The following is a 56085-nucleotide window of genomic DNA, read 5'->3' as shown; positions in this document are numbered from 1 at the left end:
GGGCAGGCGCTCGATCACTTCCAGCGCATCGCCCATGTGGAGGCGGACGTTGGTCAGCTCGCCGTCGCGGATGTGTGCCAGCGCGCCGACGACGCCGTTGAGAAAGGGCTCGCAGCCGATGAAGCCGACGTCCGGGTTCATCGCGGCCTGTCCTGCCAGGTGCTCGCCTGCGCCGAAGCCGATCTCGACGTGCAGCGGGCGATTGTCGCCGAACAGCGTCATCGCATCGATCGGCCCTTCCTCGGGTACCGACAGGTCGGCGAGCGTTTCCTCGACGAGCGCGGCTTGGCCGAGACGCAGCTTGTGGCCCTGGCGACGGCCATAGAGGCGGCGGATAACAGAAGGATCGTTCATCGCGCGTGCCCTAGCGGGCGATTGCCTCGGAGCAAAGCATGACGCGAACCGTTACACGCTCGTAATGGTCGATGATGCATCCAAACCGCCCGGCGAAGACGTCGAGGACCTCAAGGCCGCCGATGCGCAGGACCTGCACAAGGCCGTGCGCGAGGCGGGCGAGGAAGAGCTGGACCGCCCGGTGTCGTCGCTGTTCTTCTCGGGGCTTGCCGCCGGCATGGCGATATCGAGTTCGCTGATTACCGAAGGCGCGCTGCACCAGGCGCTGCCCGACACGCCATGGCGGACGATCGTCGTGTCGCTCGGCTATCCGATCGGTTTTCTGGTCGTCATCCTCGGGCGGATGCAGCTGTTCACCGAGAGCACGATCAGCGCGATGCTGCCGCTGGTGACGAAGCCGTCGAGCTGGGCGCTGAAGCGGACGCTGCGACTGTGGGGCGTCGTGCTTGCGGCAAATCTGATCGGGACGGCGATTACCGGCGGCGCGATCGCGGCAGGGGTGCTCGGCAGCAGCGAGTTGCGCGGCGCGATGATCGAGGTGTCGATGCGGATCACCGAGCTGTCGGCCTGGGCGACGTTCGTCAACGCGATCCCCGCCGGGTTCATGATCGCGATCCTCGCCTGGTCGCTGCCCAACGCGCGGCAACAGGCGTTCCTGGTGATCTTCGCGATCACCTATGTCGTCGCACTCGGCGGGTTCAGCCATTCGATCGTCGGCTCGGACGAGGCGTTCCTGCTGCTGTTCTCCGGCCATGTCGGCGTCTGGCAGACGTTGGTCGAATTGATACTGCCCGCGGTGCTCGGCAACTTGCTGGGCGGTGCGGGGTTGTTCGCCATGCTCGCGCATGCACAGGTGCGCGGCGAGATGGACGGGCAGGGCGAGACGTGATGGGCAAGACCAAGGACGCCGCAAAGGCCGTCGAGAAGGTGGACCGCGAGGCGACGTACAAGGCCGCCGAGCACCGCGACAAACCGCTGGTCAAGGCGACCGGGTTCCTCGCCGAGATCGGCGACCAGCCACAACTCGTGGCGACGTCGATCGGCACCGTCGTGATCGGCCTGATCGCACGCAGGCCGGAGGTGGTCCGCGGTGGCGTGCGCATGCTGGCGGCACACGCGGCGGCAACCTTCGTCAAGTCGGCGATCAAGGCGTCGATCGATCGTACGCGTCCCGAAAAGGCGATCGAGGACGGCAAGGCGCGGTTCGAACCGGGCAACAGCGAGGATCACGAACAGACGTCGTTCCCCTCGGGCCACACCGCGGGCGCGGTTGCGGTCGCGCGTGCCGCATCGCGCGACATCACCGGTGCGGGTGGTCCGGCGGCATTGATTTCCGGCGCAGTCGCGGCGGCGCAACCGGTGAACGGGAAGCATTATCTGTCCGATCTGGTCGTCGGTGCGGCAGTCGGCTGGATCGCCGAAGCGCTTGTCAGCGCGGTGTTCGACCGGGTCGCGCCCGTGGGCGAGACGGCGGTGGCGAACAAGGCACCGTTGCTGATCGAGCACGCCAAAGCCTGAACGCCGATGGAGCGGCACGGTGTTACCCGACGAACACACTCGCCGGCGAAATCGAAGATTTGTGAAGCTACGGAAAGAGATAGCGGAACCGTTACGCCCGCGTGACGGTTGCCACCGCATCGTAACCAGAACGGACTATCCCCATGAAGAAGCTTTCCATCGCCGTCACGCTCGCCGCCATGGCCGTCTCGCTCGCAGCATGCGGCGGCAAGGGCGATGACAAGCTCGGCAGCCAGGTCGAGAAGGCCGCCGACAACCGCGCCGACGCGCTCGAAGCGACTGCCGACAATCTCGAGGACCAGGCCGAGGCCGTCCGTGACAATGCCGAGCACCAGTCGGATGCGATCGACGATGCCGACGTGAACGCGCAGGCGATGCCGCAGGCGCAGAAGGATGCACTGATCAACGGCAGCGAGAAGCTGCGCTGATCTTCTAGGCGCTCCACCAGCGCCGGCGTCTTGACCGCCTTCCGGTACGCACCGGGGGGCGGTTTTGACGTTCTGAAACGAACCGGCTCTGCCGGCCAGTACGACGACACCAAGACGACGACATCAATACGACGATAGGGGACTCGGCAATGATCGACAGGCGTCGACTGGAAACGGGGGGCTTCATAACCTTCCTGGTGGCGATCACGATCGCGTTGTGCGTGGTCGTGTCGCCGTTCGCGGCGGCGTTGCTGTGGAGTGCGCTGGCGGCGATCCTGTTCCAGTCGCTCTATCAGTGGTTGCTCAAGCGCTGGCCCGACCGCCGCAATCTGGCGGCCGCGCTGACGTTGCTGATCATCTTCGTCGCGGTGATCGTGCCGACCTTGTTCATCGGCAGCCTGATGATCGACCAGTCCGCCTCGGTCTACGCCAAGCTGCAGAGCGGCCAGATCAACTTTGGCGCGTATTTCCAGCAGATCCACGACGCGCTGCCGAACCGCATTCAGGGTGCGCTCGACAAGGCCGGGCTCAACAGCTTCGAACAGGCGCAGTCGCGCGTGTCGACGATCCTCGGCAACAGCGTCCGATCGATCGCAGGGCAGGCGCTGTCGATCGGCCGTAACGCAGCCGCGTTCCTGCTGTCGTTCGGCGTCGGACTGTACGTGACGTTCTTCCTGCTCCGCGACGGCGACAAGGTGGGACCTGCGATCCGTCGTGCACTGCCGTTCGAGCATTCGGTGGCGGCGAAGCTGGTCGACAAGTTCGTCGCGGTGGTGCGCGCAACGATCAAGGGATCGGTGATCGTTGGGCTCGTCCAGGGTGCGCTGGGCGGCCTGACCTTCTGGATCGTCGGCGTGCCGGCGGCCTTGCTCTGGGGTTTGCTGATGGCACTCACGTCGCTGCTGCCGGCGTTGGGCCCCGCGCTCGTCTGGGTGCCGGTTGCGGTATACCTGCTGGCGACGGGCGCGATCTGGCAGGGTGTGGTCGTGATCGTCTCGGGCGTTGTGGTGATCGGCCTGGCCGACAACATCCTGCGGCCGATCCTGGTCGGGCGCGATACCGGGATTCCGGATTACATCGTGCTGGTGACGACATTGGGTGGGATCGAAATCGTCGGGCTCAGCGGTATCGTCGTCGGGCCGCTGGTGGCTGCGCTGTTCCTGACGGCGTGGCAGATTCTGACCGAGCAGCGGCATGCGCAAGTGGGTGAGCACGCACCCAATCCTTCGCGCCCCGTTCGTCCGGAGTAGCCGCTGAGCGTATCGAAGCGGCGTACCGAAGGATCGGCGTTCGTGACCCGTGCGTTGATACGAGTCGCCCTATACCCCCTCTCCCCTCGGGGAGAGGGAGGGGCCCGCACGGCGAAGCCGGGTGGGAGGGTGAGGGGGAGTGAGGCTCGGACCCTCTCCCCAACGCCCCTCACCCTTCCGTCGGCAAGCGGCTCCTCCCTCCCTCTCCCCAGTGGGGAGAGGGACTCGAAACTCCAAAATACAAAAAAGCCTCCCGCGGACTGGTCTGCGGGAGGCTTTTTAACATCACCAAAGGCGTCGCTATCAGGCGACGGCAGCCTTCAGAGCATCGACCAGATCGGTCTTTTCCCAAGTGAACGTGTCACCCTCGGGCTCGCGACCGAAGTGACCATAGGCCGCCGTCTTCTTGTAGATCGGCGCGTTGAGCTTGAGGTGCTCGCGGATACCCTTCGGCGTCAGGCGAACCAGCTTCGGCAGGACCGCCTCGAGCTTGGCTTCGTCAACGGTGCCGGTGCCATGCGTGTCGACATACACCGACAGCGGCTCGGCGATGCCGATCGCGTAGCTCAGCTGGATCGTGCAACGACGAGCGAGGCCGGCCGCAACGACGTTCTTCGCCAGATACCGCGCGACATAGGCTGCCGAACGATCGACCTTCGTCGGATCCTTGCCCGAGAACGCGCCGCCGCCATGCGGGGCCGCGCCGCCGTAGGTGTCGACGATGATCTTGCGACCCGTCACGCCAGCGTCGCCGTCGGGGCCGCCGATTTCGAACTGGCCGGTCGGGTTGATGTAGATCGCGGTCTCGTCGGTGATGAAGCCGTCGGGTAGCACGTCCTGGAACACGCCCATGACATAGTCGCGCAGCACCGCGTACTTGGCGGCATCGGCGTTGTCGCCCTTTTCGCAATAGCCCGGTGCGTGCTGCGTCGAGACCACCAGTGCGGTCGCGCCGACTGGCACTTCGTTCTCATACGACAGCGTGACCTGGCTCTTCGCGTCGGGCTCGAGGAACGGCGCGGCGCCCGAGTGACGATCTTCGGCCATCTTGGCGAGGATCTTGTGGCTGTAATACAGCGTCGCGGGCATCAGGCCGGGGGTCTCGTCGGTCGCATAGCCGAACATGATGCCCTGGTCGCCGGCGCCCTCGTCCTTGTTGCCGCTCTCGTCGACGCCCATCGCGATGTGCGCGGACTGACCGTGGAGGTTGTTCTCGAAACGGAACGTCTCCCAGTGGAAGCCCGACTGCTCATAGCCGATTTCCTTGACGGTGTTGCGGACAGCCGCCTCGATCTCGTCGAGTACGCCATCGGCCCACTGGTCGTTCTCGTAGATGCCCTTGCCGCGGATCTCACCGGCGAGGACGACGAGCTGCGTGGTCGTCAGCGTCTCGCAGGCGATGCGCGCCTGCGGGTCCTTGGCGAGGAACAGGTCGACGATCGTGTCGCTGATCTGGTCGGCGACCTTGTCGGGATGGCCTTCGGAGACCGATTCGGAGGTGAACAGGAAAGACTTGCGCATGAGGGCCTCTTCGTCATGCCCGCCGGCGAAACTGCCGATAGAGCGTCATATAAGGAAAGCTTTATATGACCTTCTAACGCTGGCGACGGCGCAGGGCAACCGCGCTTGCAAGCATCAATCCGGCGACGATCGCCGCCATCGCGTTGCCGACGCGCGAGAACAGCGTGGGGGGCAGCGCGGACGGCATCGGCTGCTCGATCGCCCCGGCCGTCTCGTGCGGCACGGTGGCCAGGAGGCGGCCATCGGCGGCGATGATCGCGGAGATGCCCGTGGGGGTCGCGCGGACGATCGGCAGCCCTTCCTCGATCGCACGCATCCGGGCCTGGGCGAGATGTTGCGGCGGACCCCATTTGCCGAACCACGCATCGCTCGACGGGTTGAAGATCAGGCGCGGGCGGTGGGTCGGATCGACGGTGTGACCGGAGAAGATGATCTCGTAGCAGATCTGCATGCCGATGGAACCGAAGCCGGGGAAGGTCAGGTTGGCCGGCCCCTTGCCCGAGGTGAAGTCGATGTCGCCGGGCACCAGACGCGCGAGGCCGAGCGGTTTGAGCAGCCACGGGAGCGGCAGATATTCACCGAACGGTACCAGATGCGCCTTGTCGTAACGGCCGCGCAACCGGGCCTGCGAATCCAGCGCGAACACCGAATTGGCGGCGCCCGATATGCGGTCCTGGCCATCGAACTCGAGCGCGGTGCCGCCCGTAAGGAGAATGTCCTCGGGGCCCAGCAGGCGTGCGATACGGCGGCGAAGATAGAGCGGGCTCGACCAGCCATAGGCGTAGAACGGATAGCCATCCTCGAGATAGTCGCGAACGACGCCCTCGGGCCAGACCACGAGGCGCGGTGTGGCGCCGCCATGGCCGGAGAGCTTTTCGAGCGCGGAGAGCACGCGTTCGCCGTCGGATTCGTTACGGTCTTCCTGGCCGATATCGGGCTGGACCACGCGGACCAGAGGCGTGCCGGGTGCGGGGGGCGGCGCGTTGGTCCAGAGTGCGGAGAGGGCGGCCAGCGCAAGCGCGGGGATCGCGATTGCGGGCAGGGTCCAGCGGCGCACGGCGAGCATCAGCAGCGCCCCAGCGGCGAGGATCGTCACGCCGGACAGCGCGTAGGTGCCGATCCAGGCGGACAGTCGTGCGATGCCGATCGCGGGGAGCCAGACGACGCTCAGCGGATCCCAGGCATAGCCGGTGAACAGCGTCGCGCGGAGCCATTCGGTCGCGATCCAGGCCGCGGCGAAGACGAGCATGAACGTCGCGTCGGGCGTGCCGGGGCGACGTACCGTCCGCCAGGCCAATCCTGCGGCGAGCATCGGAAACAGCGCGAGATACAGCGCCAGGCCGACCGCGGCGAAATAGCCGAGCACCGGCGGCATCGCATCCTGGAAGTCGAACGCGTGCTTGAACCAGTTGTTATTGACGGTGAAATGCCCGACCCCGAACACCCACCCGCGCCAGAGTGCACCGCGCTGGGTCGGCGCATCGTGGACGAGCTTCATCCACAGCGCGAAGGCGACGAGAGTCAGCGGCCAGAGGTCGAGCGGGGCGAACCCGGTGGCGGCGATCGCACCGAGGACGAGGCAGGCGAGGGCAGGGTAACGGTTCACGCTCGCGCTATGGCGTGGCGGAGGGAGCCGGGCAATCTCTTAGCCTCGGTTGGTTACTGCACCGCCGCCCCGCTCTCCACCACCCCGGCGTAGGCCGGGGCCCAATTGGAAAGGTGGGAGTAACGACGCGCTGCCTTTCATTAGCAACGTTCCCCAATTGGGCCCCGGCCTACGCCGGAGTGGTGCAGTGTGAGGGGTAGGGCGCCCGCATCAAAGTTTGTTCTCCCGCGAAGGCGGGAGCCCAGACTGGGCTCCCGCCTTCGCGGGAGAACAAGAACGCGCTCCGCCATGTACCACAGGCAAAGCACATAAACCCAAGGGTGACGAACCTACCTTCCCGACCTATCTTCCCCCAATGACCCTACGCCCCTTCCACCTAGCCTTCCCGGTCCACGACCTCGCCGCCGCCCGCACCTTCTACGGCGCCACCCTCGGTTGCCGCGAAGGGCGTTCCAGCGACCAGTGGATCGACTTCGACCTGTTCGGTCACCAGATCGTCGCGCACCTCGACCCCGCCGCCAAACCCATCGCGGTCGAGAACGCGGTCGATGGCCATGCCGTCCCGGTCCCGCATTTCGGCGTCGTGCTGACGATGGACGACTGGACCGCGCTGTCGGAACGCGTCACCGCCGCCGGCGTCCAGTTCGGGATCGCGCCGTACATCCGCTTCAAGGGCGAGCCCGGCGAACAGGCGACGATGTTCTTTCTCGATCCAAGCGGCAACGCACTCGAGTTCAAGGCGTTCGCCAACGACGACATGATTTTCGCCACTTAAGGCCATTCTCGATTCAAGGAACGCACATGGGCACTCCCATCACCGTCGACGTACCCCATCAGCTCGGCAAGGCGGCGGTTCGCGCGCGGCTCGACGGCAGCATCGACAAGATCGGCGCGAACATTCCCGGCGGCTCGGTGACCGATCACCGCTGGGACGGCGACACGCTGCACTTCACCGTCAAGGCGATGGGGCAGACGATCGCCAGCGCGGTCACGGTGTTCGAGACCAACGTCCACGCGGTCGTCGACCTGCCCGGCATTCTCGGCCTGTTCGCGAGCAAGGTGCAGGACATGATCCGCAAGGAAGCGCCGAAACTCCTGCGCTGAGATCAGGGAGATCAGGCCGGCGCGCGCCGATACAGGTCGAACGCAGCCTTGGCGCCGACGATGGCCTCCTCGACCCAGGCTTCGTCGGCGGTCTCCCCATCGATCGCGGTCAGCAATGCGCGCCACTCGCCCGACAAATGCTTCGCGCCGAGATAGGCCGAGGGCATCCCGTCGGGCACCGACCGCGACAACATGATACCGCCGAGCCGCGACCCCTCGACGACATACATCGCGCCCCACCCGGCGGCAGCGCTCGCCGGGACGTCGAACGTCATCGGCGCGGGCATTTCCTCACCTAGCGCGGCAAGATCCTCGGCCAGCGCCGCCCCCCGCGACCGAACCGTCGCCAGCCCCGGAATCGCGGCCAGCCAGGCCTCGACCGCCGGCAAAGCCTTGGCGTGTGCGATCAGGAACGCGCGGTAATCCTCCGCATCGGTCAGGTCGTAGCGCCCAAACCCGGCATCGACCGCGTCGTGATCGCTCGCCGTCGCTGCCCGGAGGCGGGCGACGGTGGAAACCACATCGGTCAACAGCAGCGTCCCCCGCCCTTGCTGCCGTATCGCGCCTCCTGCCGATCGCGGAAGAACGTGCGCTCGTCCATCGGCGCGTGGTCGGGATGCCGCTCGGCCATGTGCTGACAATACGCAGCATAGGACGGCACGCCGACCATCAGCAGCGCGGTCTCGCGTGCCTTTGCGTAGAGCGCGCGGATCATTCTGCGGCCACCAGTTGCGATGGGACTTCGGTAACGGTCGGTCGGTCGATCTTCAGCGCGGTGAGGCAGGTGCGGATGCCGAAGAAGACGATCGACAGCACCACCGCAAGGAACAGCGCGCAAAGCCCCGCGTCGATCCGGTCGTTGAGCACGATCCGCTGCATCTCCGCCATCGTCTTGGCCGGCGCGAGCAGTTCCCCCCGCGCCGCCGCGTCCGCGAACTTCGACGCATGCGCGAGGAAGCCGACCTTCGGGTCGCTCGCGAACAGCTTCATCAACCCGGCGGTGATCGTGCAGAGGCACAGCCACGCGGCGGGCAGGATCGTCACCCACGCGTAACGCTGGCGCTTCATCCGGAACAGCACGACCGTCGCCAGCACGAGCGCGACCGCCGCGAGCATCTGGTTCGAGATGCCGAACAACGGCCACAAGGTGTTCACGCCGCCGAGCGGATCGGTGACGCCCTGGTACAGGAAGAAGCCCCAGGCGATCACGCAGAGCGCGGTCGCGATCAGCCCGGGCACGATCGCCGAGGCATTGCGGAACGACGGCACCGCGAGCCCGATCAGATCCTGCAGCATGAACCGCCCGGCGCGCGTCCCCGCATCGACCGCGGTGAGGATGAACAGCGCCTCGAACAAAATCGCGAAATGATACCAGAACGCCTTCATCGCCTGCCCGCCGACGAGGTGGCTGAAGATCTCCGACATCGCCACCGCCAGCGTCGGCGCGCCGCCGGTCCGCGAGACGATCGTGGTTTCGCCGACGTCCTTTGCTGTCTGTGCGAGCAGTTCGGGGGTGATCGGGAAGCCCATCGCGGTGACCGCGGTAGCCGCGGAGGCGAAGTCGGTGCCGACCACCGCGGCCGGGCTGTTCATCGCGAAATACACGCCGGGATCTAGGATCGACGCGCCGACCAGCGCCATGATCGCGACGAAACTTTCCATCAGCATCGCGCCATAGCCGATGAACTGCGCGTCGCCCTCGCTGGCGATCAGCTTCGGCGTGGTGCCGCTCGCGATCAGCGCGTGGAAACCCGACACCGCGCCGCACGCGATCGTGATGAACAGGAACGGGAAGAGCCCGCCCGACCAGACCGGACCGCTGCCGTCGATGAACGGGGTGAGCGCCGGCATCCGCAGCGGCGGCGCGACCACCGCGATGCCGATCGCCAGTGCGACGATCGCGCCGATCTTGAGGAACGTCGAGAGGTAATCGCGGGGGGCCAGCAGCAACCACACCGGCAGGACGGAGGCGACCGCGCCGTAGCCTACCATCAGCACGCAGAGCTGGACCGGGGTCAGCGTGAACAGCGGCGCGAGCGTCGGCGAGGCAGCGACGGTGCCGCCATAGACGATCGCGGCGAGCAGCCCGATGACGCCGAGAACGGAGACTTCGCCGACCTTTCCGGGTCGGATCCAGCGCGTGTAGATACCCATCAGGAACGCCAGAGGGATCGTCGCGGCGACGGTGAACAGCCCCCACGGACTCCCGGCAAGCGCGCGCACCACGATCAGCGCGAGCACGGCGAGGATGATGACCATGATCGCGAACGCGCCGATCAGCGCGATCACGCCGGGGATCGCGCCCATCTCCATGCGGATCAGTTCGCCGAGCGAACGCCCGTCACGCCGCATCGAGATGAATAGGATCATGAAGTCCTGCACCGCGCCCGCCAGCACGACGCCGGCAAGGATCCAGAGCGTGCCGGGGAGGTAGCCCATCTGCGCGGCGAGCACCGGGCCGACGAGCGGGCCGGCACCGGCGATGGCGGCGAAATGGTGGCCGAACAGGACGTTGCGGTCGGTCGCGACGTAATCGAGCCCGTCGGCGCGGCGCAGCGCCGGGGTTTGCCGCGACGGGTCGAGCTGCATCACATGCCGCGCAATATACCGAGCGTAGAACCGGTAGGCGATCAGCTGGACCGACACGGCTGCGGTGACGATCCACAGCGCGTTGACATGCTCGCCGCGCTCGAACGCGACGACGGCAAGCGCGCAGGCTGCGAGGAGCGCAAGGGCGCCCCAACCGATCTTCTCGCGTAATGTCATTGCGTTCGCCCTCCCGTGCGGTCCGTTACGCGCGGCATCGCGTATTCAGGCGCGGAGCGCTAGCCTAGATTAGCTCGTACACCCGCCCCACAGCTCCACCCCGGCGAAGGCCGGGGCCCAATTGGAAAGGTCGTCGTAACGCAGTGAGAGCTTCACCGTTACCGTTCCCCAATTGGGCCCCGGCCTTCGCCGGGGTGGTGGCTTGGTTGGATAAAGGTGGCGCTCCCCGGTCAACGGGGCTCGATCTGAGCAGGCGGCATGCAAAACGCAGTTCAACTCCATCCCGTCACCCCGGCGGAGGCCGGGGCCCACCGGCCCGCATACTCCAAAGGCTGCGAGTATGCGGAACGGCGGATGCCGGAACGAGCCCGGCATGACGGGGAAGGGGGCTGGTTGCTGTTCCGGTTTGCGCGGGGCATTCTCGCGGCCGTAGCGCGCATTCCAACGAGGCCGTTCCCCCGCGGACGCGGGGGAACAGTTGAATACCGTGGCGCTTGGTATCCTGGCCCCCCGCCTTCGCGGGGGAACAGCTTGGGTGGGCTCTCCCCAGCCTTGAGGGCAGACGTAGTGCGCGGCAGCGACGAGCAAGCGCCCTTCGCCAGCTCCCCCCCCAAAAAATCAAACCTGCGAATGATGCCCCTTCAGCTCATCGCCGACGATCCGCACCACGTGCAACACGTTGGTCGACCCAGGCGTCCGGAACGGCACGCCCGCGAGCACGATCACTCGGTCGCCGGCCTTCGCCATCCCATGCCGCAACGCCATCCGCTTCGACTTGGCCACCATGTCCTCGAACGACTCGACGTCGCGCGTATGCACGGCATGCGTCCCCCACAGCAGCCCCAGGCGACGTGCGGTCTCATCGCTCGGCGTCAGCACCAGCAGCGGCACCGACGGCCGCTCGCGCGCGATCCGGCGGGCGGTCGAGCCCGAGGTGGTGAAGCAGATGATCGCCACCGCGGACACCGTCGCGGCGATGTTCTTCGCCGCCTCGGCCAGCGCATCCGCGGTCGTCGGGTCGGGCTTCATCACGGTGAAGTGCATACGGTCGCCATGCTCGGGATCGGCCTCGACCGACACACCGATCGCGTCCATCATCGCGACGGACTCGACCGGCCATGCGCCCGCCGCGCTCTCCGCCGACAGCATGATCGCATCGGCGCCGTCATACACCGCGGTCGCGACGTCCGACACTTCCGCCCGCGTAGGGGAGGGCGACGTGATCATCGATTCGAGCATCTGCGTCGCGACCACCACCGGGCGGCCCATCCGGCGCGAGACCTCGACGATGCGCTTCTGCAACGGCGGCACCTGCTGCGGCGGCAGTTCGACGCCGAGATCGCCGCGCGCGACCATCACGCCGTCGCACGCCTCGACGATCTCCTCGAGCCGTTCGATCGCGGCCGGCTTCTCGATCTTCGCCATCAGCGCCGCCTTGCCGCCGATCAGTTTCCGCGCTTCCCACAGATCTTCCGGGCGCTGGACGAACGACAGCGCGATCCAGTCGACGCCCTGGTCGACCGCGAAGTCGAGATCGCTGCGATCCTTCTCGGTCAGCGCGGCCATCGGCAGCACGACGTCGGGGACGTTCAGCCCCTTGCTGTTCGACAGTGCGCCGCCAACCTCGACCCGCGTCGTGATCTCGCGCGGGCTATGCGACACGACCCGGAGGACGAGCTTGCCGTCGTCGAGCAGCAGGCGCGCGCCCGGCTCGATCGCCGCGAAGATCTCGTCGTGTGGCAGTTCCACCCGCGTTGCGTCGCCCGGCGTCGGGTCGCGGTCGAGCACAAAGGTCGAGCCGGTTTCGAGCACCGTGCGGCCGCCATCGAACTTGCCAACGCGCAGCTTCGGCCCCTGCAGATCGGCGAGGATCGTCGACGGCCGGCCGAATTCCTTCTCCAGCGCGCGAATCGCCTGGATCACGGCGATCTTCGACTGCTGGTCGCCGTGGCTCATGTTGATCCGGAACGCGTCTGCGCCCGTGCGGAAGAGCGTCGCGATCATCTCGGGGGTGCTGCTGGCAGGGCCGAGCGTCGCGAGGATGCGGACTTTCCGCGAACGGGGGGCGATGGCCATTGTCATGCGTGCGTTTCCTGGGGGAGGTCTTTGCCGCGACGGGCCTTAAACCCTATCTCCGCGGGATCAACCACGGAGCATACGAATGAATCCCGAAAGCGACTCGCTTGCCACACTCGATGATGCCGTAGCGGCGCAGGCCTTTCGTCGCCTGATCCGCCACCTCCGCCACCGCGAGGACGCGCAGAACGTCGACCTGATGGGCCTGGCCGGTTTCTGCCGCAACTGCCTGTCGGACTGGGTCGAAGAGGCCGGCGGCATGTCGAAGGATGCGGCGCGGGAAACGGTGTACGGGATGCCGTACGCGGAGTGGAAGGCGCACCACCAAGGCGACGCGAGCCCCGAGCAACTCGCGCGAATGAAGGAAAGCGTCGCGAAGAACGCGCCCAAAAACGGGGCCGTCTGATTCAGGCGATTGAGCCTAACACGGTAAACGCCTAGACGCAGGCCCGCACCCAATTCGGCATGATTCAGGACGTCTCCGGACGGCGATCACCGGTGCGGGCTTGTATCTTGATTGGCTTTTGACCGGCGCGTGGGCGCTGGCGAGTGGGGAATTTTCGATGTCTGACGAACGGCAACACGGCATGGGCGGCGGCGCGGTCGCAGCGGACGAACTGCGCCTGCTGATCGAGCGCGCCGAGCGTCTCGAAGAAGAGAAGAAGGGTATCTCGGACGACATCAAGGACGTGATGGCCGAAGCCAAGGGGCGCGGGTACGACCCCAAAGCGATTCGGAAAATCCTGTCGATCCGGAAGAAGAAGAAGGAAGAATATCAGGAGGAGGAAGCGATCCTCGAAGTGTATCTCCAGGCGCTGGGGATGATCTGAGGATTTCTGATTGAACGTCATCCCAGCGAAAGCTGGGATATTCCGCGGCGAGGAGCGCTTCCAAGCTACGCAGCGCTGGTTGTATGTCAGGCCGCGTTCCTCCTCGCCGCAGGAGATCCCAGCTTTCGCTCGGGTGACGGTTTATGGGTTGGGTGACCGCTTCAATGAAGCTGGTCGTAAAGGTCCGCCCACTCAGGATTGATCGTCGCGATCAATTCGTCCTTCCACGACCGTTTCCAAGCCTTCAGCATCTTCTCCCGAGCGATCGCGTCCTGAATAGTCTCGTGCTGCTCGGCGAACACGAGCATCTTCAAACCGTAGCGTCTGCAATACGCCGAGCCGGTATCAATCCGATGCTGATGCACGCGTGAAGCCAGGTACGCAGTCACGCCGATGTACAACATGCCAAACGGCTTGTTCGCCATCATGTAGACCCAACCGCCATGCGCCATATCGAGCCTCCCAACCGTCAATTAGACCCGCCCGTCATCCCAGCGAAAGCTGGGATCTCCTGCGGCGAGGAGGAGCATGCCCGCCTAACGGCCCGTATTGAGTAGGACGGGCGCGCTCCTCGCCGCAGAATATCCCAGCTTTCGCTGGAACGACGGGGGAGTCAATCTAATGACGCGCCAGCGAGACCTTATGCCGCTTCCGCCGGTAGCGTCGTCCAGCCCAGCCCGGGGATCGTGATCGAGCGCTTGCCGGCGAGATCGGTGCGGCACACGATCAGTTCGCGGCTTTCGATGTAGCCGATCAGGCGCTTAACCCGGCCGATCGAACTCGTGCCGTACGTGGCCGCGATGCGCGCGTCGGACGGGCAGGGCTCGCCTTCACGTGCCGCGCGGGCCACCAAAAGGAACGCACCGAGCATGTCGTCGGGGAGCCCGCTCGCAACGTCGAGGGCGGCCGTCCAGGCTTCGTCGGTCATGTCGAAGATGCCGGCGCGGGCGCAGCTCAGGCGCCGCACGAAGCCGGGGAGATCGAGCGGCGGCTTGGCGAGACCGCCCATCCGGCAGCGTACCTGAAAATCCTGGAACAGCACCGACGGAGGCCGCAGCGTCGACTCTGGATCCTCGACGATCGCACGGAAGACGTCGGCGTAGACCGCCTCGACCTCGTCGTCGGTCTTCTCGGGCGGCGGCGGCGCCGCGGTGCGTGGCTCGGGCGGGCGGGCGATGCCGTCGAGCAGTTCCTCCGCCGGCACGCGACGTGGGCGCGAATCGAACATCAGGCCGAGTTCGGGCGCGTCGACCACCGGCTCGGACAGCAGGTCCTGAAGGTCCATCGGCGCGGCGCTGGGGAGGGGGGTGAGCTTGGGGCTGCCACTGCGTGCGGAGGTCGCGACATCACCGATCTTCACGGTGATCGGCCGACGCGACACTGCCGGCCCGAGCGCCATGAACGTGCCGCGCTGGAGATCGCGAATCGCTTCGGCCTGGCGTCGCTCCATCCCGAGCAGATCTGCCGCGCGCGCCATGTCGATGTCGAGAAAGGTTCGGCCCATGAGGAAGTTCGACGCTTCCGCCGCGACGTTCTTCGCCAGCTTCGCCAGACGCTGCGTCGCGATCACCCCGGCGAGCCCGCGCTTACGGCCACGGCACATCAGGTTGGTCATCGCCGCCAGCGACGCGCGACGGACCTCTTCCGAGACTTCGCCGCCCGTCACCGGCGCGAACATCTGCGCTTCGTCGACCACCACGAGCACCGGGTACCAATGCTCGCGTGGTGCATCGAACAGCGCGGAGAGGAACGACGCGGCGCACCGCATCTGGCCCTCGACCTCAAGCCCCTCAAGGCTCAGCACCGCAGACGTCCGATGTTCGCGCAACCGCGTCGCGATGCGTGCGATCTCGCGTTCGCTATAGTCGCCGGCTTCGATCACGACATGACCGTGCGGCCCCGCGAGCGTTACGAAATCGCCCTCCGGATCGATCACGATCTGCTGGACGTGCCCCGCCGATCGCTCGAGCAGTCGGCGCAGCAGATGCGATTTTCCCGAGCCCGAATTGCCCTGCACCAACAGGCGGGTGGCGAGTAGTTCCTCCAGGTCGACGCCGACGGCAGTACCATTGCCGTCGGTGCCCATATTCACGCTAACCGTCATGCCGCGCGTTTGGCAGGTGCGGGCGTGTGGGAGCAAGGAGTCTTTGTCGCTTCCGTCGCAAGTGGGGGCTTTGCGCACTGGCATAATCCGCATTCCGGGCTAGGGCGCAAAACATGGCTACGAAACAATCCCTGCTCGCCGATCTCTCGCAGCGACTGCTGGGCAAGGCGCCGGGCGACCTCGACGACGAGGAACGCCGCGTCCTCGCCGGAATCGAATCGGGTACCACCGTCAGCCGCGACGCCGCCGACGTGTCGGACGAGCGATCGACGTTCGGCGAACGCCTGTCGGACCGGGTCGCGGCGATCGGTGGATCATGGGCGTTCATCATCGCCTTTACGGTCGTGCTGCTCGGCTGGATGCTGCTGAACTCGGATATCCTGACGCATTTCGGCGCGGCGTTCGATCCGTATCCCTACATCTTCCTCAACCTGATGCTGTCGACGGTCGCCGCGATCCAGGCGCCGGTGATCATGATGAGCCAGAACCGGCAATCGGCGAAGGATCGCTTGGCGGCGAGCCTCGACTACGAGACCAACCTGCGCGCCGAACTCGACATTTTGCGCGTCCACCACAAGATCGATCATCTGGTGCTGGCGCGGCTCGACGCGATCGAGCAGAAGATCGACGCTCTGGCGAAAACGGCCTCACCGTCCTAAAGCCACCGCATCAGGCTATTAGAGGCACCGATGGCAGGCCATTCCAAATACAAGAATATCATGTACCGCAAGGGCGCGCAGGACAAGAAGCGCTCGTCGGCGTTCAGCAAGCTCAGCCGGGAAATCACGGTCGCGGCCAAGATGGGCCTGCCCGACGTCGACATGAACCCGCGCCTGCGTGCGGCGGTGAACGCGGCCAAGGCGGCGTCGCTGCCCAAGGAGAACATCCAGCGCTCGATCGACAAGGCGAGCCGCGGTGATGCCGAGAATTACGAAGAGATCCGCTATGAGGGCTTCGGCCCCGGCGGCGTGTCGCTGATCATCGAGGCGTTGACCGACAACCGCAACCGCACCGCGACCAACGTGCGCGTCGCGGTCGGCAAGAACGGCGGCAATCTCGGCGCGGGCGGTTCGGTCAGCCACGCATTCGATCGCGTCGGGCTGATCTCGTATCCGGCGAGCGCGGGCGATGCCGACACGGTGTTCGAAGCGGCGCTCGAGGCGGGCGCCGAGGACGTCACGTCCAGCGAGGACGGGCATGAGGTCTGGACCGCGCAGGGCGACCTCCACGAGGTGGCGAAGGCTCTGGAAGCGAAGCTCGGCGAGGCGGAAGGCGCGAAGCTCGCTTGGCGTCCGCAGGTGATGGTCGCAGTCGGTGCGGACGACGCGGCGACGCTGTTCAAGCTGATCGACGCGCTCGACGACGACGACGACGTGCAGACGGTCTGGGGCAATTACGAGATCTCCGACGAGATCATGGAGACGCTCGGTTGAACGGCTCGGGGTTGAGATGAAGAAGGTTGGTTCGCGCGGAGACGCGGAGGCGCGGAGAGTAGCGCTTCGTGGCTACGTCCTCCGCGCCAGCGGCCTCATTTCTGTCGGCCGGCCCGGAGAATCGAAAGTCCCGCTGACGCGAGACGATCGCCAGGAACGCATCCCCTCCGCGCCTCCGCGCCTCCGCGCGAACCAATCTTCTTTCTTCTCATGATCATCCTAGGACTCGACCCTGGCCTCGGCACCACCGGCTGGGGCGTTATTCGCGCCGACGGCAACCGCCTGAGCCATATCGCCAACGGCCAGATCAAGACCGATCCATCGATGGCGCTCCCTCGCCGCCTGACAGCGCTCTACAATGCGCTGATCGACGTCATTCGCACCGAACGCCCCGATGGTGCCGCGGTCGAGGAAGTGCTCGGCAATACCAACGCGCAATCGACGTTGAAGCTTGGCCAGGCGCGCGGCGTCGTCCTGCTCGCGGCGGCGGGTGCAGGGCTGCATATCGGCGAATATCACCCCTCGACCGTCAAGAAGGGCGTCGTCGGCACCGGCGGCGCGGACAAGAAGCAGATCCAGGCGATGATGGCGGTACTGCTGCCCGGCGCCAAGCTTGCCGGGCCCGACGCCGCCGATGCGCTCGCGGTCGCGATCACGCATGCGCATCACGTCGCGAGTGCCGCCGCCTTGGCGCGGCGATCCGGTATCGGCGCCTGATCCTCGCCGGCGCGTCCGGCTCGGTCTTAGAAGCTTTGAAGACCCGGCGATGCGTGATAGTCTTTGTCAAACGTCGATCATGACGCTGAGATCGGACAAAGTCCGACATCTAGAGTTGGCAGGTAAACTGCTCCCCGCAGAACTTATCGACGGCGTTCACGGACGACGATCGTAACTAAGACGGACTGTCCGACTGACACTCCGCGTGCTCGATGCGTTTCTAGATTTGGGTCAATAACGGATGCAAATTCCAAGACTTACCGGCCATTAAAGTTTTTCTGGCCAGACCGATGACAGTGTGGCAGTCGCGCCATGGTTAATTTTTAATATAGATCAAGGTAGAGCGATGAACCTCGATCAGGTAAGCGGCGGCACCAACAGCCATAATGTTCCGGCAGGCGCGTTTGCGATGCCACCCGGAATGCGGATGCGGTACGATCTCCCCGATCCCAGCCTGTCCGAATATCTGACGGGCTATGCGATCTATGCATCGGACGATCGTACGCCGATGCTCAACTGGTATCTGCCCGCCCCAGCGATGATCTCGGTCGTGGTCGATGCGGGCCCGTTGACCGTATCGATCGGCAATCACCGGTTCGGGCCAGTCGATCGCGCCAGTTTCTACGGCCCTACCAGCCGCGCCTTCCGGACGGAAACGACCGGTGGGATCGCCGTGGGCATCGGCCTGAGCGCGCTGGGCTGGTCGCGACTGACGGCCCGGTCGGCAGGTGATTTCCACAATCGGGTCACGCCATTGTCGGCAGTGCTCGGTGCAGAGCTTTCCGCGCGTCTGATCGAGGGGCTCGATGCGCTGGACGATGACTCGTTCATCAAGCCGCTGCTCGACGCGGTTCTCGGCCCGCTGTTCCAGCGAGCGCACCCGCGCGAAGACCTGATCCGCGCCTTCACCGCGCTGACGGTGACCGACGGCGTGATCGAGATGAAGGACGTCGCCGATCGACTCGATATCCCGACGCACGAACTGCGGCGCATGGCGACGCGGCATTTCGGCATGCCGCCGAAGCTGCTGCTGCGTCGCGCGCGGTTTCTCCGGTCGTTCATCGGGCTGATCCGGACGGACGGCATGGCCGACTATTCGAAGATCGACAGCAGCTATTTCGATGCCTCGCATTTCCTGCGCGACGCGGGCACCTTCCTTGGCACGACACCGCGGCGTTTCGTGGCATCCGACACGGTATTTCTGAGGGCAAGCCTGCGCGCGCGCGCTGCCGTGATCGGCGCTCCGACCCAGGCCCTTCACGGCGTCGTGAAACCGCCTGCGCCGGTCACGGGGCGATCGACTACCGGGGAAGATCGGTTGCGGCCGAGCGTGTAACGAGCCGTGAAGTGCGGAGAGCAGATTTTGACTGGATGACGACGCTCCTCCTTTGATCTACCGCATGCCGAATGATCGTGCATCTCAAGGGACGTCTGGACTCAACGGGTATCGACCATGCCGTGATCGACGTCGGTGGCGTCGGGTATCTGGTCGGTGCGTCGGCGCGCACGCTGTCGGCCTTAGGCCCAATCGGCGAGGCTTGTACCGTGTTCACCGAATTGCTGGTGGGCGAGGATTTTCAACGGCTCGTGGGATTTTCGAGCGCAGACGAGCGCGACTGGTTCCGGTTGCTGACGGGCGTGCAGGGGGTCGGCGCCCGCGTCGCGCTCGCGATCCTGTCGGCGCTGGAGCCCGTCGACCTGAGCCGCGCGATCGCGAGTGGCGACAAGGCGATGGTCGCGCGCGCGAACGGCGTGGGGCCGAAGCTTGCACAGCGCATCGTAATGGAACTGAAGGACAAGGTCGGCGGCATCGCGCTTGGGCTCGGGCCGGCGGTGGTCAACGCCGCGCCGGGCGCATCGGCGGATGCGGTGTCGGCATTGCTCAACCTTGGGTTCCGCCCGAACGAGGCGAGTGTCGCGGTGGCGGCGGCGGACGAGGAGCTGGGGCCTGGGGCTTCGCTCGACGCGCTGGTGCGGCTGGCGTTGCGCAAGGCGTCTAAGGCGTAGGGTTCGTGCGTGCGGTTCTCCTGCGTACGCAGGAGTCCAGGATCACCATCCGTGCGCCCCGTTACCCTGGGCTCCTGCGTGTGCAGGAGAACGCTATCGAGCGCCATTAGTCCGTCATCCTGACGAAAGTCTGGATCCAGAGCCGTAGTCGGCAACGCGAACAACCCTGGATCCTGACTTTCGTCAGGATGACGGAGATGACTCGGGCGGTGTTCGTAGAAAGTTCGCCTCGTCCTTAGAGCGGTGTAAGCAACGCTTTCCCCCCGAAATGTGCATCGAGGTTCGCAACCACCAGAGCCGCCATCGCCGCCCGCCCATCGACGGTCGCGCTACCCTGATGCGGTGACAGGACAACCTGATCCAGCGCCTTGACCGCGTCGGGAACCGCAGGTTCGTCGGCGAACACATCGAGCCCCGCCCCGGCGATCGTCCCGTCCAGAAGTGCCGCCACCAACGCCGGTTCGTCGACCAAGCTACCGCGAGCGATGTTGATGAAAATACCGTCCTCGCCAAGCGCCGCGAGAACACCCGCATCCACGATATGCGACGTCGCCTCGCCGCCAGGTGCGGCAATGATCAGCACGTCGCACGCCCCCGCAAGCGAAGCGATGTCGGCATGAAATACGCCCGCGAAATCCGGCTTGGCGGAACGCGCGGTATAATGGAGCTCGTTCGCAAACGGCGCGGCACGCTTGGCGATGGCCCTCCCGATCCGGCCGAGCCCGAAGATCCCGATCCGTCGCCCGGTCGCCCGGCGCGCGAGATCGACCTGCCACCCGCCGTCCCGCACCGCACGGTCGTTCGCGACGATCCGCCGCTGCACAGCCAGCATCAGCCCGATCGCGAGGTCCGCGACGTCGTCGGTCAGCACGTCGGGCGTCGTCGTCACCGCAATGCCGCGCGCCTTGGCTGCGGCAAGGTCGATTCCGTCATAGCCGACGCCGTGGATCGCGATGATCTCCAGCGTAGGCAGGCGGTCCAGGAGTGCCGCGTCGACCACGCTGCTCCCGCCACCGACGATCGCGCGCGTTTCCGCCGGTGGATCCTTGCGGTGCAGCGTAAAGCGCGCGGCGAGCGTCGCCTCCAGCGCGGGCGAGACTCCGGCAAGCAGATACAATTGGGGGCGTGCGGTTTGGTTGGTCATGATCGCCTCATAGCCGCCTTGCCCCCTTCACCGCGAGCGCGCTATCGCGGGGGTGTGACCGATACAGACCGCATCCTGACTGCCGCCAAGCGTCCCGAAGACGTCGACGCCGCGCTGCGCCCGAAGACGCTCGACGAATTCGTCGGGCAGAAGGCCGCACGCGAGAACCTGCGCATCTTCATCCAGGCGGCGAAGTCGCGTGGCGATGCGCTCGATCACGTGCTGTTCTTCGGGCCGCCGGGACTCGGCAAGACCACTCTCGCGCAGATCGTCGCGCGCGAAATGGGAGTCGGGTTTCGCGCCACCTCGGGGCCGGTGATCGCCAAGTCGGGCGATCTCGCCGCGCTGCTGACCAATCTCGAGGATGGCGACGTGCTGTTCATCGACGAAATCCACCGGTTGCAGCCCGCGGTCGAGGAGGTGCTCTACCCGGCGATGGAGGACCGTGCGCTCGACCTGATGATCGGCGAGGGGCCGAGCGCGCGATCGGTGCGGATCGACTTGCCGCGGTTCACGCTGATCGGTGCGACGACGCGGCAGGGGTTGCTGACGACTCCGTTACGCGATCGCTTCGGCATCCCGGTGCGGCTGCAATTCTATACGGTCGAGGAACTGGAGCGGGTGGTGACGCGCGCTGCAGGGCTGCTCGGGCTGGGCATCGCAAAGGATGGCGCGATGGAGATTGCGCGGCGTGCGCGGGGGACCCCGCGTATCGCCGGGCGGTTGCTGCGAAGGGTGCGCGATTTCGCAAATGTCGCAGGGCATGAGACGGTCGATGCACGGGCGGCGGATGCTGCGCTAAACCGGCTGGAAGTCGATTCGCTTGGGCTCGACGCGATGGACCGCCGCTATCTGATGATGATCGCCGACATCTACCGCGGTGGCCCGGTCGGTGTGGAAACTCTAGCGGCAGGTCTCAGCGAACCGCGCGACACGATCGAGGAAGTTATCGAGCCATATCTGATCCAGTTGGGTCTGATTGCGCGCACCGCTCGCGGTCGGTTCCTGAATGCGGGAGGGTGGAAGCACCTCGGCCTCAACCCGCCAGCCGGCAGCCAGGACGGCCTGTTCGACGCGTAAGAGTGTCGACGGACCCGTGATCGCTTCCACCTAAAATCGTCACCCCAGCGCAAGCTGGGGTCCCCTAGTTGAAGGGTGCCGGGGGGTGGCCAGTCCCACGGGAAGATCCCAGCTTTCGCTGGGATGACGGCCATCGGGCATGGGACCTCGAAACTTCCTTGTAAGGATCCACACCCACAGATCGATCGAACTTGGGTGCGACACTGCTTTTGTTGCGTGGCACCCAAGCGCTTCATCTGATAGCCAACCCCAATGCCCCTTTCGGCCGCCGCCTCCGCCCGCGAAATCCTCACCAGCCTTCACGACGTGATGGCGTCGCGCACGTCCGCGCAAGCCAAGCTCAACGCCGTCGTCGGCATCATCGCCACCGCGATCGACAGCGAAGTCTGCTCGATCTACCTGTTGCGCGAAGGCGTGCTCGAACTGTTCGCGACCCGCGGCCTCGATCAGGCGGCGGTCCACGTCACCAAGCTCGCGCTCGGCGAAGGCCTTGTCGGCACGATCGCCGAGGACGTCGAGGTGCTCAACCTCGACGAAGCCGCCAGCCACCCCGATTTCGCCTACAAGCCCGAGACCGGCGAGGATCGCTTCCACAGCTTTGCCGGCGTGCCGATCATCCGCCGCGAGCGCTCCGTGGGGGTGCTGGCCGTCCAGCACACCGACCGCCGCAAATATGCCGACGTCGAGATCGAGGCGTTGCAGACGGTGGCGATGGTGCTCTCCGAACTGATCGCCAACGCGGGGCTGATCGACACGACCGGCGGCGGCGCGGATCGCCCGCAGTCGACCGCGGCGATGCGCATCCCTGGCCAGAAGCTGGTCGACGGCATGGGCGCGGGCTACGCGGTCTATCACCAGCCGCGCATCCATATCGAACACACCGTCGCCGAGGACACCGACGCCGAGCGGCACCGCGTCTATGCGGCGTTCGACAAGATGCGTGAAGGCATCGACCGGATGACCCGCGAGGCCGAATTCGGCGTGGGCGGCGAGCATGTCGAAGTGCTCCAGACCTACAAGATGTTCGCCTATGACGAGGGCTGGGCACGGCGCATCAACGAGGCGATCGACTCCGGTCTCACCGCGGAGGCGGCGATCGAGCGCGTCCAGCAACGCACCCGCCAGCGCATGCGCCAGATCGACGATCCGCTGCTCGCCGACCGGATGCACGATCTGGAGGACCTGTCGAACCGACTGCTCCGCATCGTCTCGGGCCAGATGGGTACCGCCGCGCAGATGGGCCTGCGCCAGGACACCATCCTCATCGCGCGCAACCTTGGGCCTGCGGAACTGCTCGAATACGACAAGCGACGGCTGAAGGGCGTGATCCTCGAGGAGGGCTCGCTCACCGCGCACGTCACGATCGTCGCGCGCGCGATGGGCGTGCCGGTACTAGGCCGCGTCCGCGACATCCGCCGGCTCGTCGCGGAAGGCGACATGCTGTTGCTCGATAGCGCCGAGAGCAACGTCTTCGCACGCCCCTCGGCGGCGATGGAGGAGGCGTTCGAGGCGCGGCTCGCGATGCGTCAGAAGCGCAAGGCGGCGTTCGCTGCACTGCGTGACGTCCCGCCGATCACCAAGGACGGCCACCGCCTGACCTTGATGGTCAACGCAGGCCTGCGTGACGACGTGGCCGCGCTCGACGTCACCGGCGCGGACGGCATCGGCCTGTTCCGCACCGAGTTCCAGTTTCTCGTCTCCGCCACGCTGCCGCAACGCGAGCGCCAGCAACGGCTCTACCGCGAAGTGCTCGACGCGGCGGGCGATCGCCCGGTGATCTTCCGCACCGTAGACATCGGCGGCGACAAGGCGCTGCCGTATCTTAACAAGGAAGATGCCGACGAGGAGAACCCGGCAATGGGCTGGCGCGCGCTGCGCCTCGGCCTGGAGCGCGACGGGTTGATGAAGGTGCAGGCGCGCGCGTTGCTCGAAGCCGCCGCCGGTCGCACGCTCAACGTGATGTTTCCGATGGTCAGCGAGCCGTGGGAATTCGACGAGGCGCGTGTGCTGTTCGAGGCACAGCGGACGTGGCTCGAAGGGCGCGGGCGGAAGATGCCGCTGGCGATCCGCTACGGTGCGATGCTGGAGGTGCCGGCGCTCGCCGAGATGCTCGACATCCTGCTGCCGAAGATCGAGTTTCTGTCGATCGGCACCAACGACCTCACGCAGTTCCTGTTCGCCGCCGATCGCGCCAATCCCAAACTCGCGGAGCGCTACGACTGGCTCAGCCCGTCGATCCTCCGCTTCATCGCGCGGCTGGTCGCACCGGTCCGCGCGGCGGGTGTCGACCTGGCGGTCTGCGGCGAGATGGGTGGGCGTCCGCTGGAGGCGATGGCGCTGATCGGGCTCGGCATAGAGCGGTTGTCGATCACCCCCGCGGCGGTCGGCCCGATCAAGGCGATGACGCGCTCGCTCGATCGCGCCGCGCTCACTGCATACATGGCAGGGCTGCTGGCCAACCCCCCGCGCGACATGCGCGGTGCGCTGACGACCTGGGCAACCGAGAACGGCGTCGAAATCGTCTGATCGGCGGAAAGCTGCGGTTAAGACGCGCGGTGCGTTGACACGGCTGGGGCCCTCTGAAAGACGGGTGCCATGGCGGGAAACGCTACGCACCCGTGTTCGGAGACAAGAATGGACGAGGTCGAAACCGGCCAGAACGCAGCACCCGCTCAACCAGAGCGTGCTGGCGACATTCTCCGCAAGGCGCGCGAGGCGCAGGGCCTGACCGTCGCGGATATCGCGACGCGTACTCGTGTGCCGTTGCGTCACCTCGAAGCGATCGAGGCGTCCGATTATTCCACGCTGCCGTCCTCGACCTACGCGGTCGGTTTCAGCCGCGCCTATGCCCGCGCGATGGGTATCGACGAGGTGCAGATCGCCAACATCGTCCGTAGCGACGTCGCGAAGCTGGGCAGCAAGAAGCCCGAATACGAACCGTACGAGATGACCGATCCGTCGCGCGTGCCGTCGCGCGGGCTGGCGATCGTCGCGCTGGGCATCGCGATCGCGGTGCTGGTGCTGGTCGGGCTGTGGTACGGCACCGACATGTTCCGTGGTTCGAACAACGCCTCGACCACGACGCCGATCGCCGAGACCGCGCCGAACCCCGCCGCGCAGACCGCGCAACCGGTCCCTGCGCCGGCCACGCCTGCCAACGGGCAGGTCACGCTGACTGCCTCGGACGAGGTATGGATGCGCGTCTACGATGCCGACAACAAGACGTTGTACCTCGGCACGATGAAGCCCGGCGAAAAGTTCGACGTGCCGAAGGATGCCAAGGATCCGAAGATCAACATCGGTCGTGCGGACAAGCTGGCGGTGACGCTCAACGGCGCCGCTGCCCCTGCGCTCGGCACGGGCGAGCGCGCGATCAAGGACGTGTCGGTGGGGGCGCCGGCGATCGCCGCGCGGATTGCCGGCACGCCCGAGCCTCAGGCCACGCCGACCGCGACCGGAGCGACTTCAACGCGTTCGACGGAGCGGTCGCGTACTGCAAGCCGTCCCCGCACGCCGCGTCGTCCGTTGAGCGAAACGCAGCGCGCCAATCTGGACGCAGCCGCCAATCCACCACCCGCCGCTACGGCAACGCCCAATCCGTGATTGCAGCCGACCATCGCCAGGGTCTTAAGGCTGGCGACAGGATGGGTAGTGCAGCTATACCCGGACGATTAACCAATCCACCGGGGGGTGTGGCCCATGCGTAAGTCAATTCTGGTCGGCATCTGCCTCTCGGCGCTGTTGCCCGCTACCGTACAGGCACAAAATGTCGAGGGCCGCGTCGGCAAGCTCGAAAGCGAAATGCGCGCGGTCCAGCGGAAGGTCTTCCCGGGTGGTGCGGGCCAGATGCTCCAGCCCGAAGTCCGCGCGCCGCAGAGCGAGCAGGGTCCCGGGCCCGGCTCGCCCGCGACCAGCGCGCTCGCCGACGTCAACCAGCGCGTCACGTCGCTCGAACAGCAGATGACCTCGCTCACCGAGCAGATCGAGCAGAACCAGAACCGCACGCGCCAGTTGCAGGATGCGTTCGACAATTACCGCCGTTCGAACGACGCGCGGTTGAAGACGCTCGAGACCGGTCCCGCGCCGATCGCGACGGGGGCGGGGGCTGGTGGCCCGATCGAATCCGATGATCAGTCGAGTGGTCCATCACGCCCGACCACGCGCCCCGAAGCCGCGAGCAAGCCCGGCGCGGCGACGCCGACCAAGGTCTCGGTCGAAAAGCCGTCGACCGGCGATCCGGCGGAGGACGAGTATATGTACGGCTACCGCCTCTGGGCGGCCAAGCAGTATCCGCAGGCCGAGGCGCAACTGAAGAAGGTCGTCGCCGACTACCCGAAGAGCAAGCGCGCCAGCTATGCGCAGAACCTGCTCGGCCGGTCGTATCTCGACGAGGGCAAGCCGAGCCTCGCCTCGATGGCGTTCTACGATAATTACAAGAAGATGCCCGAAGGCGAGCGCGCGCCGGACAGCCTGCTGTATCTTGGCCAGGCGCTGACCAAGCTCAACAAGCCGGCGGATGCGTGCAAGGTGTATGACGAACTGAACGACGTGTACGGCGCCACGATGGCGTCGGCGATGAAGGGGCAGGTTGCCGCCGGGCGCAGCGCGGCGAAGTGCAAGTAAACGATTCCTTGATGGCTAAGCGTGACCGCCTGTTCGTGTCTGCACCTTGCAAACCAGCCCCACCCCGGCGGAGGCCGGGGCCCAGTTGGAAAGGTCGCAGTAACGGGTCGCAGCGCTCGATCAGCAACGTTTCCCAACTGGGCCCCGGCCTCCGCCGGGGTGGTGGACTTTTTACGATGATGACGCGCCTCGTATGACCGAAGAAGGACGCCGCTTCGCCGCCGACTTCGCGCGCCTAGCAGCCGACATCGCCAACCCGCTGTTCGCCGTCTCCGGCGGCCCGGACAGCATGGCGATGCTCACCCTCGCGCACGAAGCTCTCCCCCCCGGCTTCACGGTCGCCAGCATCGACCACCGCCTTCGCCCCGAAGCGGTGGAAGAGTCCGCCATGGTCGCCGCGTATTGCGCGACGCTCGGCATCCCCCACGCCACGCTCGCGCCAACCGAACCGATCACCGGTGCCAGCATCCAGGCGCAGGCGCGCACCACCCGCTACGCCCTGCTGACCGATCACGCCCGTGCGATCGGGGCAGGGGCGCTCGTCACCGGCCATCACGCCGATGACCAGGCCGAAACCTTCCTCATGCGCGCCGCCCGCGGCTCCGGTCTTGCGGGGCTCGCCGGCGTCCGAGCCCGCACCGAAGTCCACGGCATCACGGTCGTCCGCCCCTTGCTCGACTGGCGCCGCGCCGAACTCCGCGCGATCGTCCGCCGCGCCGAAGTGCCGTTCTTCGACGATCCCTCGAACCACGACGACCGCCACGATCGCACCCGTTTTCGCCGGTTGCTTGGCGAGAACGAATGGCTTGGCACGCCCAACCTCGCGCGCGCCGCCGCCGCGCTCGCCGAGACCGACACCGACGTCCGCGCAATGGTCGACTGGATCTGGACCGAACGCGCCAAGGTTGGCGGCTGCGAGGTGAAGCTCGCGGTCGAGAAGCTGCCTCGCGAAATCCTCCGCCGCCTCGCGCGCCGCGCGATCGGCACGGTCCGCAAAGACGCCGGCATCGCCGCACCCGAATGGACCGAGGCGGCCAACATCGAAAGCCTGCTCGACTCGCTGATGACCGGCAAGCGCACCACGCAGGCTGGGATCATCGCCAGCGTTCGCGGCGACGTCTGGCGCTTCCGCGAGGCACCGCCGCGTCGAACTGCAGCCTGACCCGCGCGCCGGTCCGTTCACACTGATCAACGCAAGTCGCGCGTTGTTCCATTGCCATTAACCTGCGCGCGCTTATCTTGTGCGCTGAAAGGTATCGTGCACCCATGAGCGACAACGACAACCGCGGTCAGAAGCCCCAGGGCCCCGGAAACGGCGGCCCCGAAAATGGCGGCGGCAATCCTTGGATGAAGAGCCTGCTGATATGGGTCGGCATCCTGCTCGCGCTGGCGCTGTTCGTGACCATGTTCGACGGCCGTACCGCGGCGTCGGGTGGCAACACGATCGCGTATTCGGCGTTCCTCGACAAGGTCGACGAGGGCACCGTCAAGGACGTCAACATCTCGCGCGATATTATCTCGGGGACGCTGTCCTCGGGCGAGAAGTTCAAGTCGTATCCCATCCCGGACTCGACGCTCGTGCCGAAGCTGCGCGAGAAGGGCGTCTCGATCAGCGCGAAGCCCGAAGAAGGCCCGTCGATGCTGGCGCTGCTGCTGTATCAGTCGCTGCCGTTCCTGCTGTTCCTCGGCATCGCGTTCTTCGTGTTGAAGCAGATGCAGAAGAACTCTGGCTCGGGCGCGATGGGCTTTGGCAAAAGCCGCGCGAAGATGCTGACGCAGAAGGAAGGCAAGGTCACCTTCCAGGACGTCGCTGGCATCGACGAGGCTCGCGAAGAGCTTGAGGAGATCGTCGAGTTCCTGAAGGACCCGACGAAGTTCGCGCGTCTTGGCGGCAAGATCCCCAAGGGCGCGCTGCTGGTCGGTTCGCCCGGTACCGGCAAGACGTTGCTCGCCCGCGCGATCGCGGGTGAAGCTGGCGTGCCGTTCTTCACAATCTCGGGTTCCGATTTCGTCGAGATGTTCGTCGGCGTCGGTGCGAGCCGTGTCCGCGACATGTTTGAGCAGGCAAAGAAGTCCGCACCGTGCATCGTCTTCATCGACGAGATCGACGCGGTCGGTCGTCATCGTGGCGCCGGTCTCGGCAATGGCAATGACGAGCGCGAGCAGACGCTGAACCAGCTGCTGGTTGAGATGGACGGCTTCGAGGCGAACGAAGGCATCATCATCATCGCCGCGACCAACCGTCCCGACGTGCTCGACCCCGCGCTGCTGCGTCCGGGCCGTTTCGATCGCCAGGTCACCGTGCCGCGGCCGGATATCGAGGGTCGCATCAAGATCCTCGAAGTCCACATGAAGAAGGTGCCGCTCGCACCCGACGTCGACGCTCGCGTCATCGCACGCGGTACGCCCGGTTTCTCGGGTGCGGATCTCGCCAACCTCGTCAACGAGGCGGCGCTGCATGCGGCGCGCAAGGGCAAGCGTCTGGTGGCGATGGCTGAGTTTGAGGAGGCCAAGGACAAGGTCATGATGGGCGCAGAGCGTCGCAGCATGGTCATGACCGACGACGAGAAGCGGATGACCGCGTATCACGAGGCCGGCCATGCCGTCGTCGCGATGCACGAGGCTGCGTCGGATCCGATCCACAAGGCGACGATCATTCCGCGCGGTCGTGCGCTGGGCATGGTGATGCGTCTGCCGGAGCGGGACTCGTACAGCTATCACCGCGACAAGATGTACGCGAACCTCGCGGTCTCGATGGGCGGACGCGTCGCCGAGGAAGTCATCTTCGGCTACGACAAGGTTTCGTCTGGCGCGTCGGGCGACATCCAGTACGCCACGGGTTTGGCACGCGACATGGTCACGCGCTGGGGCATGTCGGACAAGGTCGGCCCGCTCGAGTACGGCGAGCCCGAAGGCGAGTCGTTCCTGGGTTACTCGTCGAGCCGTCCATCACGCATGTCCAACCAGACTGCGCAACTGATCGACGACGAGATCAAGCGTATCGTCGAAGGTGGTCTCGACCGCGCCAAGCAGGTGCTGAGCGATCATGTCGACCAGCTCCACACCGTAGCCGGCGCGCTGCTCGAGTTCGAGACGCTGACCGGTGACGAAATCAAGAAGCTGATCGCGGGCGAGGATCTCGATCGTCCGGATCCGGGTGCTAAGGCGTCGACCGTCCCGCGTGCGGGCACGTCGATCCCCAAGACCCGCCGTCCGTCGGGACCTTTCGGGACGCCAACCCCTTTGGGGGCGTGATCCGGTTCACCGGACAGTCACTTAAGTAGCTCTATGGGCGGTCTTTTCTCGGAAAGGCTGCCCATGTCGTATTCGCGTTCCAAGGCTGTAGTCGCAGCGCTACTCATGGTCGGCGCGGCAATGCCGGCAAGCGCGGCGATGACCGTCGGGACCTTCTTGGCCCGCGCCAATGCGTTGCGCGACCAGGGCCCGATGGCGCTCATGTCGCCCGACCTCCCCGCACTGAAGGCCGAAGCCAAAGCCGCGACCAATCAACTCAAAGCAGAACGCGCCGCTCGCGCCGCTGCCGGCAAGCCACCGATCGCCTGCGTTCCGGAAGGCGAGTCCGTCGGCATCATGGACATGCTCGACGGCCTCAACGAACTCCCCGCCAGCTACCAGAAACGCCCCCTCAAGGACGGCTACGCCCGCGTCCTGGCGAACCTCTATCCCTGCCGTTGAGGTGGCTGGGGGAGGTTGAAGAGGTCTTCTTTCATCCGTGCGCCCTGAGCGAAGTCGAAGGGTATGCCCCGCACGCAGGTGCTTCGACTTCTCTCAGCACGAACGGGAGTTGGCAGGACCCGCTTAATAACGTTCAGTCCGTCAACCCATGCAGCAACAGCAGCACGATAAACGCCAGCAAAACCGTGAACGCGAATGTCAACAGCGCCACCGTCCGCCAAGCCGCCGACCACTTCCGCAACTCATAAGCCCCGCGAAGCTGCGCGAACATGTGAACAGGCGGCACGCACATCGCCGCCATAACGATCCAGCCCTCTGCGACGCCTATAACGCCCGCTATGATCAACACGATCGTCAGCAGCATCATGAACGCTAGCGAATAGGTCACGAAGATAGCGTGGTCGTAGAGGTGATGTCGGCGTCGCCAGACGAAAAGTAGCGCCATGAACGGCACGGATAACGGAATCAGGCCCCAGCTGTATTTGTACGCGCTGGTCTGCAGCTTGTAGAACATGAGGCCCGGGTTGCCGTTCGCCTTGGCGATCCCGTGGTCGAGTCGTTCCCAACCGGTCTTGAAATCGCCTAGATCGACGACCGTGCCGTAAGCGGCACCGTTCTGCATATCCGCCGCCACGCCGAGTGCACGAACGGTAGTACGAAGGGCGCTTGCCTGCCGATCGAGCGTGGCAAGCTGCTCCCCCGAGAGATTGGCGGGTTCACGCTTCGCAACCTCCTGCTGCGCCTCGACTTTTGTCAACGCGAGACGAGCCCTGGCGGCCTCGCGTGCATAGTCGGACGTCTTGCCGGTCCGCTGGTCCCGGATGAAGTCCTTCGTCATTTCGCCGCCGACCGCGCCGATCGTCGCGAACATCAGGAAGACGGTGAACAGGAACAGCGCCAGCGGCGACACGAACCGCGCCCGCTCGCCATTGACGTACCGCCGCGTAAGCGCGCCTGGATGCAGTACCAGCAGCGGCAAGGTCCGCCATATCTTGCCTTCGAAATGGAAAACCCCGTGTGCGATCTCATGCCCGATCCCGCCGAGCGAGCGGTGGACATGCGCCGATTGGCCGCAGGCATGGCAGTGCTCGCCCAGTAGTCGCGTCCCGCAATTCAGGCAAAGCGCACCGTCCGGGCCATGGCCCGTACGCACACCATGCGCTTCGCCCGCGCTCGGTTCGAACGCGCGCCCGACGAAACTACCCGTGGCGATATCCGCCGCTGCCCCGATATCCCCAGTCATGCGTCCCCCTGCAATATCGGCAGCGTAACGAGTTCGCGACGTTGGCGCGAGAGGCTTCGCATGATACCGCGTGCGGCATGGCCGATGCAGAAAATCCGACCGAGATGATTGCCGAAATGGGTGCGCGCGCGCGCTCTGCCGCGCTGGTCTTGGCGGCGATGCCGTCCGAGAGGAAGGCCGCCGCGCTGGTGTTGGCATCGGAGTCGATCCGGGCGGCATCTGCTGAGATCGTTGCGGCCAACGCGGAGGACATGACGCGCGCGGCAGAGGCGGGTCTGTCGGGTGCGCTGCTCGATCGGTTGCGACTGGACGAGGCGCGCGTAGCGGCGATGGCGGACGGCGTAGCGGCGGTGGCGGCGCTCGCCGATCCGGTCGGGCAGGTGATCGACGCCAGCGAGCGTCCGAACGGCCTGAAGCTCTCCCGCGTCCGCGTGCCGATCGGCGTCATCGGCATCATCTACGAGAGCCGTCCCAACGTCACCGCCGACGCGGCCGCGCTCTGCGTGATGGCCGGCAACGCAGCGATCCTGCGCGGCGGGTCGGAAGCGGTGAAGAGCAATCGCGCGATCCACGCGGCACTGGTCGCGGGGCTGAAGGCGGGCGGGGTGCCCGTCGACGCCGTGCAACTCGTGCCGACTACCGATCGCGCGGCAGTCGGCGCGATGCTGAAGGCGGACGGGGTGATCGACCTGATCATCCCCCGCGGCGGCAAGAGTCTCGTCGCGCGCGTTCAGGCCGAAGCGCGCGTGCCCGTCCTCGCGCATCTCGATGGCATCAATCATGTCTTCGTTCATGCGTCGGCCGAGCCGGCGATGGCCGAGGCCGTCGTCGTCGACGCGAAGATGCGCCGCACCGGTGTCTGCGGGTCGATGGAAACGCTGCTGATCGACCGTGACTATGCGAACGCACCCGCCCTGATCCGAAGACTCGCTGCAACGGGCTGCGAAGTACGCGGCGACGGAAGTGCACTCGCACTCGTCCCCGAGATAGCCACCGCCGACGCCGCCGACTGGGACACCGAATATCTCGACGCGATCGCTTCGGTCGCGATCGTCGACGGCATCGACGCGGCGATCGCGCATATCGCCCGCCACGGCTCGCACCACACCGACGCGATCGTCGCCGAAGATGCCGCCGTTGCCGAGCGCTTCCTGACCTCAGTCGACAGCGCGATCGTGTTGTGGAACGCCTCTACCCAGTTCGCCGACGGCGGCGAGTTCGGCCTCGGCGCGGAGATTGGCATCGCCACAGGTCGGCTCCACGCCCGGGGCCCGGTCGCCCTCGAAGGCCTCACCACCTACAAATGGATCGGCCGCGGCACCGGCCAGGTGCGCGGTTGATGCTCTCTAACGATCGGCGTAGCTTAAGCCCATGAACGCGCCCATCTCGATCACCACCCCGCTCGATCCCACGACCTTCGCGATGGTCGAGGAACTTGCGCGGTATCGCGGTATCACCGGCGAGGAGTTCGCTGCCGAAGCGATCCGAGAGGCAGCCGAGCATCATGCAGGGATGCGCGCCTTCATCCAAGAGGGGATCGACGCCGCTGATCGCGGCGAACTGATAAGCCAGGAAGAGATGGAAATCTGGTTCGAAGAGCGCGTGGCTGCTCGTCGGCGAGGATGAGTTGCGCAACCTGGACTCCCCTCGCGCAGATCGATCTCGCACGGATCGATGATTTCAACGCTCGACGCGATCTCGACTATGCCGATCTAGTGGGCCGCGCTGCGATCGCGGCAGGTAATTTCCTCGCCGATTTTCCCGCCGCAGGTCCGATCGTCGACCGCGACGAGCGCAAGTGGCGCGTGCCTGATACCGACTATGTGTTGATCTACCGCATCGCCCCGAACGGCGTTGAAATGCTGCGAGCTTATCATGGTCGTGAGAACTGGCGTAAACAGCGGTGACCCACGTCGGCATCCTAGGCGGGTCGTTCAATCCCGCGCATAACGGCCACCGCGGCATCACGCTCGCGGCAATCGACGCGCTCGCGGTCGACGAGGCGTGGTGGCTGGTGTCCCCCGGCAACCCTCTCAAGGACGCGGCGAATGACATGGCGCCGCTCCCCGCGCGCCTCGCTTCGGCGCGACGGATGGCGCGCCGCGCGCCGATCCGCGCGACCGATATCGAGGCGCGGCTCCACACCCGCTACACGCTCGACACGATCCGCAAGCTGAAGCGACGCTACCCCAAGATCCGCTTCATCTGGCTGATGGGCGCGGACAATCTCGCCGACTTCCACCGGTGGAAGAACTGGCGCCAGATCGCCCGCGAGGTTCCGATTGCGGTAATCGCGCGTCCGGGATATGACGGGCGCGCCCTCGCGGCCCCCGCGATGGGTTGGCTGCGGCGCTTCCAACGGCGCACAGACCATGCGAAGAGCTGGACGACGTGGAGATTGCCGGCCCTCGTGCTGTTGCGCTTCCGACCCGACCCGACCTCCGCAACCGGCCTGCGTGCCGAAAATCCCGACTGGGCCCAGCACGTTGCTGGTCCGGTGTTCTTACCCAGGAGCTGACTTGGCCACTTCCCCTACTGCCCCTCGCGCGACCGACCCCGAAGAGGTTGAGGCACTGCATCGCCTGATCCTCGCGTCGCTCGACGACGACCAGGCGGTCGAGACCATCTCGATCCCGCTCGCGGGCAAGACCAGCATCGCCGATTACATGGTGATCGCCAGCGGTCGTTCGACCCGCCAGGTCGCCTCGATGGCGCAGAAGCTGGCCGAGCGGATCAAGGCCGAGTTCAAGCGCCCGGTGAAGATCGAGGGCCTGCCGACCGCCGACTGGGTGCTGATCGACGCGACCGACGTCATCGTCCACCTGTTCCGCCCCGAAGTCCGCAGCTTCTACAATCTGGAGCGGATGTGGGCATTCGGCGACGCACCAGCGCCGCCGCCGGTGCCGACCTTCACCGACGAAGACTAAGCCGGCTCCGAGGCGGCGATGCTGCTCCACATCGTCGCCCGCGGTCGGATCGGGCGCTCGCCCGAGGCCGACCTCGTCGACCGCTATCTGAAGCGGATCGTCTGGCCGACCAAGGTCAGCGAACTTCCCGACACCGGCGGCAAGATCCCGGTCGTCGGCGAGCAAACCAAACGTATCCTGCTTGACGAGAAGGGTGACACGCTGTCGTCGACGCAGTTCGCGCAGAAGCTCGAACGATGGCGCGACGACGGCGTGCGCGAGGCACGGTTCATGATCGGCGCCGCCGACGGCTTCGACGATGCGGCGCGCGACGAGGCCGATCTGCTCTTCTCGTTCGGCCGCGCGACCTGGCCGCATCTGCTCGCGCGCGCGATGCTCGCCGAACAACTCTTCCGCGCGACCAGCATCCTTGCCAACCACCCCTATCACCGCGAAGGGTGATGCATGAGGATGGGGAGGGGCCTGGCGGTCGCGGCGCTGCTCGCGGTTGCGGGCGGCGTGACCGCGCAGACCAATGACACGGCTGAGGTCGCGAGCGAACAGGGGCGTCTGGTCGCGGCAAAGCGCGATGCCGCGATCGCCGCACGCCGTGCCGCTAAACTCACCGCAGCGGCTATCCAGGAGCGAAACGCCGCCGACAAGGCGCGGCGTGAAGAACAGGCTTTAGCCGCCCGCGTAACGGCTGCCGAAGCGAACCTCGCGACAGCCAGCGCGCGCGTGGCGCTAGTCGAACGCCTCCTGACCGATCAGCGCGCCAAGCTCGGCCGCGCGCAAGCCCCGGTCGCACGGTTGCTCGCCGCGCTGGAGTCGCTCGCGCGCCGCCCGACGATCGTCGCAGTCGCGCAGCCGGGATCGGTCGACGACCTCGTCCATGTCCGCGCAGTCTTGGGCAGCGCGCTCCCAGTGGTCCGCCAGCGTACCGAAGCAGTTCGCATCGAACTCGTCGAAACACGTCGCCTGCAAGCCAGCGCTACGCTCGCCGCCAAGGCGCTCGCCGACGGCCGCGCGCGCCTGGAGAACGATCGCGTCGCGCTGGCCACCCTGGAGGCGCGCCATCGTCAACGCAGCCAGTTCCTCGGCCGCGGTGCGCTCAGCGAATCCGACCGCGCACTCGCGCTCGGCGAACGCGCGCGCGATCTCGTCGACGGCATGGCCGCCACCACCAACGCCAAGGCGACCGCCGCCAGCCTGATCGCGCTCGCCGGTCCGATCCCCCGCCCGATCGCGCCCGGCACCACGCCCCCGGCGCCCTCGCGCGGCGTATACCGCACACCCGTAACGGGCAGGCTGGTTACCGGCTTTGACGAGGTTTCGGACTCCGGCGTCCGATCGCGCGGCCTGACCTTCGCCACTGCCCCCCGAGCTCGTGTCGTCGCCCCCGCGGCGGGCACGGTGCGCTACGCGCATCGCTTCCGCGACTATGGCACGATCGTCATCATCGACCACGCCGACGGCTGGACCAGCCTCGTCACGGGCCTCGCGACAACATCCGCAAAGCCCGGCCATCGCGTCGCGATGGGCGCGCCGCTCGGCACCGCCCCCCGCGAAGACCCGCGCATCACGGTCGAACTCCGCCGCCGGGGCCGCCCCGTCGACGTCGCTTCGTTGATCAACTGAGAGCCGGCGGCTGGCAGGTGTTCCGGACCTTTCCAAATTACTTCGTCACCCCGGACCGGTTCGGCAGGCACCCCTCTTCGACATGTAATGCTCCGTCATCCCCGCGGAGGCGGGGATCCAGATGCTCAAACGGTGGCGATTATGTCGCGAGATTCGCCAGTATGGGTTCCCGCCTGCGCGGGAATGACCGTGACACGTTTGACGGGGGATAAGCGCCGACGGGCTCAGTAGGCCACCGTTCCAATAATCAAATCCTGCCGAGCATGGGGCAGCGTGGATGCCGGCCGAGCCCGGCATGACGGTGAGGGGAGTCGCCGCGTCAAACCCCGTCGCCAGGCGCCTCCAGTCAGCCACTATTAACCCTGGCCCCGCTTTGCTCCGCGCGCGTTGCCGCCAGCGTTCCGCTACGCTACGCCGTCACGACCGTACGACACGTCTTTTCTCAGGTTGCAGGACCATCGATGCCTCGTCCTATACTGCGTACCCCGTTCCTTGCCGCGACTGCGATCGTCGGCGCGCTGACGCTGATCCCGCTCGCGACCTCGGCGATGGCGGCGGTCGATACCGACACGTACCGCGAGTTCGACCAGTTCCTCGACGTGTTCAACCGCGTGAAGGCGGATTACGTCGACAAGGTCGATGACAAGACGCTGATCAAGGGCGCGATCCAGGGCATGCTAGCCAGCCTCGATCCGCACAGCTCGTACGTCGATGCGCTCGACTACGAGAATCTCCGGATCATGACCGAAGGCAATTACGGCGGTCTCGGCCTGACCGTCCAGATGGAGGACGGCGCGATCAAGGTCGTCGCCCCGCAGGAGGACTCCCCCGCCGCCCGCGCGGGCGTAAAGTCCGGCGACTACATCACGCATATCGACGGCAAGCTGATCTACGGCGATTCGCTCGACGAGGCGGTTGGCAAGATGCGCGGCAAGCCCGGCAGCAAGATCACGCTCGGCCTCGTCCGCCCCGGCCGCGACAAGCCGCTCGACGTGACGATGATGCGCGAGATCATCGTCCAGAAGCCGGTGAAGTGGGAAGTCCGCGGCGACGTCGGCTATATCAACATCAACACCTTCAGCGAACACACCGGCGCCGACACGCGCGCGGCGATCATGGCGATCGACAAGTCGCTCGGCCACCGCCCGCTGGGCTATGTCGTCGACCTCCGCGAGAACGGCGGCGGCCTCCTGACCCAGGCGATCGAGGTCAGCGACGCCTTCCTCGATCACGGCGAGATCGTCTCGCAGCGCGGCCGCGAGAAGACCGATATCGAGCGCTATTACGCCAAACCCGGCGATGACGCGCATGGCCTCCCGGTCGTCGTCCTCACCGATCCCGGTACCGCGTCGGCGTCGGAGATCGTCGCCGGCGCGCTGCAGGATCACCACCGCGCGCTGATCATGGGCGAGCGCAGCTTCGGCAAGGGCTCGGTTCAGACCGTGCTCCAGCTCGGCCCCGAGACCGCGCTCCGCCTCACCACCGCGCGTTACTTCACGCCGTCTGGCCGATCGGTGCAGGAGGGCGGGATCGAGCCCGACATCAAGGTGCCGCAGCTCACCGATCCCGACTACAAGTCGCGCCCGGTGTTCCGCGAGGCCGACCTGCGCAAACACCTGATCAACGAGGTGAAGGCGGACAACGCGGTGCTTGAGGAGGATACCAAGACCGATCCCCGGTTCTCGCAGACGCCCGACCAATTGAAGAAGCAGGGTATCGACGACTTCCAGCTTTATTACGCGCTGAAGACCGTCGCCCGTCTCGGCGGTGCAACTCAGGTTGCTGCCGCCACCAAGCCGCGCCCGATCAAGCCCGATCCCACTGACGCCAAGGCGCCCACCAAGTGAGCGTGCGTCGTGGTTTGGGAATGACCAAGAACGAAGAGATCGCGCGCGCCATCGCGCTCCTGCTGCCGGCGTTCCTGCTGCTCGGCGCGCTCGGCTCCCAATATCTCGGCGGGCTGTATCCGTGCGAGATGTGCCACTGGCAGCGCTGGCCGCATTATTCCGCAGTTCTGATCGCGGGCGCGACGTTCTTCGTCCCTGGCCGGTCGCTGCGCGCGTCACTCGTCATCATCGCCGGGCTGCTGATCGGCCTCAGCGGCTTGATCGGCGTCGCGCACGCCGGCGTCGAATATCACTGGTGGAACGGCTTCACCGCCTGCACCACGACCGTCTCGATGGCCGGCACCACTGCGGCCGAGCGCCTCGCCGCGATCATGAACGCGCCGATGGTACGCTGCGATTCGCCACAGTGGAAACTGCTCGGCATTTCGCTCGCCGGGTTCAACGCGATCTTTTCCCTCGTCGGTGCGTTCACCATATTCGCACTCATGAGGAAGACGAGATGAGCGGCTGGAAGCCAGGCGACGTCAAGCGCGCCACCGATTCGATGATCCGCGTCGATCAAGCCGGCGAATACGGCGCAATTCGCATCTATGCAGGCCAGTTGGCTGTGCTCGGCGACCGCCACCCGGCGTCGCGCTCGATCCACCATATGGCGCAGCAGGAGGAGCGCCACCGAGCGTTCTTTGACAAGATGATCGTCGATCGCCGCGTGCGGCCGACGGTGTTGCAGCCGATCTGGAAGGTCGCCGGCTTCGCGCTCGGCGCAGTGACGGCGGCAATCAGCCCGCGGGCTGCGATGGCGTGCACCGCAGCGGTCGAGACCGAGATCGACAAGCATTACGAGGAACAGCTCGTTCAGCTTGGCGCCAGCGATCCCGAGCTATCGGCAGCGATCCTCGATTTCCAGGCCGAGGAACTCGAGCACAAGGCAACCGCGATTGCGGCTGGGGCCGAGGAGACACCGGGGTATCCGGTGTTGAGCGCGGCGATCCGGCTTGGATGCAAGGTCGCGATCGCTACCGCCAAGCGGATCTGAGCTGCGGCCGATACAATGAGAATACGGCCAGTGACTGGAATACGGATTGTGGGAGTGATGCGTATGAAAATGCTTTTTGCGGCGGCATTGCTTGTCGCTGGACCCGCGGTCGCCCAGACCGCGCAACCAAATTCGCCCGGCAACACGGGTCCGACGCTGGCGCAACTGCCAACCAAGGCCCCCGCGCTCCCCGGTGCGACGGCCAAGCCGAAGCCGGTCGTCGCGCCGCCGCAGGTCTCGCGGAACGCGCCGATCAACGGCGTCCTGACGCTGTTCGGCAACGAACGCTGCCCGACCAACCAGAATGGCGAAGAGATCGTCGTCTGCGTACGCCGCAGCGCGCAGGAGCAGTACCGCGTCCCGAAGGAACTCCGCGAGTTCGTCGTCACGCCCGAGAATGCCAGCTGGGCGACCAAGGCGCAGGGTACGATGGACGCCGGGTCGGGCGTCAACACGATCGGCAGCTGCTCCGCAGTCGGCGCCGGCGGTGCCACTGGCTGCTTCGGCCAGCGCGTTCGCGAATCGCGCCTGGAAAACAAGACGCGCGCCGCGGACGTGCCTGTCCTGCCCTGAACGGTATGATCATCGTTCCTCTTCCTGCTGGGAGGAGGAACGCCAATCCAAAGCTATCGTGTAGAGCCACGCAACCCGGTTACGGGTGGCGCCTCAGTCCGCGAACCCGGTGCCAGATGTAGAAGCCGACGAGGGCTATCAGGACGACGCCGATCAGCAGGTCGGCGCTGTGGAACGCGGCCTTCACGCGCGGATCGCTGTCCCATTTGTCGCCGAGCTTCATGCCGACCCATGCCAGCCCGAAGCACCACGGCCACGACCCGATGAACGTGTAGACGTGGAACGGTACCAGCTTCATCCGCGCGACGCCGGCCGGGAAGGCGATGAACGAGCGGATGACGGGAAGCAGGCGGCCGATCAGCACCGCCATCGAACCCCAGCGCGCGAAAAACCGGTCCGCCGCGTCAAGCTCGCCCGGCCCGATCAGGACGAAGCGACCCCAGCGTTCGGCCATCGGCCGCCCGCCGCGCTTGCCGATCTCGTACGCTACGATCGAACCGAGATTGCACCCGATCGCGCCCGCGGTCGCGGCGAGATACAGGTCGAACCGCCCGGTCGAGACGAGATAGCCGGCGAACGGCATGATGATCTCGGACGGTAACGGGATGCACGCGCTTTCGATCGCCATGAGCAGCGCGATGCCGACATAGCCACCCGACGAGATGACGCCGATCGTGAAGGTGGCCAGCACGGCCAGGATCTTTTCGAACATGGCTCGGTCGATTGCGCGAACCTGGCGCGGAAGGGAAGAGCCAATCGGAACCGCCGGCCGTGTCGTGCGCTGTTTGCGGCATGACAGATCTTACACTTAACGACGGCCGCACGATGCCCCAGCTTGGCATGGGCACGTGGCAGATCCCCGACAGCCAGGCCGGGGCGATCGTCCGCTCCGGGCTCGATATCGGCTTCCGGCTGGTCGACACCGCCGCGATCTACGAGAACGAGCGTGGCGTCGGTGACGGCTATAAGGGCTCGGACGCGTTCCTGACGACTAAGCTCTGGAACGACCGGCAGGGCGATGCCGAGGCGGCGATGGACGAGAGCCTTGCGCTGCTCGGTGTCGAATCGGTCGACCTGTACCTGATGCACTGGCCAGTGCCGAAGCAGGACAAGTATGTCGAAGCATGGAAGGATATGATCGCGCTGCGCGATGCCGGGAAGGCCAAGTCGATCGGCGTGTCGAACTTCCTTCCCGAACATATCGACGCGATCGTCGCTGCGACCGGCGTGACGCCGGCGGTCAACCAGATCGAACTTCACCCGAATTTCCAGCAGCGCGAGCAGCGTGCGTATCATGAAGCGCATGGCATCGGGACGCAGAGCTGGAGCCCGCTGGGGCAGGGCAAGACGTTGCTGCAGGACGGCGCAATCGTTCGGATTGCGGACAAGCATGGTCGGAGTGCGGCGCAGGTCATTCTAGCGTGGCATTTGGCGAATGGTTTTTCGGTCATCCCGAAGGCGTCGGATGCCGAGCATCTCGCGGACAACTTCGCGGCGCTGGATCTGACGCTGGATGACGAGGACATGGCCGCGATCGAAGGGCTCGACGACCCCGCTGGCCGGTTGGGACCAGAACCGAACAGTATGTAATGAGGGTGAGGAAGCGATTCGACTGACGAGCTCGTCATCCTGACGTTCATCAAGATGACGGAGGAAAAGAGCGTGCGATTTGCTCCTTCGAGGATCAAGCAATTCGTCGGCCTACGACGCGCAAGTCTTCGACAAATCGCGCATATTCTTCTGCCGCCTGCGCTGGGTCCGGCAGCCGCAGCAGGTAACTCGGATGCACTGTGATCCAGGCTTCCCCGCCATCGGGCAGTTGCAATGCCCGACCACGCTCTCGCCCGATCGTCATCACCTTGCCGAACAGCGACCGCGCCGCCGTCGCGCCGAGCGCCACGGTCACCTTTGGCTTAATCAGCATCTGTTCCTGCTCGATCCACCAGCGGCACGCGTCGATCTCGCCGGCGCCGGGCTTGGCGTGGATGCGGCGCTTGCCGCGTTGTTCGAACTTGAAGTGTTTCACCGCGTTGGTGACGTACGCGCGGGAGCGGTCGACTCCCGCCTCCGCCATCGCCTTGTCGAACATCTGGCCGGCGGGGCCGACGAATGGGCGTCCGGCGATATCCTCCTGGTCGCCAGGTTGCTCGCCAACGAACATCAGTGGGGCGTCGACTGGGCCTTCGCCGAACACGGTTTGCGTCGCCGGCTTGTAGAGTGGGCAGCGGGTGCAGCCGGCGGCCTCGTCGCGCAGGGCTTCCCATGCGATCAAGCTGTTGCCGCCGACGTTGTCGCGCGCCTTCTGGATCATGCCGCTCTCCCTTGCTTGCGCCGCTGCAAGCAAGCCCGGCACCAGCGCGGTCTCGGGCATATTCTTCCAGTATTTCTTGGGCATCTCCTTCAGCATCGCGCCGATCTTGACGCGCGCCGGGTTGAAGATGCTGGCGTAATAGGTCTTCCAGACTTCCTCGGTCGGGTCGCCGTCGGGGGCGTCCGCCTTGCTTGCGCCGGGGCCTTCGCTGAGTGCCTTGCCGTCCCAGTGGATCGAGACTTCGGGCGTCAGGATCGACCAGCGCATGCTGGCGAAACGGTTGACGAAAAAGGCTGCGTTGGCGCGGACGATGTGGTGGTCGGGTTCGAACCACGCGACGAAGCGCGTGCCGCCGTCCTCCTCGACTTCGCGGAAACGCAGGAATGCGCGCATCTTGTGGATGTCGCGGCGGACGTCCTTGGCGATCCGGTCGAGGCGGCGGACGAGCGGATCGGCGCGGTCCTCGATCAATTTTTGTTCGCGGCGGAGGCGAAAAAGCAGCGTGTAGATCAGGGCGAACCGTTCTGGGTCGCTGCCGAGGATGGCGCTGCGGGCTAGGTCAATGAAGGCGCGTGGGACGGAGAATGCGCCTGGGGGTGGGACGGGGGCCGGATCGGCTACGGTTGCGAACAAGTCGACCGGTTCGTCGCCAACTTGCCAGACGACGTCGTCGGGGGGGACGTCTTCGGCGATCAGGCCACGCGCGGCGTCGCGCCAGCCGTCGAAGTCGTCGGGTTCGGAAAGGGTTACGACGCGCATAATCCTCCCCGGCACGGGGAGGGGGACCAGCGAAGCTGGTGGAGGGGGGCTTCCGCGAACGTGTCGGTGGTGGTGAGCCCCCTCCACCCCGCCGCTGCGCGTCGCGGTCCCCCTCCCCGTGCCGGGGAGGAATGCGCCGGGCTCACGCGAACATTTCCATTTGCTTGGGTTTCGGGGCGACGATGGGGCGGAGTTCGGCTCTGTCCGCTAGAGCTACCGGGCGCCAATCCTCGGCGATGATGAAGGGGCGGAGCTTGGCCACGGATACCGTCAACCTTGCGATGTCCGCCAGATGCAGGCGGCGCCAGCGGCGGCTGGTGAGGATGCCGTTGACTGCCTTTACGCCGAGTCCGGGGACGCGGAGGAGCATTTCGCGGGGGGCGCGGTTGACGTCTACCGGAAAAGAGCCGCGGAATTTGAGCGCCCAGGCGAGCTTGGGGTCGATGTCGAGCGGCAGCATGCCAGTCGCGTCGTCGGCGGCGGCGACGACTTCGTGAGGCTGGAATTTGTAGAAGCGCATCAGCCAGTCGGACTGGTACAGTCGGTGCTCGCGCATCAGCGGCGGGCGTTGCAGCGGGAGGACGGCGCTCGCATCGGGGATCGGGCTGAACGCCGAATAATAGACGCGGCGCAGGCCGAAGCGGTCGTACAGGGTCGACGCCTTCCGGACGATGTCGCCGTCGGTCGCGGCGTCTGCACCGACGATCATTTGCGTCGACTGGCCGGCGGGAGCGTAGCGGGGCGCGGACTTGTACTTGGCCTTGGCGTCCTTGCCGTCGATGATCGAGGCCTTCACCTCCGCCATCGCGGTCTCGATGCGGACGCCGTCCTTCTCGGGCGCGAGACGCTTCAGGCCGTTCGCGGTTGGGAGTTCGACGTTGATCGAGACGCGGTCGGCGTACAGCCCGGCTTGGTGGACGAGTTCGGGATCGGCGTCGGGAATCGTCTTGAGGTGGATGTAGCCGCGGAAATGATGATCCTCGCGCAACGACCGCGCGACTTCGACCATCTGCTCCATCGTGTAGTTTGACGACGCGATGATCCCCGACGAAAGGAACAGGCCCTCGATATAATTGCGCTTGTAGAAGGCGATGGTGAGATCGACGACTTCCTTCGCCGTAAAGCGGGCGCGGCGAACGTTCGAGCTCTTGCGGTTGATGCAGTAATGGCAGTCGAAGATGCAACTGTTGGTCAGCAGGATCTTCAGCAGCGAGATGCAGCGCCCGTCGGGCGCGTAGGCGTGGCAGATGCCCATGCCTTCGGTCGAGCCGAGCCCCTTGCCGTCCTTCGAATTGCGCTTGGTCGTGCCCGACGACGCGCAGGACGCATCGTATTTGGCGGCGTCGGCGAGGATCTCGAGCTTTTCACGGGTGTCGAGTTGGGCCATTCGTTCGTCTTACGTTCCGCGAAAAGGGGTGTCGAGTGATGGAGATCAACTTGTCGCTATGTCGCTGATGCGGGGCGGTTCTCGGTCATGGCGGCAAAGTGAAGTATAGAAAGTACAGACGCTGGGAGCGTTTTCGCAGGGGCGGTTTCTCGGGTAGGAAAGTCTCGAGATCTCGGCGTCGGAACGCTGTCAGGATCGGGACGTGTAGGACAGCGATCAGTTAGTCGAACACGTAGCGGATCAGGTCGACCATGCCGCCGAGGCTTACGGGCAGGAGCAGCAACAGGAAGAGATAGACGAAGATCAGGCGGGTCAGCGCCTTCTCGTGACGATACACGGGCTTGCGCGGAGGCAGATCCTCCTTGCGTGGCCAGATGCTGGATTCGTCGAGGAACATCGAGGGTCAACGTCGCGAACGTGGATTGTCTCCCTACGCCGTTGCAATGAGTCCGGTCGCGGCTTGCAGGTCGACCGAGACGAGGCGGCTGACACCGCGTTCGATCATCGTTACGCCGAACAGGCGGTGCATGCGGCTCATCGTGACGGCGTTGTGCGTGACGACGAGGTAGCGCGTGTCGGTGTCGCGCGACATCCGGTCGAGCAGGTCGCAGAAGCGCTCGATATTGGCGTCGTCGAGCGGCGCGTCGACCTCGTCGAGCACACAGATCGGCGCGGGATTGGTGAGGAACAGGCCGAAGATCAGCGCGACCGCGGTCAGCGCCTGCTCACCGCCCGACAGCAGCGTTAGCGACTGGAGGCGTTTGCCGGGCGGTTGCGCCATGATCTCGAGGCCGGCTTCTAGCGGGTCGTCGGAGTCTATCAGTTCGAGATGTGCGCTGCCGCCGTCGAACAGCGTGGTGAAGAGCCGCTGGAAATGGCCGTTGACCGCCTCGAACGCGGCAAGCAGGCGCTGGCGGCCTTCGCGGTTGAGCGTGCCGATCGAGCCGCGCAGGCGGTTGACGGCTTGCCCGAGTTCGTCGCGCTCGACCGCGTTGCCCCGCGCGGACTCTTCGAGTTCGGCGAGTTCGGCCTCGGCGACGAGGTTGACCGGGCCGATCCGTTCTCGGTCGGTAGTGAGGCGATCGTGTGTGGCGGACTCTTCGGCTGGCGCGCGGACGTCGGCGACCGCGAAGCCGAGACGTTCGGGGAGGACGGGGGCGGGGCATTGGAAGCGCTCGCCCGAGAGGCGGCCGAGATCGAGGCGGTGCGCTTCGTGGTTCTCGACGCGCGCGATCGCCCCGGCGCGGGCCTCGCGGGCGACGGCGAGCGCTTCGGTGGCGGCGCGGTGGGCGTCGTCGGCGGTGCGGGCGGCGGTTTCCGCGGTGCGTTCGGTGGCGAGGAGCGCGTCGGCGGTTGTGCGCGCTTCCCGGTGTTCGGCGTCGAGCGTCTCGATTTCAGCGTCGAGGGCGGCGGGGCGAGCGGCGATCGCGGCGAGGTCGGCGCCCAGCGTCGTTTCGCGTGCGTCCATGGCGGCGATGCGCTTGGCGGCTTCACCGGCGCGCGCGCGCCAGCTTCGGGTGTCTGCTTGGGCGGCGGCCAAGCGTTCGCGGTGGGTGGCGATGCTGCGGTCGAGCGTGGTGCGATCGGCACGGGCCTGCGCGACGGCGGCGCGGGCACGTTCGGCGTCGTATTGGAGCGCGGCGACCTGGCGCGCGTTGGCGGTGCCGTCGGGGACGGCGGCCATGGCGGCTTCGGCGCGGGTGCGGTCGGCGTGCGCGTCGGCGACGTCGTCGGCGATACGGTGCGCGCGGACGTCGAGGTCTGCGCGCTGGGTGGCGAGGCGTTCGAGCGCGGCGGCGGCGCGGTCTTCCTGGCGGAGGGCGTCGCGCGCGGCAGTTTCGGCGCGTTGCAGGGTGGCTCGGGCGGTTTGCGACTGGCTTCGGGTCTGGGCGATGCGCTCGTCGATCACGGCGCGGGTTCGTTCGGCGTCGTCCAGCGCCTTGGCTGCAGCGGGGCGGGCGGCTTGGAGTGCGGCGAGGCGGTTGCGGCGGACGAGGCGTTCGGCGGCGGCCGCGCCGGTGCCGGTTGCGGTGAAGCCGTCCCAGCGGCGGAGTTGGCCGTCTCGGGTGACGATGCGCTGGCCGACGGCGAGGTGTTGCTGGCCGTCGGTGTCGACGACGAATACCTGCGCGAGCCTGCGGGCGAGGGCGGGGGGCGCGTCGACATGCTCTGCCAGCGGTTCGGCACCGGCGGGCGCGGCGGGGTCGTCTTTGCGGGGCTTGGCGCCGGCCCATGCATCGAGGCCGCTGTCGAGATCGTCTCCAAGTGCGGCGGCTAATGCCCGTTCGTAGCCGGTGCTGGCCGAGACATGGTCGAGCAGCCGATCGCGACCGCTGCGCTGCGTTGCCTTGGTGAGCGCCGTCACTTCGCTGTCGATCGCGGCGAGGTCTGCGCGGGCGGTGGCGCGGGTGGTTTCGGCGGCGTCTCGCGCGCTGGTCGCGGCGGCTTCGTCGGTGTCTGCCTGGGTGATGGCCTGACGGGCGGACTCTGCGGCGGCGGTCGCGGTGCGTCGGGCTTCGGCGGCGGTCTCGCGCTCTGCGGCTAGCGGCGTGGGGTCGCCGAGCGCGCGGAGGGCGGCGGCGATTTGCGCGGCGTCGCGGTCGGCGCGGTCGGCGCGGGTGCGGGCGGCGGCGAGCGCGGCGCTGGCGACACGGACTTCGGCGGCGTCGCGGGCTTGCGTGGCGAGCGCCTGGGCCAGCGCGACTTCGGCGTCGCGGGCGCTGCGTTCGGTTTCGGCGAGCGCGGCGTCGAGATCGGGGATTGCGGCGGTGGCGTCGGCGATCGCGGTGTCGAGCGTCTTGGCCTCGTCGGCAAGGCGCGCGAGCGCGGCGGCGGCGTCGCTGGCGAGCGATCCTTCGCGGGCGCGGTCGTCGGCGATGCGGGCGCGGGCATCGGCGAGGTCGGCGATCCTGCGCTCGACGCTGGCCTTTTCGGTCCTGAGTGCGGCGAGGCGGTGGGCGAGATCGCCGACCAGGTCGCGCGCGGCGAGCGCTGCGGTGCGCGCGGTGGAGACGGCTTCGATCGCGCGGTGCTGGTCTGCGGCGGCTGCGCGCTCGGCTTCGGTGGTGGCGTGGACGCGAGTTTCTGCGGCGCTGGCTTCGGCCTTGGCGGCATCGGCTGCGGTGGCGGCTTCGCGCCATCGGGCGAACAATGTGCGCGCTTCGGCGACACGGATCTGCGCGGAGATGAGGCGGTAGCGTTCGGCGGCGCGGGCCTGGCGTTTCAGCGTGGCGGCGCGCGCGTCCTGATCGGAGATGATCTCGTCGAGCTTGGCGAGATTGGCTTCGGTGGCGCGGAGCTTCCCCTCGGCGTCCTTGCGGCGGACGTGGAGGCCGGCGATCCCGGCGGCTTCCTCCAGCATTGCGCGGCGGTCGGCGGGTTTGGCGGCGATGACCGCGCCGATCTTGCCCTGGCTGACGAGCGCGGGCGAGTGCGCGCCGGTGGCCGCGTCGGCAAAGAGCAGGCCGACGTCCTTCGCGCGGACGTCGCGGCTGTCGATCCGGTAGGCGGAGCCGGCGCCGCGTTCGATCCGGCGGACGATCTCGCGTTCGTCGCCGGCTATTTCGGCGAGGATCGAGACTTCGGCGAAGTCGCGTGGGGGGCGGGTCGCGGTGCCGGCGAAGATGACGTCTTCCATACCGGCGCCGCGCAGGGATTTCGCACTTGCTTCGCCCATCGTCCAGCGGAGGGCTTCGAGGAGATTCGATTTGCCGCAGCCGTTGGGGCCGACGACGCCGGTGAGGCCTGGTTCGATGCGGAGGTCGGCTGGGTCGACGAAGCTCTTGAAGCCGGTGATGCGGAGGCGCTTGATCTGCATTCTTGCGCCCCCCGACGACTAGTGTTGGATCCTATTACGAACCGAACCCCGAACATTGCGTCCCCGCGAAGGCGGGGACCCAGACTGGGCTCCCGCCTTCGAGGGAGAACAAGGGGGGCGGGCTGCCCGCGGGCACGCTTACCGCCCTTGCCTCCACCCCGGCGAAGGCCGGGGCCCAATTGGAGAGGTCGCGGTAACGAAACGCTGATCTCCGTTAGCAACCTCCCCCAATTGGGCCCCGGCCTTCGCCGGGGTGGTAGTTACTTATAGAGCGGTTAACTTACGCCCCAGCCGCCTTCAGCGCCTTCTCCATCTGATCCCAGCTCACGACCTGATCGAGCTTCTTGTCGTTGATCAGGAACGTCGGCGTGCCCGTGACCGTCCCGGCCTGCATCGCGTTCTCGGTCGGCTTGGCCATCACTTCGAGCTGCTTCTGATCCGCGAGGCACGCACGCGCCTTCGCCTCCGGGATCCCGCGCTGCTTGACGAAATCGATCGCGCCCATCTGCTCGGCGAGCTTGGTGGCGACGACCGTGGGCGGCTGGTTGGCGAGCGCCTTCTGCTGGTCGGGGGTCATCGCCTGGAGCTTGTCGAGGAAGGCGATCTGGTTGCCGTACATCTGCTCGAGGATCGGGAAGAACGGTGCGACGCCGCCGCACTGGCCGAGCAGGGTCAGCGCGACGTCGGGCGCACCGTGGACGAGGAAGTCGCGGAATTCGAAGCTGACTTTCCCGGTCGAGACATACTTCTCGGTCAGCGGCTTGTAGGCTTCGCGACCGAACGCGCCACAGGTCGGGCACGAGCGTGCGCCGTATTCGACGAGCTTGATCGGCGCGTTCGGGTTGCCCATCAGGTAACCCTCGGGGGTCTTTACGACGGTCTCGGTCCAGTTCTGGCCGGCGGGGGCTGCGGCGGCTGCTACCGGCGCGGCGGCGGGCTGGTCGACGTTGCCGGTCGAATCGTTCTTCGAGCAGGCGGCGAGCGCGAGCGGCAGGACGGCGAGGGCGATTACGAACTTCATGCTGTTACTCCAGTGGATCACTTGGCGCCTGCCTTGCGGAGCGCGGGTTCGAGCTGTTCCCAGCCGACATGGGGTACGATCTTGCCGTTGAGATAGAAGGTCGGCGTCGAGTCGATCTCCTTGGGCGCGTCGGCGGTCAGTTTGACGATGCGGTCGATCTCGGGCTGGTTGGCGAAGCACGCGTTTATCGCGGCGTCCGAGAGCCCGCGTGCCTTGATCATCGCGGTCAGGCCGGAGCCGTCGGCGTTGGCGCGGACCTGTGCCGCCGCCGGGTACATGGCGAGGCGGGCGGCGTTGCCTTGCTGATATTCGATCCCCCGCTCGAGCCATTGCGGCTGTGCGGCGAAGATCGCGGACGAGGTGGCGGAGAAGCCCTTCGGGCCGGTGCAGCGGGCGAGGATTGCCGCTGCCAGATCGAGCCGGTCGCGGATGAAGTGGCGGAATTCGAGGCTGGTCGAGCCCGATGCGATCATCTGGCGCTTCAGCACGGGTTCGGATTTTACCGAGAAGTCGGCGCAGTGCGAGCAGGTGTAGCTGGCATATTCGACGAGCTTCACGCGGGCGGCGGGGTTGCCGATCAGGTACGCGCCCGAGGGGAGGATGCGCGCGGTTTGCGACCAGTCGCGCTTGGGCGCGGCGCCGGTCAGGAGGAAGAGGGCGAAGACGGCAAAGAGGACGCGCATCAATTGATCCTGGGAAGGCCATGCGTCGAGGCGACGCCGGCGGCAAGGGATTCGAGGACGGCGCGCAGTTCCGGATCGGCGATGCCCTTCAGGCTCATACCGAGATCGACGGGGAGCGGGCGGATCGAAGGCGGCGCCTTGCGTGGGACGGGTGCGGCGACCTCGCCCTGGCGGATCGCGACCTTCACGATCGCTGCGTAACCGAAGAAGCGGTTCACGCGCTCGATAATCTCGGGGGCGATGTGCTGCATCATCGGGGCGTGCGCGCCGCGGACGGTAAGGGTCAGGACGCCGTCCTGTTTCTTGCCGACCGGGAAGCGGATCGATTCGGGAATGCTCGCGCCCGCCAGTTTCGCGCCGACGATCTCGGGCCAGCGGCTGACGATCGACGACTGGACGAAGCCGAATCGCCGGAATGCCGCGCCGCCGATCGCGGGCAACAGCTCGGCGACCGCGCGCGAGCGGTTCTCACGCGGGGCGTCGGGGTCGGTCCTGCCTTTCACGCGCTTCGTCGCCGGCTTGGGCGTCGCAGGTTTAGGCACAGAAACGGGCGGCTTGCTCATCTGCGAACCCATGCCATAGGCGACGCGTGAACGCCAAGCGCTCTTCGGTCTCAGGGGCCCTGCTCGACTGGTATGACGCGCATCGACGCGACCTGCCGTGGCGCGCGAAGCCGGGCGAGGCGGTCGATCCGTACCGGGTGTGGCTGTCCGAGGTAATGTTGCAGCAGACGACGGTGGCCGCGGTGACGCCGCGGTTCCTCGCGTGGACCGCGCGGTGGCCGGATTTCGCGAGTCTGGCGGCGGCGGATGACGCCGATGTGATGGCGGCTTGGGCTGGGCTCGGGTATTATGCTCGGGCGCGCAATCTGGTGAAGGCGGCGAAAGCTGTGGTCGCCGAGCATGGCGGCGTGTTTCCGCGGACCGAGGTGGAGCTGCGCGCGCTGCCGGGGCTCGGCGCATATACTGCGGCAGCGGTGGCGGCGATCGCGTTTGGCGAGCGCGCCGTGGTGGTCGATGCGAATGTCGAGCGGGTGGTCGCGCGGCTGTTCGCGATTCAGACGCCTTTGCCGACTGCGCGACCGGCGATTCGGGTGGCGGCGGACTCGATCACGCCGGATGCTCGGGCGGGGGATTTCGCGCAGGCGATGATGGATCTGGGGTCGGGGATCTGCACGACGCGCGCGCCGAAATGCCTGCTGTGTCCGATCCGCGCGTTTTGCGAAGGCTTCAAGCAGGGCGCGCCCGAACGGTTGCCGGTGAAGGCGAAGAAGGCGGCCAAGCCTCAGCGGTACGGGACGATATTCTGGCTGGAGCGCGACGGGCAGGTTTTGCTGGTGCGGCGGCCGGACAAGGGTTTGCTCGGCGGGATGCGGGCGTTTCCGACCGGGCCTTGGGGTGATGTTCCCCCCGGTTTCGAGGATGCACCGGCGCAGGCGGATTGGCGGATGTTGGACGTCACCGTCGCGCATGGATTTACGCATTTCGACCTGCAACTGACGCTTGCGGTGGCGACGGTCGAGGCGCATCAACCGCGCGTTCCAACGGCAAGCGAATGGTGGCCGATCGACGAGCTGGATACCGCCGGCCTCCCGACCGTTTTCGCCAAGGCCGGTAAAGCCATTCGGAACGGGGCCATACGGAGAGCTGCATGAAACTGGTGCACTGGATTTCGACTGGCGGACTTGCCGCATTGGCTGCCGCCACGGCCTATGCCCAGCAGGCGCAACCGCGTCCGCAAATGAGACCGCAGGCTCGGCCGACGCCGCGGATGACGATCCCGGTCAACGTGCTGCTGCCTGCCACGTCCGCGCTGTTCGACAGCTATGTCGCGCAGAACAAAATGCCGGGGATCGTCGGCGCCTTTGGTGCTGGCGATGGTCCCACGCTGTTCCCGTCCGCGGGTAAGATCAGCGACGACCCGAACGCGCCCGCCGCCGGCCCCGATTCGCTGTGGCGCGTCTATTCGATGTCCAAGCCGATCACCGGCATGTCGGCGATGATGCTCGTCGAGGACGGCAAGCTTAACCTCGACGATCCGGTCAGCAAATACATCCCCGCGTTCAAGGACATGAAGGTCGCGACCAGCCCCGACACGTCGCTTGCCACGCGCCCGGCGGCGCGGCCGATCACGATCCGCAACCTGCTGACGCATACCGCCGGTCTCGGCTACACGATCATCACCAAGGGGCCGCTGCTCAAGGAGTATGAGCGGCTCGGCATCCTGCCGCTGTCGGTCAGCGCGGCGATGGAAGAGAAGATGCGGCCCGTCCGGCCGAAGTCGCTGGAGGAATTCGCCAACCGCGTCGCGACGCTGCCGCTGATCGCCGATCCTGGCACCAAGTGGAGCTATTCAATCGGGCTCGATGTGATGGGCCGCGTGATCGAGGTCGCGAGCGGCATGAGCTTCGAGCGGTTCGTCCAGACGCGGCTGTTCGATCCGCTGAAGATGCGGTCGAGCTTCTGGCAGGTGCCGCAGAGCGAGGTCGGCCGGCTGGCGACCAACTACGCGTTCGTCGGCGACACGCGGACGCCACTCGATCCTGCGGCGAACTCGGTGTTCCTCCAGAAGCCGAGCTTTCCGTATGGTGGCGCTGGCCTGGTGATGTCGGCGCGCGATTACGATCGGTTCCTGCACATGATCCAGGACGGCGGCACGCTCGACGGCGTGCGCGTGATGAAGTCCGAGACGATCGCGCTGGCGACGTCGAACCTGTTGCCGGCGGGTGTGACCTATGGCGGCGTGAGCGGTGGTACCGGTGGCACGAAGGGCAGCAACATGGGCTTTGGTGCGGGCGGATCGGTCGTGCTCGAAACGACGCCCAACGGGCCGGGCAAGGGCACCTATGCCTGGGGCGGCGCGGCGGGGACGATTGCGTGGGTCGATCCGCTTAAGCGGTCGCGCGGCAATGTGATGGTCAACTACTTCCCCGCGGACCGCATTCCGCTGCGGGAGCAGGTGGTCGCGGCGTTGATGCAGGATGCGGCGAGGTTGCGCCGATGAGCGTGATGGAGGCACCTGGGTTCACCGGCGGGATGCTCGACCGGTCGGATGCTTTGCGGCACGATCCGGAAGGGTTGGCGGCGGCCCAGCGCGACTGGCGTGCACGGTTGCTGGTGCTCGATGGGTTGCTGCCGGGCACGACCGACGACGGGCATCTCGCCTGGACGTCGATGGCGGATATGCCGGACGATGCCGAGCCGATCCTGCTTGGGCTCGACGAGAGCGGAAGGCCGCATTTCGCGGCGTTGCTGGCGGGCATGCGTGTCGACAATGCGCCAGCGATGCGGTCGCCTGCGCTGATGGCGGTGCTGGCCGCGCTCGCGCCGGGTGAGGCGGCGACCTACGCTGGCGCGCGCAGTGTCATCGACTGGCATGTCCGGCATGGGTTCTGCGCGAAGTGCGGATCGCCGACCGAGATGTTCCGCGCCGGGTGGGCGCGGAAGTGCCCGAACTGCGGGACCGAGCATTTCCCGCGGGTCGATCCGGTGGTGATCATGATCGCCGAGCATGACGGGCGTGCGCTCCTCGGGCGTGGCAAGGGGTGGCCGCCGGGCCGGTATTCCGCGCTTGCGGGCTTCGTGGAGCCGGCCGAGTCGATCGAGGAGGCGGTTGCGCGCGAGATTCTCGAGGAGTCGGGCGTGCGGGTCGGCGAGGTGCGGTATGTCGCGAGCCAGCCCTGGCCGTTTCCATCTTCGCTGATGATGGCGTGCGTCGCGGAGGCGGAGGACGATGCGATCACGCTCGATGTGAACGAGCTCGAGGACGCGATGTGGGTGCCGCGCGAGATGGTGCGCGCGGTGTTGCGTGGTGAGGAGGGGCCGTTCGTAGCGCCGCCGCCTTATGCGATCGCGTATACACTGCTGAAGGAATGGGCGGGGGAATAGGTCGCGCGCCCCCCGCATGCACCACCCCGGCGGAGGCCGGGGCCCAATTGGAGAGGTCGCAGTAACGATGCGCAGCCCTCCGTTACCACCGTCCCCCAATTGGGCCCCGGCCTTCGCCGGGGTGGTGTCTTAAGCGGGAGCGGTTTGCGGCCTGATTACGCGGCGATCTTCAGTTCCTGCATCACGTCCGCGGTGATCGACAGGCTCCGCTTGCGGGCCTCGTGGTCGTAGATCGCGCTGGTCACCATGACCTCGTCGACGCCGGTCCGCTCGACGAACGCCGCGATGCCGCGCGCGACCTTGGCCGCGCTGCCGACCGCCGAGCATTGCAGCACATGGTCGAGGATCTGGTTGCCCTGCGCGCCGAGCGACTCGCGATAGCCGGCGAGAGGCGGCTTCATCTGACCTGGGTTGCCGGTGCGTAGTGCCACGAACGACTGTTGCTGCGAGGTGGCGAGCAGTTCGGCTTCCGCGTCGGTCTCGGCTGCGAACACGTTGAAGCCGGCCATGACGTGCGGCTTCGCAAGCCGCGCCGATGGACGGAAATCACGACGGTAGATGGCTAGTGCGGCATCGAGCGCATCGGGCGCGAAGTGCGAAGCGAACGCGTAGGGCAGGCCGAGTGCCGCCGCCAGCTGCGCGCCGAACGTGCTGGAACCGAGGATCCACATCTCGACGTCCGCACCTGCGCCCGGGGTCGCGACGATGCCGGTCTGGCCGTCATTGGCGAAGTAGCTCTGGAGCTCCATCACGTCCTGCGGGAAGGCGTTGGCGTCGGTTTCCAGCGTGCGGCGCATCGCGCGGGCGACGCGCTGGTCGGAACCGGGCGCGCGGCCGAGGCCCAGGTCGATGCGACCGGGGAAGAGTGCGTCGAGCGTGCCGAACTGCTCGGCGATCGTCAGCGGGGCGTGGTTGGGGAGCATGATGCCGCCCGAGCCGACGCGGATGGTATTCGTGGCGGCGGCGATGTGCGCGATCACGACGGCGGTCGCGGCCGACGCGATGCCGGTCATGCCGTGGTGCTCGGCGACCCAGTAGCGCTGGAACCCGACGCTCTCGGCGTGCCGCGCGAGGTCGGCCGCGTTGGCGAGCGATTGGGAGACGGTGCCGCCTTCGATGACGGGGACCAGATCGAGCAGGGAATAGCGTGTCATGCGGCAGAGATAGGTACCGAGCGGTAGCTTATCCAGCTTTTTGACGAATCGACCCGTAATCCTTCCCCGCAAGGGGGAGGATGAGGGGCCGGCTCTCAGAACCCCAGGCTGTACCGCATCGCCATGCCGTAATCGTTCGGGAGGGCGGCGAAGTTGCCGGGGTCGCGGCGGAAGAACAGGTTGGTGTCCAGGCCACCGCCGAGTGCGGGGACGCCGTAGCGGAGTTCAATGTCGAGTTCGCGGCCTTGCGGGGCGAGGTTGAGGCGTTGGGTCGTCCAGTTGGTGACGGTACCGGACGTGTAATCGTAATAGGTCGGGAGCCCGAGGTCGATGCCGCCGCGGGCAACGCGCAACGGTTGCGCGATGCGGAGGCCGATGCTGTCGTGGGCGAACACGCCGTCCTTGCCGATGTCGGCCGCAAAGGCGTTGGTGCGGACGAGGCCGTCGCCGCCGAGACCGCCGCGCACCGCCGCGCGGGTCCAGCCCTGGCGCATCGACCCGCCGATGCTCCAGCCGGCGCCGGCATCGAACCGTGCCTTGGTATCGACGAACCACGTTGCCGCGCGAGTCGCGCCGAGCGCTGCGTCGAAGTGCGCGCCGAGAACGGTGTCGCGCTCGTCCATCCGCGTCGCGGCGACCATCGTAGAGAGCGCGCCGAAGCGGCGGTCGACGGTCAGCGAGGCGCGGTTGTAGCCGGAGCGCTGCCAGCGGTCGCGCAGGCGGAGGTCGCCGTCACGCTGCGTCAGGACGTCGCCAGTCTCGATACCCGCGGTGAAGCCGAACCCCCCGAAGCTCTGCCGCATCGCGCTCGACGCTCGCGTGTTGCTGTCGAAGCCCAGGCCGCCGGTGTTGGCGATCAGGAAGGCGGGTTCGGACTGGCCCGATAGCTGTGCGCTGAGCGCGCCCGAGCCTTGCGCGAAGCCGAACCCGAACGAGAGCGTGCTGCCGAGCTTCTGTGTCACCATTCCGGCGATCGCGCGTGCGCTGGTCGCGTCGGCGGTGGAGAGCGAGGTGCGATCGAGCGCTACGTCGCCGTTGGCGCGCGGGGCGAGCGTCATCGAGACGGTCATGCCGCCTTGCGCCAGCGCGACGGTGCGGAATCGCGACTGGAGCGCGCCGCCCAGCGAGCGTTCCGGGCTGCGGCGCGCGATCGTCTTGGCGAGGTCGATCGCGAACGCGCGGCTGTAGCCGTCGAGGATCACCGCGCCGAGTTCGCCCTGCACGGCGTCGCCCATGGGGGCGGACAGCGTCGCGTTGCCGCTTGTCGAGACCACCGCCTTCGAGCCCGCCACGGAGGTCGTCCCGATCGGCTGGAAGGCGCGGGTCAGGTCGAGCACGCCGTTGCCATAGATCGCGTCGACCCCCGGTGCGCCGGCATCGCGCGCGCTCTTGAACAGGATGTCGACGATCTGCGCGCCGGATAGGTTGGGGAAGGCCTGTGCGAGCAACGCGACCGCGCCCGAGATTTGCGGCGCCGCGAACGAGGTGCCGGACCACAGATACGCTGTGTCGGTCGCGTCGGGCGCGCGGACGCTTTCGCCGACCGCCGTGAGGAAGTGCGTCGCA

The 56085-nt window shown here is 66.6% G+C and carries 56 protein-coding genes (2 of these 56 only partly in view); 35 read left to right on the top strand and 21 right to left on the bottom strand.

Going from position 1 to position 56085, the window contains the following annotated elements; translation table 11 throughout:
* Positions 1 to 354, bottom strand: the 5' portion of a protein-coding gene (gene trmB, locus IFT67_RS09575; protein ID WP_107963161.1) for a tRNA (guanine(46)-N(7))-methyltransferase TrmB. The gene continues 327 nt to the left of window position 1, outside the view; the window shows 354 of its 681 coding nt (coding positions 1-354); it begins with the start codon at positions 352 to 354; its stop codon lies off the left edge, out of view.
* A 64-nt stretch (positions 355 to 418) separates the two neighbouring features.
* On the opposite strand from trmB, the gene IFT67_RS09570 reads away from it, so the two are divergent.
* The 4 genes from IFT67_RS09570 to IFT67_RS09555 all read left to right on the top strand — a co-directional run bounded on the left by IFT67_RS09570 (position 419) and on the right by IFT67_RS09555 (position 3550).
* Complete coding sequence (locus IFT67_RS09570) at positions 419 to 1243, top strand: formate/nitrite transporter family protein (RefSeq protein WP_192146826.1); 825 nt, start codon at positions 419 to 421, stop codon at positions 1241 to 1243.
* Complete coding sequence (locus IFT67_RS09565; protein WP_192146824.1) at positions 1243 to 1872, top strand: phosphatase PAP2 family protein; 630 nt, start codon at positions 1243 to 1245, stop codon at positions 1870 to 1872. Before IFT67_RS09570 ends, IFT67_RS09565 begins: the two co-directional genes overlap by 1 nt.
* 143 nt (positions 1873 to 2015) lie before the next feature.
* The gene (locus IFT67_RS09560; RefSeq protein WP_107963164.1) at positions 2016 to 2300 is read left to right on the top strand and encodes an LptM family lipoprotein; all 285 of its coding nucleotides are present in this window, start codon (positions 2016 to 2018) and stop codon (positions 2298 to 2300) included.
* A 149-nt stretch (positions 2301 to 2449) separates the two neighbouring features.
* Positions 2450 to 3550, top strand: a complete 1101-nt coding sequence (locus IFT67_RS09555) for an AI-2E family transporter (RefSeq protein WP_192146822.1) — start codon at positions 2450 to 2452, stop codon at positions 3548 to 3550.
* Between the two features lie 303 nt (positions 3551 to 3853).
* On the opposite strand, the gene metK is transcribed toward IFT67_RS09555, so the two are convergent.
* The gene (metK, locus tag IFT67_RS09550; RefSeq protein ID WP_107963296.1) at positions 3854 to 5071 is read right to left on the bottom strand and encodes a methionine adenosyltransferase; all 1218 of its coding nucleotides are present in this window, start codon (positions 5069 to 5071) and stop codon (positions 3854 to 3856) included.
* A gap of 73 nt (positions 5072 to 5144) precedes the next feature.
* The gene (gene lnt, locus IFT67_RS09545) at positions 5145 to 6677 is read right to left on the bottom strand and encodes an apolipoprotein N-acyltransferase (protein WP_192146820.1); all 1533 of its coding nucleotides are present in this window, start codon (positions 6675 to 6677) and stop codon (positions 5145 to 5147) included.
* 355 nt (positions 6678 to 7032) lie between these two features.
* On the opposite strand from lnt, the gene IFT67_RS09540 reads away from it, so the two are divergent.
* Entirely contained in the window at positions 7033 to 7452 is a 420-nt protein-coding gene (locus IFT67_RS09540; protein WP_192146818.1) for a VOC family protein, read from the top strand.
* 26 nt (positions 7453 to 7478) lie between these two features.
* Positions 7479 to 7781 carry a polyhydroxyalkanoic acid system family protein gene (locus IFT67_RS09535; RefSeq protein WP_056051730.1) on the top strand — a complete coding sequence of 101 codons (303 nt, stop codon included), beginning with the start codon at positions 7479 to 7481 and terminating at the stop codon, positions 7779 to 7781.
* An 11-nt stretch (positions 7782 to 7792) separates the two neighbouring features.
* Here IFT67_RS09535 and IFT67_RS09530 read toward each other — a convergent pair whose 3' ends face one another.
* From IFT67_RS09530 to pyk, 4 genes are all read right to left on the bottom strand, one after another.
* Positions 7793 to 8302, bottom strand: a complete 510-nt coding sequence (locus IFT67_RS09530) for a heme oxygenase-like domain-containing protein (protein WP_192238642.1) — start codon at positions 8300 to 8302, stop codon at positions 7793 to 7795.
* 5 nt (positions 8303 to 8307) lie between these two features.
* Complete coding sequence (locus IFT67_RS09525) at positions 8308 to 8496, bottom strand: YbdD/YjiX family protein (protein ID WP_056051727.1); 189 nt, start codon at positions 8494 to 8496, stop codon at positions 8308 to 8310.
* Positions 8493 to 10547, bottom strand: a complete 2055-nt coding sequence (locus tag IFT67_RS09520) for a carbon starvation CstA family protein (protein WP_192146816.1) — start codon at positions 10545 to 10547, stop codon at positions 8493 to 8495. The genes IFT67_RS09525 and IFT67_RS09520 overlap by 4 nt, the downstream gene beginning before the upstream one ends.
* Positions 10548 to 11165: 618 nt before the next feature.
* Positions 11166 to 12629 (bottom strand): pyruvate kinase, encoded by a 1464-nt coding sequence (gene pyk, locus IFT67_RS09515; protein WP_192146814.1) that lies wholly within the window; start codon positions 12627 to 12629, stop codon positions 11166 to 11168.
* Positions 12630 to 12708: 79 nt separating this feature from the next.
* Between pyk and IFT67_RS09510 the strand changes: the two genes are divergently transcribed.
* Both IFT67_RS09510 and IFT67_RS09505 read left to right on the top strand, forming a co-directional pair.
* On the top strand, positions 12709 to 13029 hold the full coding sequence (locus IFT67_RS09510) for a DUF1244 domain-containing protein (RefSeq protein ID WP_192146812.1): 321 nt from the start codon (positions 12709 to 12711) through the stop codon (positions 13027 to 13029).
* A 181-nt stretch (positions 13030 to 13210) separates the two neighbouring features.
* The gene (locus IFT67_RS09505) at positions 13211 to 13453 is read left to right on the top strand and encodes a DUF2312 domain-containing protein (protein WP_197942503.1); all 243 of its coding nucleotides are present in this window, start codon (positions 13211 to 13213) and stop codon (positions 13451 to 13453) included.
* Positions 13454 to 13614: 161 nt separating this feature from the next.
* Here the strand turns inward: IFT67_RS09505 and IFT67_RS09500 are convergent, their stop codons facing one another.
* Positions 13615 to 13905 (bottom strand): GIY-YIG nuclease family protein, encoded by a 291-nt coding sequence (locus IFT67_RS09500; RefSeq protein ID WP_192146810.1) that lies wholly within the window; start codon positions 13903 to 13905, stop codon positions 13615 to 13617.
* A 188-nt stretch (positions 13906 to 14093) separates the two neighbouring features.
* A complete protein-coding gene (locus IFT67_RS09495; RefSeq protein ID WP_121904341.1) occupies positions 14094 to 15557 on the bottom strand; it encodes a helicase HerA domain-containing protein in 1464 nt (487 codons plus the stop codon).
* Positions 15558 to 15670: 113 nt separating this feature from the next.
* Here IFT67_RS09495 and IFT67_RS09490 point away from each other — a divergent pair, with 113 nt between their 5' ends.
* The 5 genes from IFT67_RS09490 to ruvA all read left to right on the top strand — a co-directional run bounded on the left by IFT67_RS09490 (position 15671) and on the right by ruvA (position 19714).
* A complete protein-coding gene (locus IFT67_RS09490) occupies positions 15671 to 16216 on the top strand; it encodes a DUF1003 domain-containing protein (RefSeq protein ID WP_121884269.1) in 546 nt (181 codons plus the stop codon).
* A gap of 30 nt (positions 16217 to 16246) precedes the next feature.
* Positions 16247 to 16990, top strand: coding sequence for a YebC/PmpR family DNA-binding transcriptional regulator (locus IFT67_RS09485; protein ID WP_056051712.1), 744 nt, complete (start codon positions 16247 to 16249; stop codon positions 16988 to 16990).
* Between the two features lie 210 nt (positions 16991 to 17200).
* Positions 17201 to 17707, top strand: a complete 507-nt coding sequence (ruvC, locus tag IFT67_RS09480; protein ID WP_056061275.1) for a crossover junction endodeoxyribonuclease RuvC — start codon at positions 17201 to 17203, stop codon at positions 17705 to 17707.
* A gap of 346 nt (positions 17708 to 18053) precedes the next feature.
* Positions 18054 to 19043 (top strand): hypothetical protein, encoded by a 990-nt coding sequence (locus IFT67_RS09475; protein ID WP_107963178.1) that lies wholly within the window; start codon positions 18054 to 18056, stop codon positions 19041 to 19043.
* Positions 19044 to 19114: 71 nt separating this feature from the next.
* The gene (gene ruvA / locus IFT67_RS09470; protein ID WP_093399715.1) at positions 19115 to 19714 is read left to right on the top strand and encodes a Holliday junction branch migration protein RuvA; all 600 of its coding nucleotides are present in this window, start codon (positions 19115 to 19117) and stop codon (positions 19712 to 19714) included.
* A gap of 235 nt (positions 19715 to 19949) precedes the next feature.
* On the opposite strand, the gene IFT67_RS09465 is transcribed toward ruvA, so the two are convergent.
* The gene (locus tag IFT67_RS09465) at positions 19950 to 20858 is read right to left on the bottom strand and encodes a 2-hydroxyacid dehydrogenase (RefSeq protein ID WP_192146808.1); all 909 of its coding nucleotides are present in this window, start codon (positions 20856 to 20858) and stop codon (positions 19950 to 19952) included.
* 54 nt (positions 20859 to 20912) lie between these two features.
* On the opposite strand from IFT67_RS09465, the gene ruvB reads away from it, so the two are divergent.
* From ruvB to IFT67_RS09430, 7 genes are all read left to right on the top strand, one after another.
* Positions 20913 to 21938: a Holliday junction branch migration DNA helicase RuvB gene (gene ruvB / locus IFT67_RS09460; protein WP_056061260.1), complete on the top strand. Its 1026-nt coding sequence runs from the start codon at positions 20913 to 20915 to the stop codon at positions 21936 to 21938.
* 252 nt (positions 21939 to 22190) lie between these two features.
* Positions 22191 to 24464, top strand: a complete 2274-nt coding sequence (ptsP, locus tag IFT67_RS09455) for a phosphoenolpyruvate--protein phosphotransferase (RefSeq protein ID WP_192146806.1) — start codon at positions 22191 to 22193, stop codon at positions 24462 to 24464.
* Positions 24465 to 24572: 108 nt separating this feature from the next.
* Positions 24573 to 25541 (top strand): helix-turn-helix domain-containing protein, encoded by a 969-nt coding sequence (locus IFT67_RS09450; RefSeq protein WP_192146804.1) that lies wholly within the window; start codon positions 24573 to 24575, stop codon positions 25539 to 25541.
* 96 nt (positions 25542 to 25637) lie between these two features.
* A complete protein-coding gene (locus tag IFT67_RS09445) occupies positions 25638 to 26561 on the top strand; it encodes a tetratricopeptide repeat protein (RefSeq protein WP_192146802.1) in 924 nt (307 codons plus the stop codon).
* 193 nt (positions 26562 to 26754) lie between these two features.
* Entirely contained in the window at positions 26755 to 27723 is a 969-nt protein-coding gene (gene tilS, locus IFT67_RS09440; protein ID WP_192146800.1) for a tRNA lysidine(34) synthetase TilS, read from the top strand.
* A gap of 104 nt (positions 27724 to 27827) precedes the next feature.
* Positions 27828 to 29816: an ATP-dependent zinc metalloprotease FtsH gene (gene ftsH / locus IFT67_RS09435; protein ID WP_133018508.1), complete on the top strand. Its 1989-nt coding sequence runs from the start codon at positions 27828 to 27830 to the stop codon at positions 29814 to 29816.
* A 63-nt stretch (positions 29817 to 29879) separates the two neighbouring features.
* Positions 29880 to 30257, top strand: coding sequence for a hypothetical protein (locus tag IFT67_RS09430; RefSeq protein WP_235518258.1), 378 nt, complete (start codon positions 29880 to 29882; stop codon positions 30255 to 30257).
* 133 nt (positions 30258 to 30390) lie between these two features.
* Here the strand turns inward: IFT67_RS09430 and IFT67_RS09425 are convergent, their stop codons facing one another.
* Complete coding sequence (locus tag IFT67_RS09425; RefSeq protein ID WP_192146798.1) at positions 30391 to 31500, bottom strand: DUF3667 domain-containing protein; 1110 nt, start codon at positions 31498 to 31500, stop codon at positions 30391 to 30393.
* 77 nt (positions 31501 to 31577) lie between these two features.
* Between IFT67_RS09425 and IFT67_RS09420 the strand changes: the two genes are divergently transcribed.
* From IFT67_RS09420 to IFT67_RS09370, 11 genes are all read left to right on the top strand, one after another.
* Complete coding sequence (locus tag IFT67_RS09420) at positions 31578 to 32840, top strand: glutamate-5-semialdehyde dehydrogenase (protein ID WP_192146796.1); 1263 nt, start codon at positions 31578 to 31580, stop codon at positions 32838 to 32840.
* Positions 32841 to 32871: 31 nt separating this feature from the next.
* Positions 32872 to 33126 (top strand): hypothetical protein, encoded by a 255-nt coding sequence (locus IFT67_RS09415; protein ID WP_192146795.1) that lies wholly within the window; start codon positions 32872 to 32874, stop codon positions 33124 to 33126.
* Positions 33123 to 33407 (top strand): type II toxin-antitoxin system RelE/ParE family toxin, encoded by a 285-nt coding sequence (locus IFT67_RS09410; RefSeq protein WP_192146793.1) that lies wholly within the window; start codon positions 33123 to 33125, stop codon positions 33405 to 33407. Before IFT67_RS09415 ends, IFT67_RS09410 begins: the two co-directional genes overlap by 4 nt.
* Positions 33404 to 34018: a nicotinate-nucleotide adenylyltransferase gene (locus tag IFT67_RS09405; RefSeq protein ID WP_192146791.1), complete on the top strand. Its 615-nt coding sequence runs from the start codon at positions 33404 to 33406 to the stop codon at positions 34016 to 34018. The genes IFT67_RS09410 and IFT67_RS09405 overlap by 4 nt, the downstream gene beginning before the upstream one ends.
* A 1-nt stretch (position 34019) precedes the next feature.
* The gene (gene rsfS, locus IFT67_RS09400) at positions 34020 to 34427 is read left to right on the top strand and encodes a ribosome silencing factor (protein WP_056061225.1); all 408 of its coding nucleotides are present in this window, start codon (positions 34020 to 34022) and stop codon (positions 34425 to 34427) included.
* Between the two features lie 18 nt (positions 34428 to 34445).
* Complete coding sequence (locus IFT67_RS09395) at positions 34446 to 34868, top strand: 23S rRNA (pseudouridine(1915)-N(3))-methyltransferase RlmH (protein ID WP_192146789.1); 423 nt, start codon at positions 34446 to 34448, stop codon at positions 34866 to 34868.
* A 3-nt stretch (positions 34869 to 34871) separates the two neighbouring features.
* Entirely contained in the window at positions 34872 to 36044 is a 1173-nt protein-coding gene (locus IFT67_RS09390) for a murein hydrolase activator EnvC family protein (protein ID WP_244647309.1), read from the top strand.
* Between the two features lie 461 nt (positions 36045 to 36505).
* On the top strand, positions 36506 to 37891 hold the full coding sequence (locus tag IFT67_RS09385; RefSeq protein ID WP_192146787.1) for a S41 family peptidase: 1386 nt from the start codon (positions 36506 to 36508) through the stop codon (positions 37889 to 37891).
* Positions 37892 to 37911: 20 nt separating this feature from the next.
* Positions 37912 to 38394 carry a disulfide bond formation protein B gene (locus IFT67_RS09380; RefSeq protein ID WP_120299750.1) on the top strand — a complete coding sequence of 161 codons (483 nt, stop codon included), beginning with the start codon at positions 37912 to 37914 and terminating at the stop codon, positions 38392 to 38394.
* A complete protein-coding gene (locus IFT67_RS09375) occupies positions 38391 to 38927 on the top strand; it encodes a demethoxyubiquinone hydroxylase family protein (RefSeq protein ID WP_192146785.1) in 537 nt (178 codons plus the stop codon). The genes IFT67_RS09380 and IFT67_RS09375 overlap by 4 nt, the downstream gene beginning before the upstream one ends.
* 63 nt (positions 38928 to 38990) lie before the next feature.
* Complete coding sequence (locus IFT67_RS09370; RefSeq protein ID WP_192146783.1) at positions 38991 to 39500, top strand: hypothetical protein; 510 nt, start codon at positions 38991 to 38993, stop codon at positions 39498 to 39500.
* 79 nt (positions 39501 to 39579) lie between these two features.
* Here the strand turns inward: IFT67_RS09370 and IFT67_RS09365 are convergent, their stop codons facing one another.
* Positions 39580 to 40212: a DedA family protein gene (locus tag IFT67_RS09365; protein WP_192146781.1), complete on the bottom strand. Its 633-nt coding sequence runs from the start codon at positions 40210 to 40212 to the stop codon at positions 39580 to 39582.
* An 80-nt stretch (positions 40213 to 40292) separates the two neighbouring features.
* Here IFT67_RS09365 and IFT67_RS09360 point away from each other — a divergent pair, with 80 nt between their 5' ends.
* On the top strand, positions 40293 to 41090 hold the full coding sequence (locus tag IFT67_RS09360) for an aldo/keto reductase (RefSeq protein WP_192146779.1): 798 nt from the start codon (positions 40293 to 40295) through the stop codon (positions 41088 to 41090).
* 94 nt (positions 41091 to 41184) lie between these two features.
* On the opposite strand, the gene IFT67_RS09355 is transcribed toward IFT67_RS09360, so the two are convergent.
* The 7 genes from IFT67_RS09355 to IFT67_RS09325 form a co-directional block, all read right to left on the bottom strand.
* Entirely contained in the window at positions 41185 to 42570 is a 1386-nt protein-coding gene (locus tag IFT67_RS09355; protein ID WP_192146778.1) for a UdgX family uracil-DNA binding protein, read from the bottom strand.
* A gap of 142 nt (positions 42571 to 42712) precedes the next feature.
* Complete coding sequence (locus IFT67_RS09350) at positions 42713 to 43957, bottom strand: putative DNA modification/repair radical SAM protein (RefSeq protein ID WP_192146777.1); 1245 nt, start codon at positions 43955 to 43957, stop codon at positions 42713 to 42715.
* A gap of 220 nt (positions 43958 to 44177) precedes the next feature.
* Positions 44178 to 44354: a hypothetical protein gene (locus tag IFT67_RS09345; RefSeq protein ID WP_168371622.1), complete on the bottom strand. Its 177-nt coding sequence runs from the start codon at positions 44352 to 44354 to the stop codon at positions 44178 to 44180.
* A gap of 33 nt (positions 44355 to 44387) precedes the next feature.
* Positions 44388 to 47774, bottom strand: coding sequence for a chromosome segregation protein SMC (gene smc, locus IFT67_RS09340; protein ID WP_192146776.1), 3387 nt, complete (start codon positions 47772 to 47774; stop codon positions 44388 to 44390).
* Between the two features lie 280 nt (positions 47775 to 48054).
* Positions 48055 to 48795, bottom strand: coding sequence for a thioredoxin domain-containing protein (locus IFT67_RS09335; RefSeq protein ID WP_132895431.1), 741 nt, complete (start codon positions 48793 to 48795; stop codon positions 48055 to 48057).
* 17 nt (positions 48796 to 48812) lie between these two features.
* Positions 48813 to 49478, bottom strand: a complete 666-nt coding sequence (locus IFT67_RS09330; protein ID WP_192146775.1) for a thioredoxin domain-containing protein — start codon at positions 49476 to 49478, stop codon at positions 48813 to 48815.
* Positions 49478 to 50041: a DUF721 domain-containing protein gene (locus IFT67_RS09325; protein ID WP_192146774.1), complete on the bottom strand. Its 564-nt coding sequence runs from the start codon at positions 50039 to 50041 to the stop codon at positions 49478 to 49480. Before IFT67_RS09325 ends, IFT67_RS09330 begins: the two co-directional genes overlap by 1 nt.
* A 26-nt stretch (positions 50042 to 50067) precedes the next feature.
* Here IFT67_RS09325 and IFT67_RS09320 point away from each other — a divergent pair, with 26 nt between their 5' ends.
* From IFT67_RS09320 to nudC, 3 genes are read left to right on the top strand one after another with little or no spacing between them, the layout of a single operon-like run.
* Positions 50068 to 51132 carry an A/G-specific adenine glycosylase gene (locus tag IFT67_RS09320; RefSeq protein ID WP_446740811.1) on the top strand — a complete coding sequence of 355 codons (1065 nt, stop codon included), beginning with the start codon at positions 50068 to 50070 and terminating at the stop codon, positions 51130 to 51132.
* A complete protein-coding gene (locus IFT67_RS09315) occupies positions 51129 to 52481 on the top strand; it encodes a serine hydrolase domain-containing protein (protein WP_192146773.1) in 1353 nt (450 codons plus the stop codon). Before IFT67_RS09320 ends, IFT67_RS09315 begins: the two co-directional genes overlap by 4 nt.
* 5 nt (positions 52482 to 52486) lie before the next feature.
* Positions 52487 to 53365, top strand: coding sequence for an NAD(+) diphosphatase (nudC, locus tag IFT67_RS09310; protein ID WP_192238639.1), 879 nt, complete (start codon positions 52487 to 52489; stop codon positions 53363 to 53365).
* Between the two features lie 155 nt (positions 53366 to 53520).
* Here the strand turns inward: nudC and IFT67_RS09305 are convergent, their stop codons facing one another.
* Positions 53521 to 54519, bottom strand: a complete 999-nt coding sequence (locus IFT67_RS09305) for an LLM class flavin-dependent oxidoreductase (RefSeq protein WP_192146772.1) — start codon at positions 54517 to 54519, stop codon at positions 53521 to 53523.
* Between the two features lie 95 nt (positions 54520 to 54614).
* Positions 54615 to 56085, bottom strand: the 3' portion of a protein-coding gene (locus tag IFT67_RS09300; protein ID WP_192146771.1) for a S8 family peptidase. The gene runs 848 nt beyond the window's last position; the window shows 1471 of its 2319 coding nt (coding positions 849-2319); the start codon falls outside the window, past its right edge; its stop codon occupies positions 54615 to 54617.

The organism is Sphingomonas sp. CFBP 13728, from assembly GCF_014841895.1.
Lineage (GTDB): Bacteria > Pseudomonadota > Alphaproteobacteria > Sphingomonadales > Sphingomonadaceae > Sphingomonas.
This window is presented reverse-complemented; position numbering and strand designations above follow the sequence as displayed.

Bases quoted from the DNA above. Each gene is read 5' to 3' on its own strand.
- IFT67_RS09570 (WP_192146826.1), top strand. From the start codon at position 419: ATGGTCGATGATGCATCCAAACCGCCCGGCGAAGACGTCGAGGACCTC.
- IFT67_RS09565 (WP_192146824.1), top strand. From the start codon at position 1,243: ATGGGCAAGACCAAGGACGCCGCAAAGGCCGTCGAGAAGGTGGACCGC.
- IFT67_RS09560 (WP_107963164.1), top strand. From the start codon at position 2,016: ATGAAGAAGCTTTCCATCGCCGTCACGCTCGCCGCCATGGCCGTCTCG.
- IFT67_RS09555 (WP_192146822.1), top strand. From the start codon at position 2,450: ATGATCGACAGGCGTCGACTGGAAACGGGGGGCTTCATAACCTTCCTG.
- metK (WP_107963296.1), bottom strand. From the start codon at position 5,071: ATGCGCAAGTCTTTCCTGTTCACCTCCGAATCGGTCTCCGAAGGCCAT.
- IFT67_RS09540 (WP_192146818.1), top strand. From the start codon at position 7,033: ATGACCCTACGCCCCTTCCACCTAGCCTTCCCGGTCCACGACCTCGCC.
- IFT67_RS09535 (WP_056051730.1), top strand. From the start codon at position 7,479: ATGGGCACTCCCATCACCGTCGACGTACCCCATCAGCTCGGCAAGGCG.
- IFT67_RS09525 (WP_056051727.1), bottom strand. From the start codon at position 8,496: ATGATCCGCGCGCTCTACGCAAAGGCACGCGAGACCGCGCTGCTGATG.
- IFT67_RS09520 (WP_192146816.1), bottom strand. From the start codon at position 10,547: ATGACATTACGCGAGAAGATCGGTTGGGGCGCCCTTGCGCTCCTCGCA.
- pyk (WP_192146814.1), bottom strand. From the start codon at position 12,629: ATGACAATGGCCATCGCCCCCCGTTCGCGGAAAGTCCGCATCCTCGCG.
- IFT67_RS09510 (WP_192146812.1), top strand. From the start codon at position 12,709: ATGAATCCCGAAAGCGACTCGCTTGCCACACTCGATGATGCCGTAGCG.
- IFT67_RS09505 (WP_197942503.1), top strand. From the start codon at position 13,211: ATGGGCGGCGGCGCGGTCGCAGCGGACGAACTGCGCCTGCTGATCGAG.
- IFT67_RS09500 (WP_192146810.1), bottom strand. From the start codon at position 13,905: ATGGCGCATGGCGGTTGGGTCTACATGATGGCGAACAAGCCGTTTGGC.
- IFT67_RS09495 (WP_121904341.1), bottom strand. From the start codon at position 15,557: ATGACGGTTAGCGTGAATATGGGCACCGACGGCAATGGTACTGCCGTC.
- IFT67_RS09490 (WP_121884269.1), top strand. From the start codon at position 15,671: ATGGCTACGAAACAATCCCTGCTCGCCGATCTCTCGCAGCGACTGCTG.
- IFT67_RS09485 (WP_056051712.1), top strand. From the start codon at position 16,247: ATGGCAGGCCATTCCAAATACAAGAATATCATGTACCGCAAGGGCGCG.
- ruvC (WP_056061275.1), top strand. From the start codon at position 17,201: ATGATCATCCTAGGACTCGACCCTGGCCTCGGCACCACCGGCTGGGGC.
- IFT67_RS09475 (WP_107963178.1), top strand. From the start codon at position 18,054: ATGAACCTCGATCAGGTAAGCGGCGGCACCAACAGCCATAATGTTCCG.
- ruvA (WP_093399715.1), top strand. From the start codon at position 19,115: ATGATCGTGCATCTCAAGGGACGTCTGGACTCAACGGGTATCGACCAT.
- IFT67_RS09465 (WP_192146808.1), bottom strand. From the start codon at position 20,858: ATGACCAACCAAACCGCACGCCCCCAATTGTATCTGCTTGCCGGAGTC.
- ptsP (WP_192146806.1), top strand. From the start codon at position 22,191: ATGCCCCTTTCGGCCGCCGCCTCCGCCCGCGAAATCCTCACCAGCCTT.
- IFT67_RS09450 (WP_192146804.1), top strand. From the start codon at position 24,573: ATGGACGAGGTCGAAACCGGCCAGAACGCAGCACCCGCTCAACCAGAG.
- IFT67_RS09445 (WP_192146802.1), top strand. From the start codon at position 25,638: ATGCGTAAGTCAATTCTGGTCGGCATCTGCCTCTCGGCGCTGTTGCCC.
- tilS (WP_192146800.1), top strand. From the start codon at position 26,755: ATGACCGAAGAAGGACGCCGCTTCGCCGCCGACTTCGCGCGCCTAGCA.
- ftsH (WP_133018508.1), top strand. From the start codon at position 27,828: ATGAGCGACAACGACAACCGCGGTCAGAAGCCCCAGGGCCCCGGAAAC.
- IFT67_RS09430 (WP_235518258.1), top strand. From the start codon at position 29,880: ATGTCGTATTCGCGTTCCAAGGCTGTAGTCGCAGCGCTACTCATGGTC.
- IFT67_RS09425 (WP_192146798.1), bottom strand. From the start codon at position 31,500: ATGACTGGGGATATCGGGGCAGCGGCGGATATCGCCACGGGTAGTTTC.
- IFT67_RS09420 (WP_192146796.1), top strand. From the start codon at position 31,578: ATGGCCGATGCAGAAAATCCGACCGAGATGATTGCCGAAATGGGTGCG.
- IFT67_RS09415 (WP_192146795.1), top strand. From the start codon at position 32,872: ATGAACGCGCCCATCTCGATCACCACCCCGCTCGATCCCACGACCTTC.
- IFT67_RS09410 (WP_192146793.1), top strand. From the start codon at position 33,123: ATGAGTTGCGCAACCTGGACTCCCCTCGCGCAGATCGATCTCGCACGG.
- IFT67_RS09395 (WP_192146789.1), top strand. From the start codon at position 34,446: ATGCTGCTCCACATCGTCGCCCGCGGTCGGATCGGGCGCTCGCCCGAG.
- IFT67_RS09390 (WP_244647309.1), top strand. From the start codon at position 34,872: ATGAGGATGGGGAGGGGCCTGGCGGTCGCGGCGCTGCTCGCGGTTGCG.
- IFT67_RS09385 (WP_192146787.1), top strand. From the start codon at position 36,506: ATGCCTCGTCCTATACTGCGTACCCCGTTCCTTGCCGCGACTGCGATC.
- IFT67_RS09380 (WP_120299750.1), top strand. From the start codon at position 37,912: ATGACCAAGAACGAAGAGATCGCGCGCGCCATCGCGCTCCTGCTGCCG.
- IFT67_RS09375 (WP_192146785.1), top strand. From the start codon at position 38,391: ATGAGCGGCTGGAAGCCAGGCGACGTCAAGCGCGCCACCGATTCGATG.
- IFT67_RS09370 (WP_192146783.1), top strand. From the start codon at position 38,991: ATGAAAATGCTTTTTGCGGCGGCATTGCTTGTCGCTGGACCCGCGGTC.
- IFT67_RS09365 (WP_192146781.1), bottom strand. From the start codon at position 40,212: ATGTTCGAAAAGATCCTGGCCGTGCTGGCCACCTTCACGATCGGCGTC.
- IFT67_RS09360 (WP_192146779.1), top strand. From the start codon at position 40,293: ATGACAGATCTTACACTTAACGACGGCCGCACGATGCCCCAGCTTGGC.
- IFT67_RS09355 (WP_192146778.1), bottom strand. From the start codon at position 42,570: ATGCGCGTCGTAACCCTTTCCGAACCCGACGACTTCGACGGCTGGCGC.
- IFT67_RS09350 (WP_192146777.1), bottom strand. From the start codon at position 43,957: ATGGCCCAACTCGACACCCGTGAAAAGCTCGAGATCCTCGCCGACGCC.
- IFT67_RS09345 (WP_168371622.1), bottom strand. From the start codon at position 44,354: ATGTTCCTCGACGAATCCAGCATCTGGCCACGCAAGGAGGATCTGCCT.
- smc (WP_192146776.1), bottom strand. From the start codon at position 47,774: ATGCAGATCAAGCGCCTCCGCATCACCGGCTTCAAGAGCTTCGTCGAC.
- IFT67_RS09335 (WP_132895431.1), bottom strand. From the start codon at position 48,795: ATGAAGTTCGTAATCGCCCTCGCCGTCCTGCCGCTCGCGCTCGCCGCC.
- IFT67_RS09330 (WP_192146775.1), bottom strand. From the start codon at position 49,478: ATGCGCGTCCTCTTTGCCGTCTTCGCCCTCTTCCTCCTGACCGGCGCC.
- IFT67_RS09325 (WP_192146774.1), bottom strand. From the start codon at position 50,041: ATGAGCAAGCCGCCCGTTTCTGTGCCTAAACCTGCGACGCCCAAGCCG.
- IFT67_RS09315 (WP_192146773.1), top strand. From the start codon at position 51,129: ATGAAACTGGTGCACTGGATTTCGACTGGCGGACTTGCCGCATTGGCT.
- nudC (WP_192238639.1), top strand. From the start codon at position 52,487: ATGGAGGCACCTGGGTTCACCGGCGGGATGCTCGACCGGTCGGATGCT.
- IFT67_RS09305 (WP_192146772.1), bottom strand. From the start codon at position 54,519: ATGACACGCTATTCCCTGCTCGATCTGGTCCCCGTCATCGAAGGCGGC.